This is a genomic window from Acinetobacter courvalinii (genome assembly GCF_014635545.1).
GTDB lineage: Bacteria > Pseudomonadota > Gammaproteobacteria > Pseudomonadales > Moraxellaceae > Acinetobacter > Acinetobacter courvalinii.
This window is the reverse complement of sequence record NZ_BMDA01000004.1, coordinates 1-57,671: the sequence shown is the minus strand read 5'-3', so window position 1 is coordinate 57,671 and position 57,671 is coordinate 1. Positions and strand designations below refer to the sequence as shown.

Sequence of the window (57,671 nt, the reverse complement as noted above, 5' to 3'; positions counted from 1 at the left end):
GCCTCAATATCGGTATCGGACAGCAACATCAAGCGACTTTGAAATTTTGTTCAGCTTGGTCAAAATGGACGACAACTATTCCACGCGATACCGCTACAAGATCCACAAAAGTCAGGTCGATTCAGTTAAAATAACAAACTGCTTATCCATGCATTACTGTCGAGCATGGCATCGCAATACGAATGACCTCAGCTTAGGTTTAAAAATTTACAGATCGGCGAAGCAAACAAGGTTATTGTTATTTGATCAAAATGTGACACATTTCTCTAAACGATAAATCAGAGATTTTCCAGTATTTTATACAAATTAAATACATAAAATAATTAAAAGCCACTTGATTACTACATTTTGAAACATTCGTTAACTAAAACACTGTCTAATTTAAAGTAAAATTCATGAACTAACTCCTCTAACGTCAGTGACAAGGTCACCCCTTGACTGATGTGCCTTTAATTGCGTCTGTATCATCATTTAAATTCTTTCTCTCTATATGGTCTGTCATATAGAGCGTCATTTAATTTTTAAGGTAAATTGAATGAAAAAATTTTGGAAATATTTATTAGTACTGCTCGTGGTACTAATTATTATTGCAATTGCCTTTCTTTTTAGACCAGTTGCGTCTAAGGCAATTAAAACAGCAAATGACGAACCGACTGTCGATGTTGTACTCATCGGCGGCGGGATCATGAGTGCCACCTTGGGGACTTACCTCAACGAATTACAACCCGACTGGAACATCCGCATGTATGAGCGTCTTGATGCAGTAGCACAAGAAAGTTCAAACGGTTTCAACAATGCGGGTACAGGTCACTCTGGCTTTATGGAAATGAACTATACCGAAGAAAAAGACGGTAAAATGGACATTTCTAAAGCCATCAACGTGGCAAGCCAGTTCGAAATTGCAAAACAGTTCTGGGCTTATCAAGTGAAGCAAGGTGTACTCGAAACGCCAAATACCTTCATTAACCCGGTGCCGCATATTGCATTTGTCTGGGGCGATAACGTGAACTTTATGGAAAAGCGTTATGCTGCCATGGTTCAAAGCCCGTTATTCGCTGGCATGAAAATGAGTGAAGATAAAGCTGAAATTCAACAATGGGCACCATTGGTGATGGACGGTCGCGATCCTCAACAGAAAGTTGCTGCAACCCGTATGGACGTTGGTTCTGACGTGAACTACGGTGCAATCACCAAGCAGTTGATTGGCAACCTTGAAAAGAGTCCAAACTTCAAACTCAGCACATCAACTGAAGTGACGGGCATCAGCAAAAACGATGACAACACTTGGTCTGTGGCTTTTAAAGATGTGAAATCTGGCAAAGTTGATCATGTGAAAACACGTTTTGTGTTTATTGGTGCGGGCGGTGCGGCAATCAAACTCTTGCAAATGACCGGCTTACCAGAAGCGCAACAATATGCTGGCTTCCCTGTAGGTGGTGAGTTCCTTGTCACTGACAACCCAGCAGTAACTGCAAAACATACTGCTAAAGTGTATGGCCGTGCTGATCTTGGTGCGCCGCCAATGTCTGTGCCACATATTGATACCCGTTATATCGACGGTAAAAAATATGTACTGTTTGGCCCATTTGCAACCTATTCAAACAAGTTCCTGAAAAATGGTTCACAGCTTGATTTGCTTGCATCAACCAATAAGAACAATGTGTTGCCAATGGCAGCGATTGGTCTACAAAATGCTGATCTGGTTCAGTACCTTGTAAGCCAAGTATTGATGTCGGATGCTGACCGTTTCAACGAGTTGAAAAAATACTACCCTGAAGCAGATCCAAAAGACTGGCATCTACAACAAGGTGGTCAACGTGTTCAGATCATCAAGAAAGAGCCGGGTAAACCAGCTAAATTGCAATTCGGTACAGAAATCTTTGCATCTAAAGATAAGTCTGTAACTGCATTACTTGGTGCTTCACCAGGTGCATCGACCTCACCTTACATCATGCTTAACTTGCTTGAAAAAGCATTCCCTGAGCAAACTAAAGGTGTATGGAATGACAAGTTGCACGAGATTGTCCGTTCTTATGGTCAAGACCTTGCCAATGATCCAGCCTTGCTTGATCAAATCCGTCATTATTCAAGCTCAACACTTGGCTTGAACTATACGACACCAGCCAATATGGTTCCTGCAAAAAAAGCGGTAAAAGCTGAAGCTGTTGCTCAGTAATTCCGTGTAGGAACATGTTAAAAGGGAGGAGTTTCGGCTCTTCCCTTTTTTTATTTTTTCGCTGTTTTTTATTTTCTCTCTGTCTTTTTAAATCTATGTCTTCTGCTACAAGCCCATCTGCTTTTGCCGCATTTGCCTGTTGTGACTTCAAGTTATTGACCATCAATCAATGCTGCCTAACTTTTGCGGTGCTGATTCAGGAAGTGCTGATTGCCTTTCATCTGTATCAGATCACCAAGAATCCGCTACTGTTGGGGCTGGTCGGCATCATGGATTTTTTGCCTTTTCTGGCGCTTTCTTTGTGGGGCGGTTATATTGCCGACCGTTTTAACCGGCAGCGTATTTTACAGATCAGCTTTAGCATGGCCATTCCCCTTACCATCGCTTTATGGCTGTGTTTTGACCTGTTTCAATCTGAAAAAATCACCACTACGGTGTTAGTAATTTCCAGCTTTAGCATTTTATTTTTATTTGGCTGTATACGCGGCATTTATAGCCCGTGCTTTAACTCGTTACGACCTTTTGTGGTACCCGAACATCTTTATACCAATGCCGCAACCTGGACCAGCATGTGCTGGCAGGCCAGTGGTATCCTTGCCCCTGTGCTCGGTGGCTTTTTGCTAGCGCATTTTAATCTGGATATTAGCTTTGGCGTTATTGTCGGATTATTTGCTGCTGGCAGTATCGCACTATGGAACTTACAAACACGAGAGTTTCCACAACTCCAGACTGAATCCATTTTCCAAAGCCTGCGACAGGCACTGCAATTTATTTTTAAAACCAAAATTATTTTCTGGGCCATGTTTCTCGATCTGGGCTCGGTCTTTTTTGGCGGCATCATTGCCCTACTGCCGATTTTCGCACAGGATGTATTGCAGATCGGCGCCGATGATTTTGGTCTATTGCGCGCTGCGCCTTCGTTTGGTGGCCTGATCATGATGATCGTTCTGGTGCGTTATCCCCCAAAACACAGACCCTGGCAGATCATGCTGCTGGCGGTTGCAGGATTCGGATGTTGCACATTGTTATTCGCTGTTACCAGACACCTCTATTTTTCTGTCGCAGTTCTCATTATCATGGGGGCTTGTGACAGTATCAACATTGTCATCCGTCAAACCATACTGCAACTTATCCCTCCCAAGGACATGCTTGGACGTATTGCGGCCATTAATGGCATCTTTGTCACGTCTAGTAATGAGCTAGGCGCCTTGCAGTCCAGTGTGATGACACGCTTTTTCAGCGTAGTCCCAGCAATGCTGATTGGCGGTACACTTTCTTTGCTCTGCGTGGCGATAACCCGAAGCAGAAGCAAAGAGTTATTTAAGTTTCGTTTTTAAATTCTTTTATATCGCTGTTTAGAAAAAATCAATGTAAGTCATATGAAACACACGTTGCCCGCGTCCTCTGGCGCATCCAGGTTTATTCTTGTTTCCATTTTTGTATGGCTGGTGCTGTTGTGCCTGCAATCGGTCTATATCGTGATTATTGGCGGCAGTGCCTATCTGTTCTGGACCGCTTTGGGCCTACTGATTTTAAATGTACTCAGCCTTTATGCAACCGTGTTAAAAAACCGGATTGCCACTGCACTGACTGCGGTGTTGTTGATTTATCTGGTGCTGAATTCATTGTTCTGTACTTATCTGATTGTCGCTTTCTATTGTATTTTTTACTTATATTCTGACGAATATAAGAATAAACGCCTGATCAAACTGGCAGGTTTATTCCTGATCATGATCATCTTTGCGCTGTATCAAAGTCAGTCGCTGCATGAATTAAAACAAAAATATGCCCCTTATGAAACCGGTGAAACCTGGCAACAACACGGCGCTTTATAAAAACGTGCTAATAAAAAAACCTCACATGCTGTGAGGTTTTTTATTGGATCAGACTAGTCTTGCGAGTCCGGATACAAAGGACGGTTGCCGGGACTAATGCGGTTGATATGCAGGAAAGTCATGTGACGTTCATACTTGTCCAGAATGTCATTAATCACCTGTTCTTTGGTATAACCGACCAGATCATTGTCCTGCGACCCTTCATACAGGAAGGTCTCTAAACGGTAGTAATGTTGCTTACCACGTTTGCCACGTTCACTGAAGGTCGGTGCGATATAGCGCACAGGCCAGATCTGATACACGAAGTTATGCTCTTCTTCGATGTAAATGGTCAGATCAAGATGATACAAGGTATCGCTATCTTCCACCTCACCTTGCGTGACTTCAACACTCATACCACGCTTGACCAGTTCATCTGCCACAGTCTGCACCGCAGGTTTACACACACTGTCGAGCATACGTTGAGTTTCGCTACTGCCAGGATGATGCATCACACGCGATAAACGTTGCTTCCAGTTCAGGATATCTACGTTACCGACTACAGGCGCTGCATTCAGACTGCGACTGGCTTTACGATAATCTTCCAGACGCAAGGACTTATACAGCCCCGCCATGACCAGTAACATGACAAAACTAAACGGCAAGCCCATGATGACCGTGGCACTTTGCAAGGCGGTAATGCCGTTTGCCATCAGCATGGCAACCGTCAATAAGCCAATCGCCGTGGCCCAGAAAATCCGTAACCAGCGCGGCGCATCATTATCGACATTGGAGAATTTGGTGGTGAAGTTACCCAGTACCAACGCGCCAGAATCCGCCGAAGTCACATAGAACAGCAAACCTGTAATGGTGGCAATGCCCGCAATAAAGGCAAAGCCCGGATATTGCGCCAGCAAGTCATAGAAACCATGCGCAGGATCGGTCAATACCGTTTGTGCCAGTGCGGTATTTCCATCAAAGATCACGCTATGTAAGGCACTATTACCAAAAATAGATAACCAGGTAATGGTGAACAATAATGGAATGATCAAGGTGCCGCAGACAAATTCACGGATGGTACGACCACGCGAAATTCGCGCCAGAAACAGGCCCACAAATGGCGACCACGCCACCCACCATGCCCAGAAGAACAAGGTCCAGCTATTCATCCAGTCTTTTGGACGGTCAAAGGCAAAGCTTTCTAGCGCCAGACTCGGGAAGCGGCTAATGTAATCGCCAAAGTTTTGTACCAGTGCATTGAGCAGGAATTCGGTATTGCCAAGGAACAGCACAAACAGCATCAGGCCAATGGCAGCATAGATATTGATTTCAGATAGAATCTTGATGCCTTTATTGACCCCTGCTGTCACTGAAATAATGGTGACGATTACCGCAAGGCCAATCAGGGCAATCTGAATCCAAAGATTCTCAGGCAGGCCAAATAGTACATGCAGACCATAATTGATCTGTACCACCGCAATACCACAGGTGGTCGCGATACCAAAAATGGTGCCGATTACGGCGGCAGTATCCACGGTATGACCAATCGGGCCATCAATTTTATTCCCGAAAATCGGGTACAAGGCTGAACGGATGGTCAGTGGCAGGTTATAGCGATAACTAAAGTAACCTAACGCCATCCCGACCAGTGCATACATGCCCCAACCGGTTAAACCGTAATGGAACAGTGTCCACACCATTCCTTGACGGGCCGCTTCAAAGGTCTGACCTTCGCCCACAGGCGGATTCATATAATGGGAGAGCGGCTCTGCAACCGAGAAGAACATCAAGTCGGTCCCGATCCCGGCCGCAAACAGCATGGCCGACCAGCTCAGTAAACTGAACTCAGGTTTGGAATGTTTTGGGCCGAGCTTGATATCGCCATAACGCGAACAGGCAATAAACACCACAAATACCAGATAAAGCGTCGCTGCTAACAGGTAGTACCAGCTAAATTTATCACTGACCCAGGCCAGTACCACATTCAATAAGTGGTTGGAGAAGTCGTTAAAAAAAATCGTAACCAGTGCAAATGTTAAAATAAGTAGAGCTGAAACATAAAAGACCACACGATTCAAATGATCTTTATTCGCTAATGTAGAATCATCAACCGCTCTTGGATTATCTGTTGCCATACAATCCTCAGGGAGTTAGAGAACAAAAAGAAAATATTCAACCTCGTCTTTCCATTGCATTTTCAATGAAAAGACAGATCTGAATAAAAAATGAAAAATAAAAGTCATTACCCAAATTACAATGTTTCTGATTTTTCAGTTGCAAAATGTGATGGTGGAGTTACTGGTGCTATTGTTTGCGGTGGTTGAGGGCGAAAAGCGTCCTGCTTCAGGGCTTTGGCCAACCCAAACATATACAGCAAAATAATAACGGAAAATGGCAAACCACAGAGTACCACCGCGCTTTGCATGGAGTGGAAACTCCCTGCTAAAAGCAGCCCGATACTGACAATGGTAATCACCACCGACCAGAAAACTCTTAACCAAATTGGCGAATCACTTTCATTGCTACCCCCTTTCGAGGACAGATTTGCGATCATGAGTGTACCAGAACCCACCGGGGTCAAAAACAATACGAAACAAATCACCACAACAATGCCAGCAATATAGGGGTTGAATGGTAAATATTCGAGAAGCTTGAATAGCGATAAAGCGGCATCGGTCAGTACCATATCACCGAGCGCCTGTTGCTTCTGGTTTAAAATCAGGTCAATTGCGGTATTTCCAAAAATCGAGATCCAGGCCAGCGTAAAGCCCAGCGGCACCAGACACACGCCCAGCACCACTTCACGAATGGTACGGCCCTTAGAAATACGGGCAATAAACATACCGACAAATGGCGCCCAGGCAATCCACCATGCCCAGTAAAACACCGTCCATGCACCCTGCCACTCACTTGCCTTGCCATTGTAGAGATACATATCAAAACTTTTGGCAATAAAATGATCGAGGTAATCCCCGGTGTTCTGCACCAGACCATTGAGTAAATGATTGGTTGGGCCGGTGAGGAAGACGAATAACAATAAGGCATACAGCAGACGCAGATTGATACGTGACAGCCAGGCCAGACCTTTTTCAATACCGACCACCGTGGTAATGGTCGCCACAAACATCATCAATAACACCACAGCAATCAATGTTGTATTGTTATTGGGAATGTCTGGGAGCAGATAGTGCAGCCCTGATACCAGCACCAAGGCACCAATGCCGAGGTTGGTGACCAGGGAAATGACTGTCGCCAATATGCCGAAACCATCGACAAAATCACCGACCAGTCCATAAATACGCTCACCAAATATCGGATACAGTGCAGAACGTAATGCCAGCGGCAAATCCAGACGGAAAGCAAAATAACCCAGCGTTACACCGAGCAAGGCATATAGCACCCAGCCATGTATGCCCCAATGCAGGAAGCTATACATCATGGCATCGCGTGCCGCCTGTACTGTACCGCCGGTCCCTTCTGGGGGGCGCAAAAAGTGATCCACCGGTTCAGCCACACCGTAATAGAGCAAGGCAATCCCGATTCCGGCTGAAAACAGCATCGACACCCAGGCCAGATAACCGAACTCGGGTTTGTCGTCATCGCGCCCTAATGGAATCTGTCCGACCCGCGAAAATGCCAGCCAGGCCACAAAACCGAGACACAGAATAATGACCAGCATGTAATACCAGCCGAATAGCTGGTTGGCCTGTCCTTGGACATAGGTCAGCCAGAACTGGCTTTGCTCAGGAAACAGCACAAACAACAGGCCAAAAATGCCAATACTGATTGCGGAGCTCCAAAAAACAAACAAATTTAAACGTATCGGTTCGGATGCGGATCCTTCATTACTTTTTGACACCATGTTCTTGCTCCTTGCAATTGGTGTACTTTCTTAAAAAATAACAAGATAAGTTCTGTTGAGCCCTTATCTGCTTATCCATAAGAAGCCTTCATTTATTACTTTAGTTCTATTCTTGCCTAGCAAAAATTCATTGATTTTTACAGATTATACTTTTTATTGATTGAACGTTCAATCAATAAAAAGTATGATAAAAAAATGTTATGATGCTCTACATTGAGAAATGTTGAATAAAAAGCACCTTGGCAGGGCTTTAAATGGATAAGCATGACAAAGCGTAGAGTAAAACCGGAACATGTGCGACGTGAAGAAATCATTAACGCCGCATTTTATGTGATTTCTGAAGTGGGGTTATCCAATACCACCATTGCACAGATTGCAAAAAAGGCCGAGCTATCAACCGGTATTGTGAGTCACTATTTTGGTGACAAACAGGGATTAATTAATACCTGTATGCAGGAAATGCTTAACGTTTTGCGTCAGAAAACTGACCAATATAAAACAGAAGCAGATCCACATCCAGAAAGCCAGATCAAGGCGATTATTGATTCCAACTTTGATATCAGTCAGGTCAACAAACAAGCCATGCGGGTCTGGTTAGACTTCTGGTCTGCCAGTATGCACCTTCCCGAACTTGGACGTTTACAACGAATTAACGATCAACGCCTGTATTCCAACCTGAAACATTATTTCCTCATGTTGGTCGATGATAAACAGCAGGCAAGCATTGCCGCCCGCGGACTGGCGGCTTTGATTGACGGATTATGGTTACGTGGCAGTTTAAGCAGTCATGATGAGTTTGACAGCCAGCTGGCCCGTTCCATTGCTTACGATTATGTAAAAACGCAATTGCAATTTGCGAACAAGCCTTTGCAGGAGAAACAGAATGAGTGATGCACAAGTTCATCAATTGTATATCCACGGACGTTATGTCGCAGCGACCAGTGGTAAAACATTTACCAGTATTAACCCTGCCAACGGTGAAGTGATCGCAACACTTCAACAAGCCTCACAACAAGACATTGAAGCGGCTGTTCAAAGCGCACAACAAGGCCAGAAAATCTGGGCTGCCATGACCGCAATGGAGCGTTCTCGTATCCTGCGTCGTGCAGTTGATATCTTACGTGAACGTAACGATGAGCTTGCCCAGCTCGAAACCCTCGATACCGGTAAAGCCTACAGCGAAACATCAACTGTCGATATCGTGACCGGTGCCGATGTACTTGAATACTATGCTGGCCTTGCAACCGCCATTCAGGGCGAACAGGTTCCCCTGCGTGAATCAAGCTTCTTCTATACCCGTCGCGAACCCCTCGGTGTAGTGGCTGGGATCGGTGCCTGGAACTATCCAATTCAAATCGCAATGTGGAAATCTGCCCCTGCCCTGGCTGCGGGAAATGCCATGATTTTCAAACCAAGCGAAACCACACCACTGACTGCATTCAAACTTGCTGAAATCTATACTGAAGCGGGCGTGCCAGACGGCGTGTTTAACGTGGTGCAAGGTGCGGGGCGTGACATCGGCCAATGGCTGACTGAACATCCGGTGATTGAAAAAATCTCGTTTACGGGCGGCGTCGAAACCGGCAAGAAAGTGATGGCAAGTGCTGCGGGTTCAACTTTGAAAGAAGTGACCATGGAGCTTGGTGGTAAATCTCCGCTGGTTATTTGTAATGATGCCAACCTTGATCGCGCTGCGGATATTGCAGTGATGGCCAACTTCTTTAGTTCGGGTCAGGTCTGTACCAACGGTACGCGCGTATTTGTACCAAAAGCCATGCTGGCTGATTTTGAAGCAGCGATTGTGGAGCGTGTAAAACGTATTCGTATCGGTGATCCAATGGCTGAGCAAACCAATTTTGGTCCACTCACCAGCTTCCCGCATATGGAAAAAGTATTGTCATTCATCGAGTCTGGCAAGCAGCAAGGTGCGAAAGTGCTGATCGGTGGTGGCCGTGCTACTGAAGGTGATCTGGCCAAAGGCGCCTATGTATTACCAACCGTTTTCAGTGATTGCCGAGATGATATGGCAATTGTGCAGGAAGAAATCTTTGGTCCGGTGATGAGCATTCTTAGCTATGACACTGAGGAAGAAGTGATTCGTCGTGCCAATGCCACAGATTTCGGTCTGGCAGCAGGTGTGGTGACTCAAGACATTACTAAGGCACATCGCATTATTCACCAGCTTGAAGCCGGCATCTGCTGGATCAATACCTGGGGTGAATCCCCTGCGGAAATGCCGGTCGGTGGCTATAAGCAATCAGGCGTGGGCCGTGAAAATGGCTTAACCACATTGGGTCATTACACCCGTATCAAATCGATTCAAGTTGAGTTAGGTGAATATCAAAGCATTTTCTAATGCGTTCACCCTTCCCCCTCAAGATTAATCCTATGTGCCCTGCCATCAGCTGATGGCACTGGCGCTCTCCAGAATACAAAAGGGATAAAGATGAATACTCAAGCATATGACTACATTATCATTGGCGCAGGATCTGCCGGAAATGTACTTGCAACACGTCTGACTGAAGACAAAGATGTGTCTGTTTTACTGTTGGAAGCCGGTGGCCCAGACTACCGTTTAGATTTCCGTACTCAAATGCCAGCCGCGTTGGCCTTCCCATTACAAGGCCGTCGCTATAACTGGGCTTATGAAACCGATCCTGAACCACACATGAACAATCGCCGTATGGAATGTGGTCGTGGTAAAGGTTTAGGCGGTTCTTCCCTGATTAACGGGATGTGCTATATCCGTGGTAATGCCATGGATCTGGACCAGTGGGCAACCATGAAAGGTCTGGAAGACTGGACCTATGCAGACTGCTTACCGTATTACAGAAAAGCTGAAACCCGCGATATTGGTGCCAATGATTATCACGGCGGTGATGGTCCCGTTTCAGTGGCAACGCCTAAAAATGGCAACAACGTACTGTTCCATGCCATGGTTGAAGCAGGCGTTCAAGCGGGTTATCCACGTACCGATGACTTAAATGGCTATCAACAGGAAGGCTTCGGTCCAATGGACCGTACCGTAACACCAAATGGTCGTCGTTCAAGTACCGCGCGTGGTTATCTGGATCTGGCTAAAGGTCGTCCAAACTTAACCATCATTACGCATGCCACCACCAACCGTATCCTGTTTAATCAAAAGCAGGCTGTGGGTGTGGAATATATTATTGGTGCAGACCAAGCCAATATGAAACAGGCTCAGGCCAAGCGTGAAGTCTTGCTGTGTGCCGGTGCGATTGCTTCACCACAAATCCTGCAACGTTCAGGCGTGGGTGAAAGCACTTTCCTGAAATCGATGGATATTGATGTCGTACATGATCTACCGGGTGTCGGTGAAAACCTGCAAGACCATCTGGAAATGTATTTGCAATACCAATGTAAGCAACCGGTTTCACTTTACCCTGCCCTGCAATGGTACAACCAGCCTATGATTGGTGCCGAATGGTTATTCAACGGTACCGGCGTTGGTGCAAGCAACCAGTTCGAGGCAGGCGGCTTTATCCGTAGCTCGGAAGAATTTGACTGGCCAAATATCCAGTACCACTTCTTGCCTGTGGCGATTAACTACAACGGTAGTAATGCGGTGAAAGAACACGGCTTCCAGGCGCATGTTGGTTCAATGCGTTCACCTTCGCGTGGTCGGGTCAAATTGAAATCAAAAGATCCGTTTGAACATCCAAGTATCCTGTTCAACTATATGTCAACCGAACAGGACTGGCGTGAGTTCCGTGATGCGATCCGTATCACCCGTGAAATTATGGCGCAACCAGCGCTTGATCCATATCGCGGTGAAGAAATCAGCCCGGGTAAACATATCCAGACCGATGCCGAGCTGGATGAGTTCGTGCGTACCCATGCCGAGACCGCGTTCCATCCATCATGTAGCTGTAAAATGGGTGAAGATGAGATGGCGGTGGTCGATGGTCAAGGTCGCGTTCACGGCGTACAAGGCTTACGTGTGGTCGATGCGTCCATCATGCCATTGATCATTACCGGTAACCTGAATGCCACCACCATCATGATCGCAGAAAAAATTGCCGATCAGATTCGTGGCAAAAAGCTGCCGCGTTCAGAGGCGGGTTATTACAAAGCGGGTACAACCCCGGCACGCCAAGCGCCGTTACGTCCAATACAATAAAAAGGAAATTCCTCTAGGGGATACCCGGGGCTTCGGCTTCGGGTTTCACTTCATTCAGGGAGAAATGATGAAAAAAACGTTGTTTGTAATTGCACCCTTGGCTTTTTATTTTCAAAGCACCCACGCCACTGAACCCACCTCACCTTACTCTGCCAATCTCACCGCTGCCAGCCAATACGTCTCACGTGGTTTCCAGCAAACCTGGGGTAAAGCTGCCTTGCAAGGGGGACTGGACTACAACCATGACAGCGGTTTTTATGCAGGCACCTGGGCATCGACGGTAAGTGATCGTTTTATTCGAGATGCATCAGTTGAATGGGACGTGTACACGGGTTATAGCCGTACGATCGGGGATTTTACCGTCGGCACTAAAGTCGCCTATTACTATTATCCAGGCGCAAAAACCACGGCTGACACAGGCAACACCCGCTTTGATTATGGAGAAATCATTCCTGAAATTAGTTACGGGCCGCTCAGCGTTAAATATGCGATTACCTATACACAGGATTATTTTGGCAATAATTCAGATACGCTGGGCATAGGAAATAATAAGCACTCACGTGGCTCAGGTTATCTGGATGTAAACTGGTATCAACCGATTACTCAAGGCTGGTCAGTGAATGCCCATTACGGCAATCAGCGCATCAAAAACTTCTCGGCAGCCAACTTTCAGGATGCCAGTTTTGCAGTGAACAAAGAATTGCCCTATAACCTTTCCGGCAGCCTGACCTATAGCAAAGCCTGGGATAAAGACGGTTTTTATCAGCAATATAGCAATGGCAATCCCAATGCCAAAGTCTCCAATCCGATTGATTCCACCGTGACATTCTCACTGACCAAAACCTTTTAATCAGGTCAGTATCAATCAAAGCTCAATCAAAAAGCCGCTACATTGACAGCGGCTTTTCTCATTTTCCCTATTAAGACTTGATCAGTTCAATACCTGAACCCGCCCGTTTTGGATCAATCAGAATTTTGGCATGTTGCTCTGGATCACGTAAGGCTTCAAAGGCATGGCTCACCCCTTCCAGCCCTACGACACCGGTGATCAACGGTGAACAATCGACCTTACCTTCCGCAATCATATGCAGGGTGTCACGGAATTCCAGCGGGGTATAGCCCAGCACATACTGGATTTCCAGTTCCTTATTAATCGCCAATGCAGGTTCAATCTTGTCGCTTTGCATGCAGACACCCACGCCGATAATCCGTGAGAACAGCGGTGCACCCTCCAGAATCTGCTGCATGATCCCAGCCACACCCACGCATTCAAATATCACCGGACGTTTCGGTAATACGCCGAGTTTATCGCCAACGCGCATGGCATTGACCCAAGGTAGTGAGTAAGTCTGAACCTTGTCAAAAATCCCCATACCCATATTAATCGCTTCGGAGACATTGCCTAATAAGCCAAGCTCTTTCCAGTTACTAAATGGCGATTGCTGTTGAGGATCAATCAAGATATCCGCACCGCATTGCTCAGCCAGACGACGGCGGTTCGGCGAGAAGTCACTGGCAACCACGGTTTTAACACCTGCCGCCTTGAGCATAAGAATTACCCCCAGACCCACAGGACCACAACCGATCACAATGGCAGGCTCATTTTTCTTGATTCGACTGCGACGTACCGCATGTAAGGCAACGGCCATCGGCTCAGTCAAGGCAGCACGATCCGCGTCCAGACCATTTGGTACGGCAAACATCAAACTGGATTGCACCAGTACCTGCTCGGCATATCCCCCTGAAGCACTCGGTGACAGCCCAGTCGGCATATAACCTTGCGGATCGACATTTAATAAAGGCATGGCACAAACCAGCGTATCTGCTTTCAATTTACGTCGTGTTTTTGGGCCATAGTCTAAAACTTTGCCACAGAACTCATGACCAAACACTAGTTTATCCGAGGACTTTGCTACTCCATTAAAACCGACGCGCGCAGCCAGATCATGCATGTGATCACAGTGATGCTGCATGTGTAAATCTGAACCACAAATCCCGCAACGGATCACTTCAAGTAAGACTTGTCCCTTTGCAGGAACCAATTGAAGACTGTCTTCCAGTTTTAACTCAGCGTTATGACAAATCAGAGATTTCATCGGATGCTTTCCTTTTTTGTTTTATTCCCATTGTTCGCTTTTAGCACTTTAATCTATTGCAATGACAAGCAAACAATACATGACTCAATCCTGACAAGGGTAATTGTCAAAAACTATGGCCTAAACATCAATATATCGCAGTAATAAAGTCAGCAGCTGGCCCATTTTAGAATAGTCCCAATGATTAAAAAAAGTTTAAAAATTATTCTCTTTTAACTTCAAGTAGATAAATCTAGTTTTCTAAATAACTTCCCTATTTTTATTAAAACGATCAAATTTAAGCCTTGCATTTAATAGTGTCATTATGCCAATATATATTTACTGGCTTTAAGCCACTATAAAAGAGAAGCTAAAAATGGCGATTCAACTTACGACAGCTCAAGCCAATGTTCCCATCGAGTTTTTGCAGTTTTCAGGTGGTGAACGTCATATTCAACTACAAGCTGAGTTGTTAAACCAATTACAGGCCAATACCCGGATCAGAGCCTCACTACAGAACAGTACCGATGTGATGGATTATCTATTACTGGAAAATGTGTTGCTGCAACAAGGTACTGGCCTTTCGGTGGAAATTCCTTATTTTCCTTATGCACGTCAAGACCGTATCTGTGCACAAGGTCAGGCCTTCTCACTAGATTTAATGACCAGATTATTGAATAGCAATAGTGAAAAATTTGCAGGACAGCGTCAGAAAATTGTGGTGTGGGATTGTCATAGCCCAGTGACCCTTGAGTTGTTACGCAAAAATACCCGCTTCCAAGCGGTGATCAATATCGAACCGATTGAGATTATCCAGCAAAGCCCTGCCTTGATGCAGATTTTAAGCGCTGACAATACGGTATTGATCTGCCCTGATGCAGGCGCAACACAACGCACTCAAGCCATTGCCAACGGTATCAATCCGCAACGCCAACACGCCATTGAAGTGATTCACTGTGAAAAAAAACGCGATCCAAGCACTGGAAAAATTAGCACAACTGCGGTGGATAGCCCTGATTTGACAGGAAAAACAGCCGTGATCACCGATGATATTTGTGACGGCGGTGCCACTTTTATCGGGATTGCCAAGCAACTCCGCAGCCTAAATTGTCAAAACATTATTTTGTATGTCACGCATGGCATTTTTAGCAAAGGTCTCGCGGTATTTGATGGCTTGGTCGATCAGGTCTTTACCAGCAATAGCCTGCCACAAGCAGAAGCAAGCAAACTCAACATCATCAATTTTCAAAATTAAGATTTAAAGCAAGAGGCCGATAACAATGAGTATTAAAATTAACCCGCTCAATGCAATTGATTTCTATAAAGCAGATCACCGTCGTCAGTATCCAGTGGGAACTGAATACGTCTATGCCAACTTTACCCCACGTTCATCACGTTTAGCCAAAATGCTGCCTGATTTTGATGACAAGATTGTATTTTTTGGTCTGCAAGGCTTTATCAAACACTTTCTGATTGAAACCTGGAACGAAGGCTTCTTCAATCAACCCAAAGCCAAAGTCGTCGCAGCCTATCAACGCCGTATGGACAATGCCTTAGGTGAAGGCGCAGTGCCGGTCAAGCACATCGAGGCCTTGCACGATCTCGGCTATTTACCTTTAAAAATTAAAGCCTTGCCAGAAGGCAGCCGGGTCAATATCAAGGTGCCGGTATTAACCATTATCAATACGGACCCGAATTTCTTCTGGTTAACCAATTATATTGAAACCGTGCTCAGTGCCGAGCTATGGAAAAGCTGTACCACGGCCAGCATTGCCTATGAATACAAACGCTTGTTGACCCAATATGCAGAAAAGACGGGTGCACCTTTAGACTTTGTTCCGGTTCAAGGCCATGATTTTAGTAGCCGTGGCATGAGTGGGATCTATGATGCAGCCCAGTCAGGTGTGGGTCACTTGACCAGTTTTATCGGGACAGACTCGGTCGCTTCGATTGACTATGCCGAAGAGTACTACAATGCCACAGGTATCGTAGGCGTTTCAGTACCGGCTACAGAACACAGTGTGATGTGTATGGGCAGTGAAGAAAGTGAAATTGAGACCTTTAGACGTCTGATCTGTGAGCTTTATCCTGCCGGTGTAGTCAGTATCGTTTCAGATACTTGGGATTTCTGGCGTGTGATTACTGAATTTAGTGTGGAACTAAAGACAGAGATTTTGCAGCGTAAACCGAATACCCTCGGACTCGCCAAAGTGGTGTTCCGTCCTGACTCAGGTGATCCAGTGAAAATTATCTGCGGTGATCCTGAGGCAGAGCGAGATAGTCCGGCTTATAAAGGTGCAGTGCAATGTCTATGGGAAATTTTTGGCGGTACCAAAACAGCGCAAGGCTATAAAGTCCTTAACGAACGTGTTGGCTTAATCTATGGTGACTCAATTACCCTGGAGCGTGCCCAAAATATCCTAAAAGGTTTGCAAGCCAAAGGCTTTGCTTCAAATAATCTGGTATTTGGCATCGGTAGCTACACCTATAACTATTTGACTCGCGATAGCTTTGGTTTTGCCGTCAAAGCCACTTGGGGTCAGGTTAACGGTGTCGGTCGTGAACTGTTCAAAGACCCAGTGACCGACTCTGGTGTTAAAAAATCAGCCAAGGGCTTATTACGGGTTGAACAGACTGAGAATGGTTTTGAGCTCTTTGATCAGCAAAACTTTGAACAGGAGAACATGGGTGCACTGCAAACGGTATTTGAAAATGGCCAATTGTTAAGAGAATGCTCGCTTGATCAGATTCGGGAAAGATTGGTCTAAGCAGAACTCTCTATGATTAAAACACATCCAGTGATTAGATACTCGGAAAAGTTATCCGCAACCTGAACAAGCCAAAGCGACTAAAGCTTTGGCGCAGTGCAAGATAAATGAAATGAATAGTTAAGCGCTTAAGCAAAGCTTTCGCCTTGCGGTACGGCAAAGATTATCAATCTTTGCTATCTCGTACCTCAGGTTTTGCCTACTACTTTTGCCAAAACAAACGTAGGTCGAGCCTGAACAAACTAAAGCGATTAAAGCTTTAGTGAAGTGCAAGACGTAGTGGCTTATCCTAAAATATGATGAGAACCCAATAAGACTCCGCTATGATATTACTTTATTCCGATTTCTTAATATTTCTATGAGTAAGGAAACTATCCATACCTCCGAACAAGAATACCTTGCCCACTATCAAAAAACCGACTATGACACCCCGCTGTTTACAGTCGATATGGCAATTTTTTCTGTGGCAAAAGGTCAATTACAGGTATTAATGATCCAGCGCTCCAACTTCCCTGAAAAAGGTAAATGGGCCCTTCCCGGCGGTTTTGTTGATTTAAAAACTGATCCGGATTTAATGGCAACAGCACATCGTAAACTACTGGAAAAAACAGGAATTCAATCGCCCTATCTGGAACAGGTTGAAACCATTGGCAATCAACATCGTGATCCACGCGGCTGGTCCATCACTGCTTTATATTTCGCTCTGATTGATTTTGAAAAATTTGCAATTCAAGCCAACAGCACTGCAGAACACAGTCAATGGCTTTCAATCGATCAGGCATTACAGCTGGATTTGGCCTTTGATCACAAACAGTTACTGCAGCTGGCATTTGAGCGTCTTTGCAATAAAACCCGATATACCACGCTGCCGGTCAGCTTGATGCCAGAAGTATTTACCTTGACCGAATTACAGAATATTTATGAAATTATTTTAGGGCATACTTTAGAAAAAAAATCCTTTAGACGGCGCATGCAAGAGGCTGGTGCAGTTGAAGAGACCGGCCAGCAAAAAATTGTCGGCAAGCGCCCTGCTCAACTTTTCCGTTATGCACTCGAGCATTATCATTTTACGTTTCCACGGATGCTGGAAACACCAAGAAATCCAAGTATAGAAGAGATATAGATTACTGAAATTTTAAATATAGCTTTATCTTGCTGGTAATTTTGAACAATGTTAACTTCATCTTAAAATAAGAGTTCTCCATATAAATGAAAAACTATATAGCTGTAATACCATTAGGCATCTTCTCTTTTTGCTTTACTGCTAACGCAGAAATACCCAATTGGTCATTTCCAGACCCCAAAGAATATGCTCTCCATCTCGTTGAGTTATGTAAACCAGAATCAACCTCAGCAATTTTTATTGCAATGCTTCGAGATAAGGGTTTGACAAAAGAACAAGTGACTGCTCACCTCCCGCAAGGCACCTTAAATCATTTACGGCTAACGCAAGTAGTTCAAGAGAACTTAAACGACCTATTTGAATACCCGAATGTAGCGGCGCTATCTTATTATGCTTTTCGTGCTCAAAGCTGTGCTAATGAGAAAGGAGAAGGCAAAGCCGCTATTCATTTTTCCAGTATTGCAAATGATGTCATTACTTGCCAAAACACGTATTCAATCGAAAATCGCCCCGCTCTTGCGGCTTGTATCAGAACACTCATGAAATAAAAAAAGAAAAGAGCTAAGGCTGAACCTTAGCTCTAAACGTTTACTTCCAGGTCTGGCGAATCATATCCACCGCTTTTTCAGCAATCATCACGGTCGGTGCATTGGTATTGCCATTGACCACGGTTGGCATGATCGAGGCATCGATTACACGTAGCCCTTCAACGCCATACACTTTAAGTTCAGGATCTACCACCGCCATCTCATCCACACCCATTTTACAACTACCAACTGGATGATAAACCGTATCGACACGCTGGCGTAAAACCTCGCGGATTTCGTCATCGGTTTTTACATTGGCAGTAAACATATCTTCTTTGATTTTGTCTTGTAAAGCAGGCGCCTGCATCAACTTTTGCGTGACTTTATAACCATCGACCAAATCCTGAAGATCCTGTTCATCCTCAAGGAATTTAAAGTCGATCAGCAATGGATCATCTACATGCTTACCGCTGAGTTTGACCGAACCGCGCGCCCGTGGATTTAACAAACAGACGTGACATGAAATCCCGTGTCCCATATGCATGGTTCGGGCATGGTTATCCACTACGGCGATCACAAAGTGTAATTGCAGGTTCGGTTTGTCTAATTCAGGACGGCTCTTTAAGAAACCACCACATTCTGCATAGTTGGTGGTGAGCAGACCGCGACGTTCTTTACGATAACGTCCCACCTGCTTGAATAGATCCAGACTGCCCCCCATCGAAACTCCAAAGGTACCATCCATCAGCTTGGTTTTATAGGCAAAGATAAAATCCGGATGGTCATGTAGGTTTTCACCCACTCCTGCAAGCTCTTTCACCACTGGAATGCCATGCTTTTCCAGCTCCTGACGTGGGCCAATACCTGAAAGCATCAGGATATGTGGTGACTGGAAAGCTCCCGCTGATAATAAGACTTCTTTATCGGCCTTAATCGTGGTGGTCTGGCCTTTATGCTTATACTCAACGCCTACTGCACGGCCATTTTCAATTACAATGCGTGAAACTTTGGCTTGGGTGACTACATGCAGATTCGGACGTTTTCCAATATACGGGAATAAGTAGCCACGTGCTGCACTCCAGCGCTCGCCTTTCTTCTGGGTGACTTGATAGACACCCAAACCCTCTTGTTCAGCACCATTAAAGTCATCATTCAGTGGATAACCGACCTGTTTTGCTGCTTCGATGAAGGTTTGCTGATAAGGATTATCTGAATGTAAGTCACTGACATTTAAGGGACCATGCTGGCCATGATAGTCATTATGGATACGTTCATTATGTTCTGATTTTCTAAAATACGGCAGCACGTCTTCATACGACCAGCCAGTATTGCCTAATGCAGCCCAGTGATCATAGTCACTACGATGTCCACGGATATAAACCATGGCATTGACCGCCGAACATCCACCTAAACATTTACCGCGCGGCTGATAGCCTCGACGACCATTGAGGCCTTTTTGCGGAATGGTTTCAAATGCCCAGTTATTAATTTTCGTGGGAATGCTGATGACTGCAGCGGCAGGTGTATTCACCAGCCAGCTATTACCCTCTCCACCGGCTTCTAATAAACATACCGAAATATTCGGGTTCTCGGTTAATCGTCCAGCCAGCACCGAACCTGCCGAACCACCACCTATAATTACAAAATCAAAAGCTGTTTGTGTCATCTCAATACTCTGTTTTTTCTTTTTAAAAAGCGGCAATAGTATGCCGAACATGGCATTTCAATACTGTTGTATTTATCTAACCATTTTACTTCATCAAAATTAACTTAACTGGAACGCAATCAAACTACAAGCGCCAAATCTTTCAGTCGATATGCAGTAAATCGCAAGTATTCAATAGCCAATCAAATTCTTATCCTGCCTATTCACTTTTAATCCAAATTCCCTGAATAATTTCACTCATCAATGCTTCAAACTTTTTTATTTAACAAATTAGGTCAATATCACTCCTTCACTTTACTTTGAACTGCCAAATCCACTAAATGAAAAATTGAATAGTTTTATGAACACTAACTTTTTTAAATAGCCCAATATAATTTACTGGATAAAAAATGAAGGCTCTCATTACCAAAGGTTGTCATACAGACCACGGTGGCATAGTACAAGAATCAGAAAATTCATTTTTAGTTGAAGGTATACCTGTACATCTTGAAGGTATGAAACATTTTTGTCCTAAATGCCAAGCAATGGTTTCTACACAATCATCAGGGCGAGGCTTCTTACAGGCTGCTGGTAGATCAATCATCATGGCTGGTGATAAAGCTACCTGAGGAGCCACATATAAGCCAAACCAAAACCTTGTTTTAAGGGAAGTAGGTTCTAGCTCTGGATCATCTGTAAGTGAAACTGCCGTGAGCAATTTCATCAATTCAGGAACAACCAAAATTTTTGATGAACAAGTTGCAGCACAGTTCAGTTTCGCAGAAGGTATGCCCTACTTTATAGAAACAAATGACGGGAGAACGTATCAAGGTACCATCGGAGCTGATGGACGATTACCACGTATTGAAGATGTAGAACAAGGCTCATATTCACTATATCTGGGCGAGCAAGCACTTGAACGGAGTTCGACCTAATGCCAGTAAATCAGACAGCAACAGTCAAAACGAATCCTAAACGTGGCTCAGTCGCTTCTTGTAGTATGGTTGGAATTGCCCCAGTGACCTTTAAAGAATTATGGGCAAATTATGTAGAAGGTGCACCTTATAAGGTTAGAGGCAGCATTCCTAAAGGTTTTGAAAATCAGTGCGCCATTCGCATGAGTGCGACTCTACATAAGGTCGGCGTTAAGATGAGCACTTTCTCACAGAATTATATTAAACCCGAAGGTAATGCACCTACCCTCGGACGTATCCTACTGGATGGTAAGGCAACCGCCACACGCGCTAATGAAATGTCCAAATGGTTAGAGACTCGTCCAGTTTGTGGAATTGGGCCGGCACAGAACATCACAGGATCAAATTGGAAAGATAAAGTTAAAGGCAAAACACGAATCATCTTTTTTGGCGACTATTGGCCAAGAGATGGTGAAAGTTCAGATGCTGCAAGTGGTGGTCATATTGACCTGTGGAATGGTAGTTCAATGACACCTAATATTGCATCAACACTTAGATTTACACTTGGGATTAATAGCCTTAATCTATATTTCTACAGATTATCAGATTTAAATCAGGCTAAAAAAATTATGTTTTTCGAGGTGAGATGATGAGATTTATATCTGCCATTTTAGGGATGATACTCGCATTTATGCTGTCGGTCTTTGCTCAAATGTTAATGTACAAAATGACAGGCCGTTATTACGCTACTGAAACTGCGTCAGGCACATACAGTTACGTGCATTTTGGCATAATTTTCCTTACACCTTTTTGGGGACTGTTCTTCGGTTGGAAATATTGGAGTACCAGACATATTTCATATCTTTGGTTCTTCTCTATTTATTTATTTCTAATGTATTTATTTCATTGGTACTCTGCAACTTATGCAGGTTATCCCTTTTTTTGATTATATTGAAATTAAGCAACTTTCTAAACTAGAGTGAATAATAAAAAGAACCTTAATGGCTTATTTAAAAAAATTTTGCTTTATAGATAAAACAATCAAGAAAATAATATATCTACTTTTAAGTATCATTCTTATAATAATTATTTTTCGGTCTATCATTAATCTATAAACTCATGATTCCTAATGCATTTTTCAAACCAAAGGGGATAGGTACAATCCAACTTTTGGGAAAGTTATATTTTCGTTTGGATTAGTAGGTTTAATTATAGCTACGGCTCAACTTAAGCTATTAAAAAACTCCAGACGTAAAAAAACCGCTAAATTAGCGGTATTTTATCTCATCTTTAAGATGATGGTCGGAGCAGTAGGATTCGAACCTACGACCCCCTGGTCCCAAACCAGGTGCACTACCAGGCTGTGCTATGCTCCGAAATTGGGGTGAATGACGGGATTCGAACCCGCGACAACTGGAATCACAATCCAGGGCTCTACCAACTGAGCTACATCCACCATCAAAATTTAGTTCTATGTACCAAGCGACCAAATGGCGCGCCTGACAGGATTCGAACCTGTGACCATCCGCTTAGAAGGCGGATGCTCTATCCAACTGAGCTACAGGCGCATAACGATGATAATAATATCAAGCGATACTTCGCCGATCTTAAATTAATGTTTTACAACATTATTTTAAATGGTCGGAGCAGTAGGATTCGAACCTACGACCCCCTGGTCCCAAACCAGGTGCACTACCAGGCTGTGCTATGCTCCGATTTCTCAGCTTTTAGTGTATCGCACATCGTGCGGTACGGTGTGCATTCTAGGCGCGACGCCCTAGAACGTCAACACCTATTTTTCAAAAATATTAAAAATCCTTACCAAATGTATATTTAACAAGCATCTTGATGCTTTTTAACGCTTTAATGAGGCACTAAAGTTCAACATTCGATCTAAAGGCAATTTAGCTCGTTCTGCCAAAGCTGGATCAACGTGTATTTCTTGATCGGCATGCTGCAAGACATGCAAAATTCCATCTAGTTCGTTCATTGCCATCCACGGACAATGCGCACATGAACGGCAAGTTGCCCCCTCACCTGCAGTTGGTGCTTCAAATAATTCTTTATCAGGCACTGCTTGCTGCATTTTATAGAAAATACCCCGATCGGTTGCCACGATCATTTGCTGATGCGGTAAAGTCTGGGCAGCTTTGATCAGTTGCGAGGTACTTCCCACGGCATCGGCAATATCGACCACCGATTCAGGTGACTCTGGGTGCACCAATACCGCTGCATCTGGATAAAGCGCTTTCATTTGCGCAATGCCGCGGGCACGGAATTCTTCATGCACGATACATGCACCATCCCACAACAACATATCAGCGCCAGTTTTCTTCTGAATATAGCGGCCTAAATGCTGATCTGGTGCCCAAATAATTTTTTCACCCAAACTGTCCAGATGCTCAATGATCTCAACCGCACAACTTGAAGTCACCACCCAGTCCGCACGTGCTTTCACTGCTGCTGAAGTATTGGCATACACCACCACGGTATGATCAGGATGCTGATCACAGAATGCCGCGAACTCATCCACAGGACAACCCAGATCCAGTGAACAGGTTGCTTCCAGTGTCGGCATCAATACCGTTTTTTCAGGGGATAAGATTTTGGAAGTTTCTCCCATAAACTTTACCCCCGCTACCACCAGCGTCGTTGCAGGATGATCACGACCAAAACGCGCCATTTCCAATGAGTCAGAAACACAGCCACCCGTCAGTTCTGCAAGCTCTTGCACTTCCGGATCACAGTAATAGTGCGCCACAAGCACAGCATTACGTTTTTTAAGCTCTGCTGCGATTTGAGCGAACTTTTCTTGTTTCACTTCTGGGCTGAGGCTATTGTCCTTTGGCTCGCCCAAACGATCTAAATGCGCCTGCACAATATTTTTGGCTTCGTTCGCAATTAAATTCGCATCATTCATAAAACGTCTTCTCTATCCTGCGTGCTTGCATCATTGCAAAGCTATAACGTGGGTGTCGGGGTGATCATTTGTTGAGAATCACACTGTCCACAAACCAGCTTATAAAAAAAGCCCCACTGTGGAGGCTTCATTATAACGCAAATTTATGAGCGATAATCGGCATTAATTTTCACATAGTCGTAAGAAAAGTCACAGGTATAAACCGTGTCTTTTGCCGTACCACGACCAAGATCAATCCGGATGGTAATTTCTTTTTCAGCCATCACCGCAGCACCTGCTGCTTCGGTATAGTCCGGGTTTGCACCACCGTCCAGGCAAATTTGCACGTCACCCAACCAGACTTGAACCTTGCTACTGTCGAGATTTGGTACGCCCGCCTTACCAATCGCCATCACAATACGGCCCCAGTTTGGATCTGACGCAAATAATGCAGTTTTAATGAGTGGCGACTCGGCAACGCTATAGGCCACATCACAACATTCTTGTGTATTTGCGCCGCCCTCAACCTGAACGGTAATGAACTTGGTTGCCCCTTCACCATCACGTACGATTAATTGCGCCAGACGATCCATAATACGGGCAAGCACATCGAGTACTTGTTGATAACGTGCATCGTCTTGGTTCTGGATTTCTGCACCACCTGCCAAACCGGTTGCCACAAAGATACAGGAATCATTGGTCGAGGTATCACCATCAATGGTAATGCGGTTAAAGGAATGCTCAACCGTGGTTTGCAATAAGCGCTGTACCAGTTCTTGGCTAATCGGCGCATCGGTTGCAACGAAGCTGAGCATAGTCGCCATATTCGGACGGATCATACCTGCACCTTTGCTGATTCCCGTCATGGTATAGGTCAAGCCATCTAGTTCGAACTGTTCGGATGCACCTTTCGGCGTAGTATCAGTGGTCATAATGCCAGATGCCGCTTCAGCCCAACGATCTGCGTTTAACTCATTTAATGCAGGCTGAATGCCTTGCAGTAAACGCTCAATCGGGAGCTGCTCACCAATCACACCGGTTGAAAACGGTAAAATCTGGTTCGTCTGTACACCGGTTAACTCAGCCAGTTTGGCACAAGTCGCTTCTGCATTTTGATAGCCGATTGTACCTGTTGCAGCATTAGCATTACCTGTGTTGATAATCAGGTAACGTGGGGTATTTTCTGTTAAATGCTTTTTACTCAATTGAACAGGCGCAGCCGCAAAAGCACTCTGGGTAAATACCCCGGCGACCTTTGATCCTTCAGCAAATTCAAAAATGACTAAATCTCGTCGATTTGGATAACGAACATACGCCTCAGTTGAGCCAATTTTTACACCCTGCACCACATGCATAAGTGGCATAGTTACGTCACCAACAGCCATTTTTAAACTTCCATTCAATTTGTTATGAAAAAGAAAATGAATACATACCCTATATATGAGACTCGGAAAGGTCATCTACAACCTGCGTGGTATTTGTAATATCCCGTTTCTGCGATAGATAAAACAAATGCAACAAGTGAACAGGTTTTGTAGATGACAATGCCTTTGGTTACTTTGGGCGAAACCAAAGTAACTCGAACCGAAGGTTATTCCTAATATTGGATTACGCTAAGCAAGACACCGCCTCGCGAATAACCGAGTTACGATTCAAGTCATAAAATATGTGGATTCATATCTGTTAAGTAGCTTATTCCAAAAAGAAATGAAAATCGAGTATTAACACTACGGATTATGGAATTTGGCTTTGCTCTAAACTGAGTAAAATCTGCTTCTTATCCAGACCACCCGCAAAACCCACCAACGCCCCACTCGAACCAATCACCCGATGACACGGCGCAATAATCGAAATCGGATTCTTACCATTGGCAGCGCCCACCGCACGCACCGCTTTCTCATTCCCTAGCTGTACTGCAATCTCTTTATAACTGCGCGTTTCCCCATAAGGAATACTCAATAATGCTTGCCAGACCTGTTGCTGAAAAGCCGTTCCCTGAAAATCCAGAGGTAAATCAAATTGCTGACGTTGCCCTGCAAAATACTCTTGTAATTGTTGTTTCACTTTATGCAACATTGGATGCTGGCGATCTTCAACCAGCTCGGCTAAACGAACCCGTTTATGGTCTTCGTTATCCCACATCACCGCAACCAGTGCCTGATCATGTGCAACCAGTTTTAATGCGCCTACAGGCGAATCCATATACATATAAACCAGTTGCATCATGTTCTCCTTAAGTGGTTAATTTGATGACAGTTTCATCAGCATCAAACCCGATACGATCAAGACTGCTGCAATCATTCGCATCGCGGTCATCGGTTCGTTTAACACCATGATCCCGACAATAAAAGATCCAATCGCACCAATCCCGGTCCAGATGGTATATGCCGTTCCCAGCGGAAGGGTGCGCATTGACATCGACAGCAACACCACACTTAAAACCATGAAAACGATGGTCACGATACTTGGCGTTAATTTGGTAAATCCTTCAGACAACTTCATTGAGTATGCCCAGATGACTTCAAAAATACCTGCCAAAATTAAAATTGCCCACGCCATTTTATTACGCTCAACTTTATCAAGGGTTGGGTCGTCCCAACGTGATTCTTTCGAGGGAGGTCGTCCTCCTAAGCTCAGCAGTGTACTGTAAAATAAACCATGATGTAATTTGTTATGTTTCAACTCGGTTGAAAATTTCAGTAATGAACAGTGACTGCCCCTATTTCTTTCGTAAGGTTTTTAACCATTGTGCGAAACGTGCAAGAAGCTTGGACAAGAACTGTTGTAGCTGGTTTAACGCATTGTTTTCTGATGGGTTCAATTGGCCAGTAGCTGTCTTGTTCTTGGCAGTTGCAAGCTCTAAAGGCTCATAATGTGGCATGGTTTGCTGTAGCTCAGCCCCTAGATTGAGGCGCTGTAAAGCCACAGTGACAGTCTCAATCGGGTCTTGATGATAAAGCGCCAAATGTCGGGCATCTACATCAATACAGTGTTCAAGTAACAGTGCTGAAAAAGGAATGAGAGCCTGTCTTACCCGCTGTTCATGTGCAGCGCTACACATTGCCGGAATATGATAAAAACTGACATACATGCTACCCTCAGAGAGAATGCGTTCAGATTGAGAAGTAGAGACGTGCTGAGGCTTTTCACCCGCTGGAGTAGCGTGAGTATTTTTATCTGTTATTGGATTGTGTTGTTGTTCTAAAGCCATTTATGCACCATGAATGACTCAAAAAAGATACTGTTAGTATAAACTAACAGTATCCCGAAAAAATGACATTTTAAACAAAATATCAAAACTTTAGCGTAAGTCCTGCACCATAGATCCAACCTGTTTTAGAATCCGTAGCTTCTTGCCAGTCAGTCGCCTTGCGCCCTTTGTTATAGCCATAAGCCACATCAATAAAAGGCATTACACGGTTCTTCACAATTTCATAGCGGGTTTTAATCCCGAGTTCCGCATCGGCAAGCCCGGTTTTGGCTGCATATTTGGATTGATCTCGTAGCACCCATTCCATTTCCAGATAAGGCTGCATAATCAACTTTTGTGTGAGCAAGAAATCACGTTCAGTTTCTAGCACAAAGCGCCATTGCTGATCCTGTCCCGCATACAGATGGGCATCGGTTTCAAAGAAATATTGCGCCATGCCGTGCACACCCACAACACCTTCAAACTGTTCCTTATCGACTTGATGCTCAGCGTTATAACGATAATTTACGCCAGCTTGAACATCCCAAAAATCTGAAATATTACGGCTATACAGGGCCGCAATACGTTGCTCCGATTTTTCAGACTCGGCCTTGGCATAATCGGCGTTGATAAACAGTTTATTTTCATCGCTACCCACCCAGGTTTTTAACTTAGATTTAACTGTACCCTTGTCATCCTCATCCAGCAACCATGCAGTATCCAACTGAGTCGATTGATAGATTTGCCCGCCATGTTCACGGGTATGGTCGTGCTGTCCATGTTCTGTTTCAGATGGTTGCTGAACTGTTGTCTGCCGTTGGTGCGGTGAATGATCCATTGGGGATGCGGCAGCCACCGGCATATGCTGCTGTGCAGGCATCTCCATTTGCATCATGGCGTCATGTCCTTCATGCGCATAGGCTATTCCACTCAACGAAGAAACCATGCCACCGATTGCCAACAATTGTGTATATCGTTTCATTTTGCAAACTTGCTTAGTGATGTGCATGGCTCGCTCCTTGAGATGATTGAACAGGGGCTTGAACTGGCATTTTTGAATCGTCTACATTGGCAACAATCAGCTTGCTCATCATGCCTGCACTCATGTGATATAACAGGTGACAATGGATTGCCCACTCCCCTAATTCATCCGCAGTCAACAAGGCCGTAACCGTCTTGCCAGGCGGTACAATCACGGTATGCTTATTCGGCATATCTTGCAGTGCCTGCCCATTTTCTAGCTGCATAAACATGCCATGTAAATGCATCGGATGCGCCATCATACTGTCATTGACAAATTTCAGGCGGATACGCTCACCATAACGCACCGTTAAAGGCTTAAAGTCAGGATCACTAAACTTCTTGCCATCAATGGTCCAGATATAACGCTCCATGGTTCCACCCAGACGAATTACCACTTCACGTTCTGCTGGACGGCTATATTTTTCTGGCTGGGGTTGCAAGGATTGTAGATCGGCATAGGTTAAGGCTTTCTGACCTGCAGGTGTTGCCGCATTGGCCCAGCCCTGTACCGTATCCGTGCCTTCTTGTGTAGAAGAGTCTGCCATTTGATGCTGACCATGCTCCATCTCTTTCATGTTCATCTGTGCATGGGCACTATGATCCATTTGTGACATGTCCATATTTTCATGTGAAGCATGATCCATTTGTGACATGTCCATATTTTCATGTGAAGCATGATCCATGCCTGCATGTTGTTTAGAGACATCAGCCTGTTTGTCCCGAGCAATCTGATGCTGGCTATGATCCATCTTGCTCGTATTCATTTCAGCATGTGCACTATGATCCATGGCAGGTTGTGAGGATGTTGCAGCGTTCACCTGTTGCTGTGGCATCTGGTGCTGACTATGGTCCATTTCGCCCATTTTCATTTGACCATGCGAGCCATGATCCATGCCCATGTCTTCCATGGTCAATAAAGCACGCGGACGTGCTTTTGGAATCTGGACACTGGTCGGACGGGTCAGCATTTCATTCTGCAATGAGCCGATGGCAAAACCAGAACGATCGATCGACTCTGCTTCAATTTGATAATGTGCCTGTTTTGGCTCGACCAGTACATCATAAGTTTCTGCGGTGCCAATACGGAACTCATCTACAGGAACAGGCTTTACTGGCTGTCCATCAGCACTGACCACGGTCATTTTCAGGTTGGGAATACGTACATCAAAAAACGACATCGCCGATGCATTGATAAACCGTAAACGAACCTTTTCTCCCGCCTTAAAAGCACCGGTCCAGTTTTGTTGCGGGGTCTGACCATTGACCAGAAAGGTATAACCCGTAACATCGGACAAGTCCGTTTTTAGCATGCGCATCTGGTTCCACATCGAACGATCTTGCCAGGTTGCTTTCAACCCTTGTTGCTTGAACTGTTTCCAGACGTCACCGACTGTTTCACGCTGGTTCTGATAATACTCGGCTGATTTCTTCAGATTTGCCATGATCTTGTCGCTTTCGGTGTCATGGAAATCAGACAACATCACCACATAATCACGCTCAGCTTGTTCATGTGCTGCAACAGGCTGCTTTCCTTTGGGATAAATCACCAAAGGACCATATAAACCATCCTGTTCCTGACCCTTGCTGTGCGCGTGATACCAGTAAGTGCCATTTTGACGAACCTTAAAACGGTACTCAAAACTGCCATTCGGTTTGATGCCTTTGAAACCGTTAAAGCCTGGTACACCATCCATGAGTCCGGGTAAAAGTAGGCCATGCCAATGTAAAGAGGTATCTTGATCTTTGAGCTGGTTATGAACATGAATGACAGCTTCATCCCCCTCCTCAAACTCAAGTAATGGAGCAATAAACTTACCATTCACGGTAATACGTTGCACCGGTTTACCCGTCACATTGACAGTACCCTGATTAATATTGAGATGATATTCCTTGATTGCAGCCACACTATAAGGTGCAAACAATAAGCTTAGGCTAGCGACAACACCAGCATATATTTTTGAGGACATGATGATTTCCTAATCTGTTAACTTTAAAAATGCTCAGCTCCCTTTTCACAAAGAGCAAGAGCCTGCAAAGACAGATCAGGTTCTAGGTGGGCGTAAAATCTCTTGCCAATAGCCTGCCAGATGCCGCGCCTGATAATCCGTATGGATATGCGTACTCAGCTCTAAAAGTGGCGAAGCAGAAAGGCTTGGGGTATTTTGGTCTAAAGCGAAATTGATGCTTTGACAAGGCGAGGTACTATTACAATCCTGACAATGCAGATGGTCCTGCATCTGTCCGTCATGACATTGACCTGGACTCATGCGATCTGCATGTGAGCTTTGTGCAGAATGATGTTGCATCATTTGCTGATCATGACAGGATAAGCTTGAAACCGTAGATGAATGATGAGAATGAAGCTCTTGAACTGCTGCAACGGCCGCACTGCTGCCCCCAATGAAAAAGATCATCAGGAATACAAACCACAGATGTCTGTATTGCTTGCGAAATTGCACCAAGGGTTCCTTGTTTCCATCAATTCAGGTAATTGAATATGCCTAGCATAATTTCTTTTGACTTTATGCACAATGATCTCCCTGTTTAAATTCTTACCCCACCATTCAAAATCATTATGCTTTTGCTGTTTTATTGGTCACTCCTACCACTTTCACTCAATGCGCAAAAATAGTGCAAAATAAATAAGTTAGCGCATAAAAAAAGGACAAAAACTTGTCCTTTTTCCATTATTTTGCTGCCAATGTAAGCAACTGAAATCATTTTGTTTATTTTAACAACATCTTATCCACTTGGTTATCAACACGGTTATCCACCCAGTTATAAACAAAGTTATCCACAAGCCTAGGTGAAAAATAGGATGAAAACACTAAACTTCTGTTGCACCGACTTGAGCCAGCTCTGCACGCATTTGGTCAATCACGGCTTTATAGTCTGGTTGACCAAAAATTGCTGAACCCGCAACGAACATATCCGCACCCGCCTCGGCAATCTCACGGATATTGGCAGGACCCACACCGCCATCGACTTCCAGACGGATATCACGACCACTGGCATCAATAATCTGACGTGCCTGACGTAATTTATCCAAAGTCATCGGGATGAATTTCTGTCCGCCAAAGCCTGGGTTTACGCTCATTAATAAAATCTGGTCGACTTTATCCAGCACATAATCAAGGTAATGTAAGGGTGTCGCCGGGTTAAAGACTAAGCCGGCTTTTGCACCACCCGCCTTGATCAGTTGCAAAGAACGGTCAATGTGATCGGTTGCTTCCGGATGGAAAGTAATGATTTCCGCACCTGCTTCAATAAAATCACCAATCATGCGATCCACAGGCGAAACCATCAGATGCACATCAATAGGTGCTTTAATCCCGTAGTTTTTCAGTGCTTTACACACACCTGCACCAAACGTCAGGTTGGGTACATAGTGGTTATCCATCACATCAAAATGTACAACGTCTGCACCTGCAGCTAGAACTTTTTCCACCTCTTCACCTAAACGCGCAAAATCAGCAGATAAAATCGAAGGAGCAATCAAATAAGGCTTGGACATGGATGACCTGGCAAACTCTGAGAAAAATGATAAGGCGATTATAGCAAATTCAGCCCACTTAGGGCTGTTACAAAGTCATTATTCAAGCATTGCAAACTTGCAACAACGCGTTGCATCTCAACTATTTTTATCTGCTTTATGCTTTGTTATGTTAGTCAATGAAATAAGAGGAAGAAAAGCAACATGAATAGCAGCACCAATATCACGACGACTGAAGGAAAACGCATCAGTAAACGTTTGCTTAATCACTGGAAGCATAAGTTTGAAGTTGCAGAAACGGAAACAGAGACAAAAATCTTTATGCCTACTGCAACCGTTACCCTCACACCGCATGAACAGCATTTGGCGGTACTGATCGAAAACCAGCAAGAGGATGTCGCACATCTTGAACAGGTGGTGATCAATCACTTAAACCGTATGGCACAGCAGGAATTTGTGGCTGAATGGCAGCACAATTAACAAGAAGCTCAACATGAGCTTCTTTTTTTATCCCGCTACTTTTTCAAGCTGAATGGCGTGGAACTGGAGATGATCGTCAATAAAACTTTGAATAAAGTAATAGCCGTGATCATAGCCTTTGTGTAGACGTAAAGTGAGCGGTTGCTTCGCCTCAAGACAGGCCTGTTTGAATTTCTCGGGGTTCAACTGAGCAAAGAACTGATCATCCAGTCCCTGATCAATCAGGATTTCTTCAAATAACCCACCTTTTTGCTGTACCAGCGCGGTGGCATCATGGGCCGCCCATTGCTGCTGATTCGATCCCAAATATTGGCCAAATGCCTTTTCGCCCCACGGGCAAATGCTGGGTGCGCAGATGGGCGCAAAAGCTGACACCGATTTGAATTGATCCGGATATTTAAAGGCTAAGGTCAATGCACCATGTCCGCCCATGGAGTGACCAAAAATTCCGACCTGATTTTCAGCCACCGGGAATTCTTGTAAAACATGAGCATAAAGCTCATCAACCAGATAGGACTCCATTTGATAATGCTCAGCCCAAGGTTGTTGGGTCGCATTAATATAAAAGCCAGCCCCTTGCCCAATATCCCAATGATCGCCTTGTGCAACATCATCCCCACGCGGAGAAGTATCAGGTGTAATTAAAATCAGGCTGAGTCGGGCCGCCATGCGTTGTGCATGCGCTTTAATTGCAAAGGTATCTTCGGTACAGGTTAAGCCTGCAAGATAAAATAGGGCTGAACATGCTTTGCCTTCCAATGCAGCAGGCGGCAAATAGACACCGACTTTGGTGCTACCTTTCAGATGTTGAGAATCAAGTTGATAAATACGTTGCTCACCCTCAAAACAACGGTTTTTTTGCAGTAGCTGCATGTTCATCATCCTGTGTTTTTGTAATGTCTGTAGATGCAATATTTTGTGTCGGGAACAGATACGGTTCAAGCTGTGGCAGCATCAGTTCCATATTACGACCGATCGACCATTGCGGTTCAGAGGGTTCAACACCTTGTGCCACTTCCCACTTGGTCACGGTCTGTTTGGCCTGCTCAAAGGCTTTCTTCATTGAAGATTGTTCGCGCATCGCCAGATCAAAAAACGCCCGACCAAAATAAGTATAGTCTGCTTCATTATTACAGCCAAAAGAAGTTTTATCTGCCGCAGAAGCAGTAATGATTAAAGTATCCGGTGATTGTAAAGCCGGAATAAAACTGCCCGAATAACAGGCTGAGATCACAATCACACGCCAGCGAATCCCAGATTTATCCAGCGTTTCTCTTAACCATTTTGGATCGACCTGATCCAGATTCAGCGGTGCATTTTCAATTTCAAAATGATTCCGCTCACCATGCGATGTCATATACAGAAACAAGACATCGCTATCACGATTCATTTGCTGACCAATACGGCGTAACGCCAGTTCCATGCTGGTTTTCGATGCGATTGGCACTTCTAAACGCGTAGCTGGGTTATTGATGAGCATGATGGAACGCCCAAAGGTGCCAAAACGGGTATCGAACTGTTCTCTGATGCGTTCAATTTCAGACTTGAATACATCCACATAGCTATCACCCGCCACCCCCATAAAATACCAGTGGCTTTGGGCAATATCGCCATACTGAATCTGATCCAGTGCCTTATCCAGCAAATGGCTTTGCGCATAAAAGGCATCTTCGGCAAAACTTGGCGGGGTTTGCTCCACTTTCCAGATCGGCTGATCCTTCACTGAAAGCTGCCATACCACCATGGTTGCAATGGTTGCCACAAAGACCAGTGCACGTTCCCACCACGGCCAGTTGAGGGCCCGTGAAAACACCCAGATCACTGCCAGACTTTGCCAGACAAATAGCCCAACAAACAGCGGTGGCAAGAAACCGTTATAGATACTGTCAGGAATAAAATTCAGATAACCGTTGGAACCCAGATACTGGATAATGCATTGTAACAGCAGAATATTGGTATCAAGTACCAGCCACAATAAGGCAGGCACCAGCATTAAACGTGGCTGATTCATCCGTTGCGAAAGAAAAATACCGACAATCAGGGCAATAAAAGGCCATAGTGCATAGCCGATCAAGCCTTGGGAATTAAACTCTCCCATTTGTCCGGCCACCAGCCAGCTATACAGTGAGTTGGTACAGCCGCCGAGAATTCCCCAGAGAATCAGCTGGGTAATGGATGGATGTACAACCTGTAAGGAACGGCGAGACCCGAGGAACAACCACATTCCAGCAATTTGGTTACTTTTAAAATCATGCCAGAGATTAATGGACGGTTTGAGGTCTATCATAAAATTCTTCGGGAGTTTCTCTTTTCAAGCCTAAACTGAAAATATGCCATCCTAATATTTGAATGTGCAGTACTTTTCCTAAAAGACGCAATGCGTGACTGTAGTGTAAGCTCGACAAGAATTTTTTAGCAATCATGCTTTTGCACTATATCACAAAACTTTACCGAGCATTGACGCAAGCCAAACAATCATTTGAATCTGATTTAGAATTAACCTTTTGGAAAATATGCATCAAAACGGCAAGCGTCACCTAGCCATTGGTGATCAGGACTTTGATCTGCCAGATAAACCGCATGTCGGGGGCGTTTTACAATCACCCGTTTAGCAATCTGGCTGGCCAGATGCAAGAGTTGATCCCCCAGATCCATTTCCCCATCTTCAGGCAACAACAGATGTAACAACTGCATTTGCTTCTTGACCTGAGCCTGTTTTTTTACTGCTTGCTGGTTCTGATCCCGTTGCGGAAACATCGGATCCAGATACACCACATCGACCTGCTCACCGTGCTGGACCAGTTGTTGCAAATAGCTGTTGGAATCGGCATAGATCAGTTGAATACGCGACATAAACGACTTTAAAAACGGATCTTGCTCAGCCTGTGCTTTGGTATATTCCAGTAATACAAACAGGATTGGATGGCGCTCCACCAACCGGACTTCAGCACCCAAATAGGCCATCAGTAAACTGTCATGCCCCAAACCTGCAGTTGCATCGATCAAGCTTGGCTTTTCCCCCAGTTGGCAAGCTCTGGCAATCATCTCTGACTTTAAGCTCGCTCTTTTTAAACGGGGAATCTCGGCACGCCAGTCCGGTTGCATTTTCATGCCGTTGGCAGCTAGGCTAAGCCCATCACTATCAATGACCAAAGCCATCTCTGGATTCAAACGTAAAAAACGGGCATTGATCTTTTCAACCGCTTGACCGTTCAACTGAACCTTTAATTCAGCCAAGCGGCTTTTCAGTTGCTGGAATGCCTGTTCATATTCCGCTTGATAGTAGCACTGCATCTGCATTACCAGTGCACCCAACCTGTCCACCACGTCGCCAGAATAAACAATCCAAATACGATACGGTAATAGGCAAAAGCGGTGAAGTCATGCTTGGACACATAACGAATCAAGGCACGGATCACCACCAAGGCTGAAATGAAAGCAACAATAATACCGACGGCTAACACCAGCATGTCATTGCTATGCAATTCATGACGCATCTTGTACATATCCAGCAAGCCAGCGCCCATCAATACAGGGATGCCCAAGAAGAATGAGAATTCGGCTGCGGCTTTACGAGATACCCCCAAGAATAATGAACCAATAATGGTTGACCCTGAACGTGAAGTTCCTGGAATCAAGGCCAGACACTGGATCAGACCAATTAAAGTCGCTTGCTTAAAACTCAGATCATCCACTTCTTTGGTAACGATCTGATGCGGGCGACGTTCCGCCCATAAAATGATAAAACCACCGACAATCAAGGCAATCGCAACAGTAATGGCATTAAATAAATAGGCTTTAACCACATCACCAAAAGTCAGGCCAATAATCACGATGGGAATAGAGGCGATGATCAGGTTCAGACTCAGACGGCGCCCCTGTTCCTGTCCTGTGAGCGCACCAATTAGCGCGCCCCACAATTTACCCCAATATTCATAAATCACCGCAGCAATTGCACCAATCTGCACGGCGACAGCAAACATATCGCGCTTTTCAATGGTCCAGAAATCAAGCAGTTGACCTGATAAAATGAGATGTCCTGTGCTTGAAATAGGCAGGAACTCAGTAATCCCCTCAACCAAGCCCATAATTGCTGCTTTAAATAGCAATAAAAGATCCATAATTAACCTTAATTCGCCTTACCTTGTTCTGGAATTTTTTTCCACGCATCATCACGCAAATACACGGGCAATGCCTGCTCAGCATCAACCCATTTTTGCTGTGCCGCATATACACGGGCAATGGTCGCAATGTCTTGTGCCGTTGCCTTAATCTGTACCCATGCTGTGTTTTCAGTGGAAGCCTCAGCGGAGTCTATTCCTGTTGGCTTAATTAATTCTGAACCCGAGCCAATCGGCGTAAATTTGCAATATGCAGCTGCTTGCTCGTAATTCATTAATTTTTCTTCATCCAGCGCCTGCATTATGCCCTGCTCATCCAGACTGAAATTCGCGATATACACTTCCTGCATACGCGCATCCAGAACCGCTGTGACTTGCGCTAAACCTGTAACACGATAAGCGGCCTGTGCCAGAGCCTGCAAGCTGGAAACTGGAATCACCGGTAAATCCTGTGACCAAGCCAATGCCTGTGCAACAGCGGCATTAATTCGCACCCCACTAAATGAACCTGGGCCCCGGCTAAACGCAATTGCCGACAAATCCGCAAGTTGGCTTTGTGTCTGTAATAGAGCTTGTTCGATTAAGGGCAAAATGGTTTGCGTTTGTGCTTTCGGTCGGTCATCCAACTGAAAGTAGAGTTCTTGAGTATCATCAATCAATGAAACAGAACACTGCTCATTTGCAGATTCCAATGCCAGCAACTTCATGCAAAAACCTTAGCCCGAAACAGATAAAAAACGTCGAGTATCATACTCCACTCAAACGCGATAGGCGAGTTATTGGCTTTTTTATCTCAATAAAAAGCCAAGCATAAACTTGGCTACATGAGGACTTCATTTTTAAACATCTGTTAAAAACTAAAAGCTTCCAGATTTAAAAAGTTTTTGTAATGTTCAGCATAATGCAAGGCACTTAAACGCAAGCGTGCGGCGCCCTGTTCATCCAGTGTTTTCACCACCTTTCCAGGTGAGCCCATTACCACAGAGTTATCTGGAATAATTTTCCCTTCTGGAATCAAGGCATTGGCACCAATAATACAGTTCTTGCCAATCACTGCATTATTCAAGATCACCGCATTCATGCCAATCAGTGAATTATCACCAATCGTACATCCATGCAGCATCACTTTATGCCCGACCGTCACATACTCGCCAATAGTTAACTCGATGCCGGCGTCGGTATGTAAAACTGCATTTTCCTGAATATTCGAGAAATCACCAATCCGTATCACGCAATTATCGGCACGCACCACGGCGCCAAACCAGATACTCACTTGCCGACCAAGTTCTGCTTGGCCAATGACAGTAGCCGTTGGTGCAACCCAGCCATCCCAAGGTTCATGTAAAGCTTTCGGACTCAATCCCTGATAGGTATACATCATGATAAAAAACTCTTAAAAAAATTAGAACTTTGCAATCCCAAAGTGCGGTGGATTCACGAGAAAAGGCCAGCTTTTTTGATAGCCTAGTCCATATTGAAATAATGACACCAGCATCCGCGCAGTCAGCCCCCAGACCACTTCACTGTCTACCTGCATGCTCGGGAAATATAATGATTGTCGGGCTAAACGCACTTCATAAGGTAAAGGGGGGGCATCGATCAACTCTTGCAATGGAACAAAGAAAATCCGGTCAATCTCAGTCGGCTGAGCAATCAGTTCGACCTGTGCTGGAATCAGCCCGACAATCGGCTTAACAGATAAACCACTACGCGCCCGCTGAATCGGCAAGTCACCCAAGAGCTTTACATCGAAGGGATTCAGTGCAGTTTCTTCTTGTGCTTCACGGAGCGCCACCACAATATTACTGGTATCGCTTGGATCACGTTTTCCCCCTGGAAAGGAAACCTCCCCTGCATGTTGCGACAATTGCATCGAACGACGGGTGAGCAAGACTTTAGGCTGACTTTCCTGGGTAATCGCAATCAATACAGCAGCATCCGCCTGCTGGATTCGTTTGGAAAAACGTAACCGTTGTTGTAAAAGCGCGATTAACGATGGTTCTTCCATCTCAATTATCTCTTGTTCTCATTTTCCTTAATCAGCATCATAGCCGAATTTTTAGCTGCAATCATAGATCATGATGCGAAGTCATCAAAATTCGGTTATGCTGAGTTATCTCTACGGCTGATGATAATTATGAGCTTTTGCGTTGCGTGTGGACATCAAACTGAAGCAAAAATTCCACTGGGTGATCATAAATCACGATTGGTCTGCACACATTGCGGCAACATTCATTATGAAAACCCCAAAGTGATTTGTGGTGCATTAGCCCTGTGGGATGATAAAGTTTTACTGTGTCGCCGCGCCATTGAACCCCGCTATGGTCTCTGGACCTTACCTGCAGGCTACATGGAATTATTTGAAACCATGGAACAAGGGGCAGCACGCGAAACCCGAGAAGAAGCTGAAGCCGAAGTTGAAATCGAACAATTGTATTGTATGTACAATATTCCGCGTATTGGACAGATTTATGTCCTGTTTAAAGCTCTGTTAAAACAAGGACAGTTCGGTGCCGGTGAAGAAAGTATCGAATGCCGCTTATTCGAAGAACATGAAATTCCATGGAAAGAACTGGCTTTCCCAAGTGTAGAACAAACACTCAGACATTATTTTGCTGATCGTAAAAGTGGAAAATTCCCTCCACATTTAGAAACACTCGGCACACGCCTGGACCATACCGGCTAAATAAAAAAGACCGCATTGCCGCGGTCTTTTTTATTGTGACTATCCTTTAAGATTTTATCTTAATCGCATTACAGGCTGGAATTTTTTGGTCTGCAACCTTAATACTTGCGGTACCCGTATAACGCTTAGCGATGGCACGTTCCGCATCTGTTGGTGCAATCAATTTACTCTTATCCGTGTCTTTATGGTCATATATAGTGATATAAGAGGTCAGATAAACTCCGTGCATATTCAACCATGAAACGGTCTTATCAGAGAAGTTGGTCAAGTTAATTCCATTCGCTTCACCATTTAACAAGTTAAACACGTTGATTTTTGCGCCACTAATATTTTGTTTGTTATTCAGAGAGGTAAAGTTTAAACCAAGTAAAATTCCCTCAAGTACGCCAAATTTCGGATTTGAGAAAATCATACGTACGGTTACTGACTTATCATTTGTTGAAGAGTTTGCGCCACCTGTTGTACCAATTCGATATTGTGTTACACCAAACTCATCTAAATATGTACCATCCGCCTGTGGTTCAGCTTGGGCACAATTACCCGACATATCTGTTGCGGTTGCATCTTTTTTGATATCGGTTCGGATATCTCCATGTTCATCAATCAAAATCCCTAAATCAACAGGGGCAATGCTGGCATCTTGAAATTTAAACGTTAGGGTTGCATAGAGAGGGAAGGCATAACGTTGTCCAGATTTGACATTTGCTTCTGTAGTAAACACATCTTTTGATAAATAACTTGCCGAGTTAAATTTAAAGACATCAGTTACGCCTTTATAGGTGATACCATCAATATTCTGCTGCCATAAACCTAAATCTTTTGCGTTGTTAAAAGGATCGGTAGATTTAGCTTTAGTGAGTTGGCGATAAACCGCTTCAGTACTAGCAATATTTGTTCCATTAATCAACTTACCTTGTGTGACTAATAAATCTTCAGCAGAGTTGTTATTTAACATGAAACGCAAAGGTTGCCCTGGATTAATTTCCTGATTAATCAAATTAAACCAGTTTTTTTGTGGCTGAACTTGCATTTTCTCTGGTTTAGCACTTCCAATTAATGCAAGTGGTGGAGCAACCACACTATTGGTAATAATCGGGTTACCTCGCCATTGTTGACCATAACCGAGAATATAACCCTGACGATCTGTCAATAACTCAAAACGTCCCATAGAATGACGTAAGGTTGCACCTTTTCCATCTGTAGCATTCAAACAGTCCTTATAAAGGTCTCTGTTGCATCCAAACAAGCCATCTGGGAATACGCCACTTCCTTCATTTGGCGTTTCGATAACAGCTCCATTACTTCCTGCCTTAAAGAGTGGTAACTCCGCATACCATACGCCGACCTGGCTTAGATTTAGTAGCTGAGTAACGATAGCCAAGGCTTGTTCATCAGTAATTCCACTTACGTCTAGCCAAGGTTTCAGAATTTCTGCATATGCTCCGCTACTGAGTTCATTTACGCCAACATCCTGAGATATTTCCACAAGCGTATTTTTCTTTTCTTTTGTGAATTCAATCTGCTGAATGTCACCAATCACATTACGATTGTCCACAACACCTTGGCTCTGGAGAATTTTAACTAAAGCCATTGCCACGCGTATGGTTTCGTCATCTGCACTTACACTTGCTGGTGTTTTTCCAGTGAGGCCCATTGCTAAATCAACAATACGGATACGGGAATAAGCAGCTGTTTTGAGTTTAGTAATCTTATCTAATTGCACTGAGCCCAGATTAATTTTGCGTGCACTGGTCTCACCTTGAAGATAGAAAGTAACTGTATCCCCCAACTTACAGGCACCCGTAGCAAGATTACCTTCCATTTTTGTTGCAAAATGATTAAATTTATCTGAACTACAATCAAAATTGAGACCAGCAATCGGATAATCCAGCACAAACTGTAAACAGGTATCTTCTTTCACATTACAACTGGTATTTGAAGTAACACCTTCTACCCCTTTGGTTGGGTCTTCATTAATCTTGGCACTTTCACCACCACAACCATGTAACATCACTGCAAGCGTAGATACTGCAAAAGGTAATAATATTTTCTTATTCATACATTTTAATCCTGTTAATGCTTATTTTAAAGCAGAGATCCTTATCTGACCTTGATTTGATAGTTCGCTTTCAGGCACATCAATTGCAGAAGCGAGTGGTGTCATCATCATATACTCAGCTTTTGGAGGAATTTTTACCACCCCCTGAATTGCTGAGTGTTGCAGCAGTGTTGTATTCACCAGATTATTTTTAAACCCACTTACGGCCTCCTGCGCACAGCCCTTTTCATCTAAAAAGACCACTAAAGGCCAATAATAAACAGGTTTCTCATTACTAGAAGCGTAAGAAGCAATTTGCATATATTCCACAGAATGATCCAGCTTAACCACCTCGTATTCAAATTTTTCTTTTAAAGGCTTCCTCGGCCAAACACCGACTTCCTTTTTAGGGGTTAAGGTCTTGATTGATTTTTTATAATCTTTTAAGAAACAGCGATCATTTTCAAACGTTGCTGCCAAATCCTCTGCAGATAAACGAATATAAGTACTGGATAAAACAATTGGTGCTTCAGGCTTAGGATTGCGATTCAACAATCTATTGAGCATCGACTGGTTTACACCTTTTTTACGCTCGATTGTTTCCATACGACCCGTCCCATCTGGCATTGTATAAAAACGTTTCTTGCCATCAAGGTTAAATTCTTGATCTTCTAAATACTCATTATTTACGTATTCCACACCATCAATTTTCGAAACAGGTGCTGTCGTAGAAGTTTCAACATTTACGGTTTCAACTGGCTGCGAGCTTTGTACTACTGCTTTTTTATTCAGCTTTTCTGCTGTCAAACGTGGTTTAGTCGAAATAGTAGGATCAATATCAACAGATTGTGACTTCTGTGCTGATATCACCTTCGGTAGGACGGTTTCTGCTGCAGATGGCTGCGGTTGTTGTTTAATCTCTTCTACTTTTTTTACTTGTTTAGGTGATGCAGGTGCAATGACAGGAGCGTGAGAAACATTCGCCTCGGTAGCTTGTTTATGTAGTGCAGGTGCTTTAGGCACTGCCATTGCAGCAGTTGGCTTGGAAGAAGCGATTACTTGATCTTGCTGCTTTTTCTCAACCACGACAGTTTCTACTTTTTCTACTTTCTCAACCTGTGCCACCTTCTCCTGTTTTTGCTGAACTGATAGGTTTTTTACAGGCTGAGATTGTTTTTTCTGAGGAATAATCATTGGCCGACCATCTGGGCCAATGATCGTATAAAAGCCCTCTTCTGCATATACAGCTCCTCCACTTGTCAAAGCAACGAACAAGGTCACGAGCAGAGGCTGTTTAATCATTTTATACATTACCATTTTGTTCTATAGTTAATGCCAAGCAAGGTGACTTTAGTATTGGTTTTTACATTTAGGCCTGCATAAGGGTTTAACAGGATATTACCTACCCCGGTCTGATTCGATAAGCTACTGGTATTGGCTGGAATATCATCCCGGCTGCGTAAGAAACCTAATGATAAATCTAGATCAGTATCCTGATCAAAACGATAACCAATACCTAGACCAAATAACTGCGCATTGTTAATCGGTACCATGGTATTTCGTTTGTCATCAGGAATAGAACTAGTACGCGGTTCATATCCCATTCGTAATTTCAAACGATCTGTCGCAGAATATTCAAAACCGATCCCCCAACGCCAAGAAGACTGGAAGCGTAATGGTAGGGCCAGAGAGCGGTCTGTCACATCATTGGATAACAGCTTAGCCACTTTAAGTAAGGAGATTTGTCGGTCAAATTCAAATCTAAATTTGTCCCAAGCCGAGAAGTCTGTCCAACCAACGTCAAAGTTCATTTGCAAGTCTGGGAAAATTTTATATTTGATCCCTGCTTTAAAATGCTGAGGATATTTGAAATCCATCGCAACCAGTCCAGACTCTACATCGGGTACATAGCCAGGTAAGCCCAGAATCGCAGCAAGAATCTGCCCTGTTGCAGACGAGTTTAAACCTGCAACCAGCTGTTGCGGAGCCACTGCATTATTAATTAAATATTTGCCTTTTAAGCGCATTTTGGCTTCACTTTGATAGACCATACCAAAGCTAAAGTCATCAGTGGGTTCCCAAAGTAGACCAAGGTTATAACTTGGGCTTAAAGACTGCTCTAAGGAAACATCCATGGCTCCCATTTTATTAAACGGGTTCATCCCTTCTTTGGCATTACAGATACCAAATAATAGTAAATCGGTAATGATATCGCCATTATCTTTAAATGGCCGACAAACAACCTCATCGACCATACGTAATACGCCAATCATTTCATTCGGAAAACGTAAATCCGTTTTCAGGGCAATTGCCTGATAAGACATACCAAATGACGCGCCAAGTGATAAATGATCATTGACTTGATAACCAAAAGATGGTGATAAATAGGTAATACGTTCTAAGGCAACTTGTTGCCCCATATAGTTACTCGGGTTGCCATCTTCCGCACCAAAACCCGCAACTAAAGGTGCATACACAGCGGTTGCATAAGTTACTTTTGAACCAGGGGGTTTATATGAAATCCCTGCAGTCGGTGCAACTAAAGGCGAGTTTGGTCCTAAATCAACAATTTTCTTTAAAACAGGAACGTAAATACTGGCATATTCCACATCCCCATGCACTGTACCTTTAAAGTCTGTACAAATATTGGAATCAATTTCAGGCCCATCATTACAAACTAGCGGATCATCCGAATAACCAAAAACGTTGTAACCGACAGGTGCAGAATAATCACGTTTGATGGCAAAATTTGCCAAAATACCTTGCACATCGGTTTGTAAGCCATCAAGTTTTGCAAGTGCTGCCGGGTTAAAATGCACTGCACTAATACCCGGTGGGTCTGCCGTTACAGCGTTCCCCAAAGCAAGCGACCTCAAGTCTACAGATAAGTCTTGTCCTAACTGTGCATTAGCAACAGTAGATAAACCAGCGAAAAATATGGCTATCGTTAAAGGACATAATTTAAGGTGTTTCACCATTACATCTCCTTAACGATTTTTTTTGCCAAAACCTATAATATCCAATGGGAAAGATAGACCAAGTGACACATCTGGTGCATCTTCAGTTAAGCCAATACCCACCGTACCATTAACAATTGTTTCAGGAGAAACACGAACTCCTAAAGCAAAAGATAGCATGGCACTACTTTGATCCCCTGACTCGTAACTTTCATCTTCTTTAAAGTAGAATTTGGCTCCTGTATTAAAGCTTTGTTGATATGACATGGTCAGTGACACATCATAGTTAAATGAGTAAGCAAAACCAAAAGCAAAGCCCCCACTCACACCAGGATCAAAACTCTCTAACGTTCTTCGGCCTCGAGCCTGATCCAACCCTGACTCTTTAAAACCATAGTTGACAGATACAGAGCTAAATAACACAACAGGATCAATATATTTACGAGTACTTGCGCCGACCCCAACTGAGTAATAGCCCTTACCAGTTGAAAGTTCATCTATCCCAATTTCATAAGGACTGTCGCCCGTTTTGGTCGATAAACTTCCGAATAGTACTAAAGGTAAGCGTCCTTGTTTTAAAGGAAATGGTTCCCAGCGTGCCCCAAAGTTAATATCCCCTAAACCTGCAGCTGTTTTATCTTTTAATAATTCTTTTTTTGCAACGAGAGGCAATGATGCAGACAACGTAAGATTGTCCAATAAGCCGTACTGTACTGTAAATGTGTTGGTTAAGGTATGATTGGCATCTTCTTCAAATCTTAGATTATTTAAGTTGCCATTATCCATAGAGGCATCGACACGGGTATCACGATAATAAGTGTAGTCAATGTCGTAGTAGGATGAAAAAACACCTTTTTTGATGAGCGAGTACTGACGTTCATTTGAGGTGAATACTTCTTGCAAATTGGTTTCTTGAGTCGCATCCGTTTCTTTTTTCTGTAATGCACTGGCAGCCTGATCGGCCTGACTGCTTTCCGCCACTGGCGCAACTGGACTCGCTGCTGTCTCTTCTGTAGGTGTGACGGTCTCAGTGTTTACAGTTGCTGCCTCATCTGTTTGAGGTACCGCTGCTTCAGCTACAGGTTGCTCTTCTGCTGCGTAAAGTGTTGATGTGATTGCGCCTAAACTCAACGCCAGCACAGTCATCTTCATCCATGTATGATTCATTTTACTTTGTATCCTATTACATTAATTTTACTGATTTTTCTTCACTATTTCCGCTTGTAATATAAGCGCATATACGTCGTAATCGGTTGATTGTAAGTATCTGATGTAGAGTTCGTATCCAGTACCCGACGCATAGTTGATCCTTTATCTGCAAGTTTCTCAAACTGTTGCGTTGGATACTGAATGTCAGCAAGGGCATATCGATTTACAGTTGCATCTTCTACATGACGCATGTCCGAATCTTGAAGTGCCAATAAATTCTTTTGGTACTGTTGAGGTATATCAACAATAAATAAAGTATTGTTATCCCAGATTTCTTTAAACCGAATCTCATCAAAGCTGATATTCCCTAAAGCTGGATCAGCCACATAGACTCTTCCATCTTTATATGCTTTATAGACTACAAAATGTTTAAAACCAGCATAGGTAATAGGAACAATTGCAGGTTGTTTTAATGCAGTTAGATCAGAGAATTCACCGCGATATCCCCCACTTGTTAACCCCAATGCTGAAACGAAACGTTTCATATCTAACAAGGAGAAACTACGACGCTCAATAATACGTTGATACTCACCATATTGAAGCAAACCAGTCATCGTCTGTTGTTCAGTCAAGCGCAAACCACCATAACCATTTAATAGCGTAGTTAAGGCAGCAGATCCGCAACTATAGTCGTAAGCTTGACGTACAATTCCCCTGAATTGATCTTCGACAGCAGGCTTAATCACCACGGCTTCGCGATGATTACGAGTAAATGAAGGATTACGGGAATCGAGAGTTTCTGTGTAATGCACAGTCCCCTCTGGCTTTTTCTCAATTTCAAAGGCTTGCGTTGTAAAGTAATACATCAATGCTGAGCCTAAAGCGATCTCTAACATAAGTCTCTTTTTCTAACTATGGCACAACTTGCCTTATTCGTTTTATTTTAGTGTTTAAAAACACTACATCCCTGTCTGTTGAAGATACCTTTTTTTATAGAAAAAAACAGCTTTTTTTTAGTTTTTTTTGACGAAATGTAATGAAAAATAGAATTAAGTAAAGTTTTAATAAATGATTGTGATTAACGCAACGTTTCTCGTTTTTTGCTTTAAGTATCGATAATTAAAATAAAAAAAAGCGCACATTGTGCGCTTTTTTGAAGGAAACTTAGTGACCAGAAATCGTGATCATAGAACCTTTTACGTTCGCTGTACCGTTGTTGTAATAAGTTTGTAACCCTTGTACTTCGACATCACCAATTGATGCAGCATCTTTACTACCTAAATGTACACCTTTGATATATGCATCAGTTGCTGGAGTTGTGTCGCCAGAACCTGTAATGATACGTAAATAACCGTTATTTGTACCTTCTTTACCCACCACACTTACTTTGGCATTTACAGTTAAGTCCGCACCTGAAGCGTCAGCAACTTTAATACTGTCAAGATAGATTTGACCAGCAGCACGGTTACCCGTAGTACCGTCACCTGTGCCTTGCTTAGTTGAACTATCTACAATACCAAGATCCTTAAGCTCTAAACCACCTTGCATCGTGGTATTCAACACGATCATTGCACCTTGTGGAGCAGCACCTAGTTGGATATTCGCGCTGGTTAAACCAGTTTTAAGCGTTAAACCAGAGAGAATAGCATTGTAATTTGCATCATCATTACCACGACGTACTGCAGTTGTGCTTGCAGCATTTGAACCAGATACACCGATTTCACCAATATAGATATCTAGACCAGACACTGCCGCAGCAACGTTCAAGAATGCACCGTTGGTACCTGTCCCCTTATCTGTATCAATCACTAAATCAGCTAGGTTATGAGATGCCAAAGCACGTGTAGTATCAAGTGCTGTGCCAGCAGCATTCATTGGTGCATTGATTACAATACCATTTGCAGCAGTCTGACCAGTACCATTTGCTTTAATGACGATCGCGCCAGCTTCACCCGTACCACCAGCAGTGGTTGCTAAACCATCATTATCATGAATTAAAACTTTTTCGATTTCGACTCTAGAAATTCCTAGACCGATATTAAGACCATCTTGACCTGTTGCAGCGCTTAGTGCAGCATCATCCATTGACTGCATAGCCATTGCATTTGCGCTAATCGCCATTGAAGAAACTAAAACAAGTTTAGTAAACATTTTCATTGAGCACTCTCCCAAGAGCATTTATTTTTTGACTTTCACTACTCTAAACTGTCCACGGTCGTTTTTTTATTAATGACAACTAGAACTTCCAATCCTTGAGTAGTTCGCTTAGCAATTACTAAATTACCTGTTTGTTATTTTATGTTCAACTCCTGTTAACTGCTTTTTAAGTACAAACCGACAAACGGCATATAATTCACCCACTTTCTTATTTTGACAAATTGACTTTAAGCCACTGTAAATTATATTTATTTTTTATTTTTATTTTTATCTACAATAATGCAGATAAATCGATTGATCAATGGCCATTTATCCACTCAGAAGGTTATGGTTACAAGTGTATACAAAAATGCGTTTTTCAGTATTTGAGTGACTATCCTATCAATCCATCTCCTAAAGCAAAAATCAGTTCGTATTCTTACCATTAAATTGCTGGTTTTTTACGTCATCAGATTATAAATGTCAGTCCAGTGTTTTTGGATGTAGTACAATTCATTCCATCAAATGTATCTGTAAGTATTTCCGTTTTTATGTCTTATTTTCAGCAAAAGCTTAACACGCAACTCACCTCTGCATTTGACCTTCTTGCACAACTGTATGAATTAACAGGTTTAGTCTACTTATATGACCACAATACGCCCATTATTGCTTTTTTACCGCAAGAATTTTTAATTTTCCAACAATCCCAATTAAAGCAATTTCAACAAATTCAATTTAATCAATATCAAAGAGCATCCAAAGCGTCATTACCTACGGCATTCTCAAAGTTTAAGCCTACCTCTGAGACATCTGATAGCGTCGCGTTTAATGGTGGCTATATTGGCTTCTTTAGCTATGACTATAGTGCAGATCAATTTGTCGAAGTAAATTCACGTCATCAACCCGGATTTTTCCTAGGTCAATATTCAACTTTTTTAAAGTATGAGAATGATGGCTGGTATTTTCACAGCGATGAACAGCAAGCAGCATTCATCTTTCAGCAGATCTCGGATCTCATCAATCAAGCTGTTCAAACACCTAGCCCACTTTATCTACTTGAGAAATGCCAAGCCCGTTGGTCAAAACAGCAGTATTTAAAGGCCTTTCAGCAAGTACAGGAATACATCAAAGCAGGCGATTGCTATCAAATTAATTTGACTCAAGAGTTTACCGCCCATGCAAAGGGTTCGCTGTTAAGCCGTGCCAATGATTTATGGAAACTGACCCATGCACCCTACGCGGGCTACCTCAAACTCGATGACTTCGAACTGTTGAGTTGTTCACCTGAATTATTTATTGAGTTTCAGGCTGATCGGAAAATTAAAACACGTCCGATCAAAGGCACCATGCCGCGCTTTGATGATCCACAACAAGACCAAATTTCCAAAGACAAACTCAGCCATTCTAAAAAAGATCAGGCTGAAAATGTCATGATTGTCGACCTTTTGCGTAATGATCTGAGTGTGTACGCAGAAACAGGTTCGGTTGAAACTACTAAGCTCTTTGAAATTGAAAGCTTTAATCAGGTTCACCATATGGTGAGCGAGATTACAGCGAGCTTAAAAGCAGATATCAATCCGATGCAAATGTTATTGTCGGCGCTACCTGGCGGTTCAATCACTGGTGCACCGAAGATTCGGGCCATGCAAATTATTGAAGAGCTTGAAGGTGCACCACGTGGTGCTTATTGTGGCAGCTTGGGTTACTTTAATTTCGATGGTACAGGCAGCTGGAATATCTTGATCCGTAGTATTCAGAAATATCAGGATCAATTATCTATGTGGGCGGGTGGCGGCATCACCATTGCGTCTGATGCAGAAGCCGAATATCAGGAATGCTTTGATAAAATTTCTGCCATGCTGGATTTACTCAATACATGGCAGATTTCTAAACAATAAGCTTTACTACAGATTTATAAAATTTGTGTTTTCAGGGTCTCCACTAAACGCTGATTTTGCTCATCGGTCCCAATCGTGATACGCAGGAATTGATTAATACGTGGTTTATTGAAATAACGCACAATAACCCCCTGCTCTCGCAATTGTTGGGCCAACTGCGCAGCTTCATGTTGTGGATGTGTGGCAAAGATAAAATTGGCTTTCGATGGCAATACCTCAAAGCCTAAAGCAGTCAGATCATCGACCAGTTTTTCCCGGCTGGCAATCACCTTGGCACATTGCGCTTCAAAATAAGCCTGATCTTCAAAGGAAGCCACCGCTGCGGCAATGGCAAAACGATCGATTGGATAAGAGTTAAAGCTGTTTTTCACGGCTTCAAGTGCCGCAATCAAATGCGCTTGTGCAATGGCAAAACCAACCCGTAAGCCCGCCAATGAACGTGATTTCGAAGTGGTCTGACAAACCACTAAATTTTCATAACGATTGACCAATTGCACCGCGGACTCAGCACCAAAATCAACATAAGCTTCATCAATCACCACCACGCGATCTGGATTTGCCTTGAGTACCTGCTCAATCTCATCTAAACCAAGCGCGATACTGGTTGGGGCATTTGGATTGGTGATGATAATACCGCCATTTTCCTGTTCATAATCCGATACATCTATTTCGAATTTTTCATTCAAAGGAATCTGCTTGGTTTGTGTTGCAAAAAACTGACTATAAACAGGATAAAAACTATAGGTGATATCCGGATAAAGAATTGGTTCTTTCTGGATAAAAAAAGCTTTAAAAATATGTGCTAAAACTTCATCCGAACCATTACCTACAAACACTTGAGCCACATCAATCTGCTGCTGCTTGGCAATCGCCTGTTTTAAAGCGGTTGCATCAGGATCTGGATATAAACGCAAAGCATCAGCCTGTTCAGTTAACACAGCCTGGACCGCTTCGACTACTTTTGGGGATGGTGGATAGGGGTTTTCATTGGTATTCAGTTTGAGTAAATTCTGAATTTTAGGCTGCTCACCCGGTACATAAGGCTCTAATTCACGAACCTCGGGACTCCAAAACCGCATTTGTTCTGCTGTAAACGTCATTGTTCTACTCTCATGTATCCTAAAAAAGGGGCTAACCAGCCCCTATCAATCTTTGAATCGGTTATTGGTAACGATAACGGGCTGAGCGCGCATGAGCATCAAGATTTTCTTGCACTGCCAACACATCAGCTGCTTTTGCCAAGCTCTTTACGCCCTCTTCGGAGCACATGATCAAGCTAGAGCGTTTCTGAAAATCATAAACACCAAGCGGTGAAGAAAAGCGTGCAGTACCCGATGTCGGTAAGACATGGTTTGGACCAGCACAATAATCACCAATGGCTTCTGGGGTATAACGTCCCATAAAGATCGCACCAGCATGACGAATCTCCTGACTCATCAATTCAGCCTCATCAAGACAGAGTTCTAAATGCTCAGGTGCGACCTGATTAATCAGTTCAATTGCTTCTGCGCGATCTTTTACCAATACCAACGCACCACGATTTTGAATTGAGGTTTTGGCAATTTCTGCTTTTGGTAATTCAGTTAAGTGTTTTTCAATCGCAGCTTCAACTGCATTTAACAGCACTTCATCTGGGGTAATGAAAATCGCTTGCGCAACGGTGTCATGCTCAGCTTGAGACAATACATCCATGGCTAGCCATTCAGCATTATTTTCCCCTTCGGCATAAACCAAAATTTCCGAAGGTCCTGCAATCATATCGATACCAACCTGACCAAAAACAGCACGTTTTGCGGCTGCTACAAATCGATTACCAGGTCCTGTAATTTTATCGACCGCTGGAATGGTTTGTGTTCCATAAGCCAATGCTGCAACGGCCTGTGCACCACCAATAGTAAACACGCGGCTTACCCCTGCCAAATAAGCAGCTGCCAATACCAATGGATTCAATTCACCATTTGGTGCAGGAACCACCATGATAATTTCAGGAACACCCGCGACATGTGCAGGTAAAGCATTCATTAACACCGATGAAGGATATGACGCTAAGCCACCCGGTACATAGATTCCAACACGGTCCAGTGCTGTGACTTTCTGGCCTAAGGTATTACCCAGCTCATCAACATAGGTCCAACCTTCCTGCTTTTGTGCCTGATGAAACGAACGGATACGTTTTGCTGCCAGTTCCAGTGCTTCACGGATTTCAACACTTAAGCCTTCAAATGCCGTTTTGAGCTGTGCCTGAGTCAGTTCTAAATCAGAGAATTGATGCGCGGGATGTCGATCGAACTGTTGCGTTAGTTTAAGCACATGATCATCACCATACTGACGAACATCAGCAATAATCTGATCTACAGTTTGTATAAGTTGAGGATCATTCACGGTTTCAAATGCTAAAAGTTCAGCAAATGTCTGTTTAAAATTTTGATCCTGAGTCGATAAACGTCGCATCAATTTACCCACAAGGCGAAAAAGAGAACGCTAAGTTTACTCTTTTTCAGTACGCTTGTGGGCAAGATAACATCAGCATTTCCGTAGCTTTTATAGGAAAAAACATTTAATGATAAGAGATCTATAAGTTTTAAGTACTTACATCCGGATTATCCCAATCCGCATCGGCCTGTATCAGCCAGTTTAAAGCGCCATGACGCTCCAGAACTATGGAAGCATTTAAATTTGCAGGTGCATGCTGCTGTTTTAATCGCGCATCAACACATGCCCAGTCATAACGATAGATCAGATCTGCTTCATCCAGAATCTCTTCAATATTTCTTAATTTCACCTGCTGCATAAATTCCTGCAATGAATCACAGCCTGATACCGCCTGAATGGCAAAATCACAATCTGCGATTTCATCTGGATATTTCAACTCTTCGACAATCCCCAATGCCCATAGCAACACCCAATAGGCTTCATACTTCCAGATCATATTGACAATCTCTTGCTGTGAAGCATTTCGATTCAATATGTTTTTTTCTTTAACAGTTAATTCATCAGTGACTTCAAATTTATTTAATAGATCGACAATAAAATCTTCTGTTTCTTGATCAAATTGATCTTGATCCAGATCACATGCCACCTGAATCATCAGTAAACATGCAATCGCACGCTTGGCAATGCGCTCAGCAAAGCGCTGGATCACGTCATCACTTGATTCAATATGAGGCAACCAGTCGATATAAGGTATGGCTTTAGCTTTTAATTTTAGAATAGATTCTTGTTTACGCTGCAGTGGATTTTTCATTGTTCCTGACATTTTCAACACATCATTAGCTTTTTTAACATAGCTTCAGCTCAGAAACAAAGGTGTTATATCTCTCTCACAATCTTCAAATGTAAAAAAACCGCTCATGAGAACGGTTTCTTAATTTGATGTACAACAATCAGTTTTGACGTGCTTTAATCGCTTCTTCAAGTTGCGTCAAAATCGGATTTAAAACAGCTTGTTTACGTTTAAAGCTGGCTTTGTTCACAATCAGACGAGAAGAAACCTTGCAAATTTCTTCTAACGGCTCCAAGCCATTGGCACGTAAAGTATTACCCGTATCCACCACATCGACAATGTAATCACCTAAACCAACCAAAGGCGCAAGCTCCATTGATCCGTATAGCTTAATCACATCCACCTGCTCACCGAGGCTTGCATAATATTGGCGGGTTAAGTTGACGTATTTGGTCGCAATCTTTAAACGGCCTTTTGGACGTTCCATACCGACTTTACCAGCTGTCATTAACTTACAATTGGCAATTTTCAGATCAAGCAACTCATACACATGTTGGGCACCATGTTCCATCAACACATCTTTACCCGCGACACCAAAGTCTGCTGCACCATTCTCAACATAAGTCGGAACATCAGAAGCACGTAAAATCAAAATACGGACTTTCTTGTGCGTGGTTGGAAAAATCAGTTTGCGTGATTTATCTGGATCTTCAAGTAAATTAATACCCGCCTTTTCAAGCAAGGGTAAAGTTTCCTTTAAGATACGACCTTTACTGAGTGCTAAAGTTAAACCATGATCAAAATTGCCCATTACGTCAAAATTTGGATCATCGTTTCTTAAGTCATTCATCCTTTTACTCGCTTAATCTGAGCACCTAAACTTTGCAATTTTTCTTCCACATGTTCGTAGCCACGATCAATGTGATAGATACGGTCAACCAGTGTTTCGCCTTCAGCAACCAAAGCCGCTAAAACCAGTGAAAATGAAGCACGTAAATCCGTCGCCATGACAGGGGCAGCTTGCAGTGTTTCCACACCTGTAACCACCGCATCATGTCCTTCCACCTGAATATTGGCACCCATACGTGAAAGTTCCGGGACATGCATGAAACGGTTTTCAAAAATCGTTTCAGAGATCGTTGCAAAACCACGACCAATCGCATTCACTGCCATCAATTGAGCCTGCATGTCTGTTGGAAACTCTGGATGCGGTAAAGTTCTGAAACTTACCGCTTTTGGACGCTTGCCCTGCATATCCAGTTCGATCCAGTCATCACCACGCGTGACTTCTGCACCCATTTCTTCAAACTTATCCAATACTGCTTCGAGCAATGCAGGATCGGTATGCGTAGTTTTCACTCGGCCACCGGTAATGGCAGCAGCAGCTAAATATGAGCCGGTTTCAATACGATCAGCAACCACGGCATATTCACAGCCATGTAAACTTTCAACGCCTGTTACTACAAGTGTATCGGTATCCAGACCTTCAATCTTGGCGCCCATCTTGATCAACATTTGCGCAAGATCGGTAATTTCAGGTTCACGAGCAGCGTTACGAATTGTGGTCACGCCATCAGCCAAGGCCGCAGCCATCAAGATGTTTTCGGTACCACCAACGGTGACCATATCAAAAACAACTTCACCGCCTTTTAAGCGACCATCAACTGAAGCATGGACATAACCATTTTCCACTTCAATATGCGCACCCAAAGCTTCTAAAGCTTTGAGATGTTGGTCAACTGGACGCGAACCGATGGCACAACCACCCGGTAAAGACACCTTGGCGTTGCCATAGCGTGCCAACAACGGGCCAAGCACCAAAATCGATGCACGCATGGTTCGTACAAGTTCATAAGGTGCAAACTGGTTGTCTAATGTTGAAGCATCAGCACAAACCGTCTCACCTTCATAGCTCATGGTCACGCCAAGGCCAGCAATCAACTTAACCAATGTATTTACATCTTTTAAGTTCGGCACATTGGTTAACGTAATCGGAGAATCAGCAAGAATCATTGCTGCAAGTAAAGGCAATGCCGCATTTTTAGCACCCGAAATGCGTACTTCACCCTCGAGCTTAACACCGCCCGTAATTAAAAACTTATCCATTAATATTTAAGCTCCGAAAAGGCTTGCTTTGCGCCATTCGTCTTTTGTCATTGCACGAATCGTGACTGCGTGAACTGCACCACTCGCGATATAGGAATTTAGAGGTGCATAAACCGATTGTTGACGAGCAACGGTACGTTTACCTTCAAACTGATCATCAACAATACGCAGGTCAAATTTGCCAGCTTGTCCGCTCACCGCTACTTCTGCTTCAGGGAAAGCTTCTTTTAAAATTTGCGTGAGCTGCTCACTATTCATTCCAAGACCTCTTATACAACCATTGGTGTAAAACGCGCTATTTTACTATAACTTTTTCACATAATTCAGTAAGCAGTTTCTTTTTTTATCAATAAAAAAAGAGGCTTCACAAAAAGCCTCTTATATAAAAATAAAAATTAACTCAAAAGTGCCAGTTCATGCTGATACGAACACTGGATTTTCCGATGTTTTGCAAGCTGACGTTTTAATTTATCGGTCAATTTCCGAATCGAGGTATACATATCATCGGCTGTCGCCTGAGCAAACAGTTCCACCCCTGGCAAACGTATAATTGCCTCAGCAATATGGTTTGCACTTCCTTTGTGTGAACGTTTGTCAATTTGATGATCTTTAGCCAGCTTGATCTGCATACTATTCACTTGATCCAGATGCTTGGTCATTTGACTAAACTTTTCTTTTATATTTTCTTCAATTGCTGGTGTAATGGTTAAATGGTGTCCACGAATTGTTATTTGCATAATTCTATCCCTCACCTTTTTCTCAGGATACAAGCAATCGCTCAAGCAAATTTAATGCACATCAGTGGTTCAACATCCATTAAATCATTTCAGCGATTCCTCTAGTGATCATTAAAAAAATTCATTATTCCGTAATAATGAACCAATAGAATAGTCACACCTTAAAATTTAGATCAAGACTTTTCTTTCAGAAGATGAAGGAATATGTAACGATTCACGATATTTCGCAACGGTCCGCCGAGCCACCTCAATCCCTTCTTTTTTCAGCATCTCGGCAATTGCATTATCCGACAAAGGTTTACGTGGATTTTCATTGGAAACCAGCTTTTTGATCATGGCACGAATCGCAGTTGATGACGCTTCCCCGCCTGTTGTTGTCCCCACATGACTTGAAAAGAAATATTTCAATTCAAATAAACCACGCGGAGTCAGCATATATTTATTGGTCGTAACCCGGGAAACGGTAGATTCATGTAGCTCAACTTCTTCTGCTACATCACGGAGCACTAAAGGCTTCATTGCCTCTGGACCTTGCTCCAAAAAGGCGCGTTGATGCTCAACAATACAGGTTGCAACCTTTAATAAGGTTTTATGACGTTCATCAATACTCTTGATAAAGTTTTTCGCTTCCAGCATTTGATTTCTTAAATAAACATTATCATCACTCTGATCTGCACGACGAATCATACCTGAGTAAAATGAATTGATCCGTAATTTAGGCAGAACATCGGGATTGAGCTGTACCTGCCAATGCAAATCCTTTTTAGAAACGACGACATCGGGAACCTGATATTCAGACTCCTGTTGGTTGAACTCTAATCCAGGATAAGGCTTGAGGGTCTTGAGTAAATCGACGGCACTTGTTAATTGTTCTTTGGTCAACCCTGTTTGCTTTAATAATTTATTCAAATCATTAGAGATCAATAATTCATAATATTTCAGTAAATTCTTGGCTTCTGCCACATAAGGAACTTTCTCATGAACAGTTTCAAGCTGAATTTTCAAACATTCCGCCAAGTTTCTTGAACCAACCCCGATAGGATCCAAACGTTGAATATGTTTTAAAACAACAATAACTTCGTCTTCCTCAACATCTTCATCACTTTCCATCTCCTGCAACAATCGAGAAACGGCAAGCAGAATATCTTCCAGTTCCGCATCCAGGAAACCTTTGTCATCCAGAGAATCAACAATGCAATATGCAATAAGCTTATCGACTATCGAAAAATGCAACAGATTAACCTGATCTAAAATATGCTCTTTCAAACTCATTTGTGCTTGGCGATTGTCTTCTCTTTCTTCGTATTCTGGTGAAGCCAAAGCAGTGGATTGATGGGTATAAATATCATCCCATTCAGTATCTACAGGTAAGTCATTTGGAAGATGGTCAGCATTCAGCTCAGTGGTTAAATCCCCTGTTTCTGCCCCTTCTAGCGCCGAAAGACTTTCTGTTGTACCCATCTCTTCTATTTTTTCAAGCAATGGATTACTGTCTAACTGGATTTGAATTTCTTGTTCGAGTTCTAAACTGGAAAGTTGTAAAAGACGTATGGCCTGTTGTAATTGAGGTGTTAACGATAAACTGTTCGCAACTTTCAATCCAACAGATAATTTCATAGTCTTTCCTTTTATTTAGATAAGCAAAAAACATGCCTATAAAAATATTTATAACATAAAAGCAATGTTTACGCATACAAGGAAAATTACATTCTTTTTGACTGAACGAGTCAATATATACAGAGTTCGAGAAAAATTATCGTCTACCTGAATCAGTTCTCATAAATCCTCCCAAATAGCAATTAAGTCTTTGGCTGTAATAGACCAGACATTTTTCCCTACCCATTCAATATTATGAGTGAACATTTTTTCATTATGCCCATAACTACTCCATGGATCAAAAAATAAAAACTCATCATATCGCCAGATGAAAGGATTTACTGAAATATCCCTTTGTTGAGCAATATTGAGCTCTAACAAACCTTGATAAATTAATCTAAGCTGGAAAGGCTTTTCTTTATAGTCTCGATGCTCTTTTTTTATTAACGTAAGGATAAGACGAGCTGTTGCTTTTCCAAAGTCAATGACCTCAATATCCTTTAACTCACAATAATATGGAGCTGTTGAACCACTTTCACCCTGCCACTGTTCAGAGTCGATCAGGTCTAAAATGCTCGTTGGTAATTTACCTCGATTTTCCCTTAAATATTCTTCGTAAGCTTCAAAAATATATTCGGAATTACCCACGTGATCTAACTGTTCACTTAATTTATAAACCATATTTGCTCTTTAGATACTATTTCTTGTATATGAGCTAAATATACTATTTTCTCTACGCCATAAAAAACACCCCCAACCGTCAGGTTAGGGGTGTTTCATATTTAAAAGCTGGCGATGACTTACTCTCACATGGCAAGTGCCACACTACCATCAGCGCTAAGAGGTTTCACTTCTGAGTTCGGGAAGGGATCAGGTGGTTCACTCTTGCTATTG

Annotated in this window: 53 protein-coding genes, 4 tRNA genes and 1 rRNA gene; 18 read left to right on the top strand and 40 right to left on the bottom strand. The window is 43.3% G+C overall.

The window, feature by feature from the left end:
• The first annotated feature begins 535 nt into the window (after positions 1-535).
• From mqo to IEV39_RS14215, 3 genes are all read left to right on the top strand, one after another.
• Complete coding sequence (gene mqo / locus IEV39_RS14225; RefSeq protein WP_005283591.1) at positions 536-2,176, top strand: malate dehydrogenase (quinone); 1,641 nt, start codon at positions 536-538, stop codon at positions 2,174-2,176.
• A 95-nt stretch (positions 2,177-2,271) separates the two neighbouring features.
• Complete coding sequence (locus IEV39_RS14220; RefSeq protein WP_005283589.1) at positions 2,272-3,513, top strand: MFS transporter; 1,242 nt, start codon at positions 2,272-2,274, stop codon at positions 3,511-3,513.
• A gap of 42 nt (positions 3,514-3,555) precedes the next feature.
• A complete protein-coding gene (locus tag IEV39_RS14215) occupies positions 3,556-4,011 on the top strand; it encodes a hypothetical protein (protein ID WP_005283587.1) in 456 nt (151 codons plus the stop codon).
• Between the two features lie 53 nt (positions 4,012-4,064).
• On the opposite strand, the gene IEV39_RS14210 is transcribed toward IEV39_RS14215, so the two are convergent.
• Together IEV39_RS14210 and IEV39_RS14205 are read right to left on the bottom strand one after the other, a co-directional pair.
• A complete protein-coding gene (locus IEV39_RS14210) occupies positions 4,065-6,125 on the bottom strand; it encodes a choline transporter (RefSeq protein WP_005228888.1) in 2,061 nt (686 codons plus the stop codon).
• 116 nt (positions 6,126-6,241) lie between these two features.
• The gene (locus IEV39_RS14205; protein WP_005228887.1) at positions 6,242-7,852 is read right to left on the bottom strand and encodes a BCCT family transporter; all 1,611 of its coding nucleotides are present in this window, start codon (positions 7,850-7,852) and stop codon (positions 6,242-6,244) included.
• A 264-nt stretch (positions 7,853-8,116) separates the two neighbouring features.
• On the opposite strand from IEV39_RS14205, the gene betI reads away from it, so the two are divergent.
• The 4 genes from betI to IEV39_RS14185 all read left to right on the top strand — a co-directional run bounded on the left by betI (position 8,117) and on the right by IEV39_RS14185 (position 12,843).
• Positions 8,117-8,743 (top strand): transcriptional regulator BetI, encoded by a 627-nt coding sequence (gene betI / locus IEV39_RS14200; protein WP_005228886.1) that lies wholly within the window; start codon positions 8,117-8,119, stop codon positions 8,741-8,743.
• Positions 8,736-10,208 (top strand): betaine-aldehyde dehydrogenase, encoded by a 1,473-nt coding sequence (betB, locus tag IEV39_RS14195; protein ID WP_005283583.1) that lies wholly within the window; start codon positions 8,736-8,738, stop codon positions 10,206-10,208. The genes betI and betB overlap by 8 nt, the downstream gene beginning before the upstream one ends.
• A 90-nt stretch (positions 10,209-10,298) precedes the next feature.
• A complete protein-coding gene (betA, locus tag IEV39_RS14190; protein WP_005283581.1) occupies positions 10,299-11,993 on the top strand; it encodes a choline dehydrogenase in 1,695 nt (564 codons plus the stop codon).
• 67 nt (positions 11,994-12,060) lie between these two features.
• Positions 12,061-12,843, top strand: a complete 783-nt coding sequence (locus IEV39_RS14185) for a TorF family putative porin (RefSeq protein ID WP_005283579.1) — start codon at positions 12,061-12,063, stop codon at positions 12,841-12,843.
• Between the two features lie 70 nt (positions 12,844-12,913).
• Here the strand turns inward: IEV39_RS14185 and IEV39_RS14180 are convergent, their stop codons facing one another.
• The gene (locus tag IEV39_RS14180) at positions 12,914-14,089 is read right to left on the bottom strand and encodes a zinc-binding dehydrogenase (protein ID WP_005283576.1); all 1,176 of its coding nucleotides are present in this window, start codon (positions 14,087-14,089) and stop codon (positions 12,914-12,916) included.
• Positions 14,090-14,444: 355 nt separating this feature from the next.
• On the opposite strand from IEV39_RS14180, the gene IEV39_RS14175 reads away from it, so the two are divergent.
• The 4 genes from IEV39_RS14175 to IEV39_RS14160 all read left to right on the top strand — a co-directional run bounded on the left by IEV39_RS14175 (position 14,445) and on the right by IEV39_RS14160 (position 18,507).
• Positions 14,445-15,323 (top strand): phosphoribosyltransferase family protein, encoded by an 879-nt coding sequence (locus IEV39_RS14175; RefSeq protein ID WP_005283573.1) that lies wholly within the window; start codon positions 14,445-14,447, stop codon positions 15,321-15,323.
• Positions 15,324-15,348: 25 nt separating this feature from the next.
• Positions 15,349-16,836 (top strand): nicotinate phosphoribosyltransferase, encoded by a 1,488-nt coding sequence (locus IEV39_RS14170; RefSeq protein ID WP_005283570.1) that lies wholly within the window; start codon positions 15,349-15,351, stop codon positions 16,834-16,836.
• A 358-nt stretch (positions 16,837-17,194) separates the two neighbouring features.
• Positions 17,195-17,959 carry an ADPR responsive transcriptional repressor NtrR gene (gene ntrR, locus IEV39_RS14165; RefSeq protein WP_005283567.1) on the top strand — a complete coding sequence of 255 codons (765 nt, stop codon included), beginning with the start codon at positions 17,195-17,197 and terminating at the stop codon, positions 17,957-17,959.
• Between the two features lie 86 nt (positions 17,960-18,045).
• The gene (locus tag IEV39_RS14160) at positions 18,046-18,507 is read left to right on the top strand and encodes a hypothetical protein (protein WP_005283563.1); all 462 of its coding nucleotides are present in this window, start codon (positions 18,046-18,048) and stop codon (positions 18,505-18,507) included.
• 40 nt (positions 18,508-18,547) lie between these two features.
• On the opposite strand, the gene IEV39_RS14155 is transcribed toward IEV39_RS14160, so the two are convergent.
• Positions 18,548-20,152, bottom strand: coding sequence for a GMC family oxidoreductase (locus IEV39_RS14155; protein ID WP_005228877.1), 1,605 nt, complete (start codon positions 20,150-20,152; stop codon positions 18,548-18,550).
• Between the two features lie 389 nt (positions 20,153-20,541).
• Between IEV39_RS14155 and IEV39_RS18550 the strand changes: the two genes are divergently transcribed.
• From IEV39_RS18550 to IEV39_RS14145, 3 genes are all read left to right on the top strand, one after another.
• Entirely contained in the window at positions 20,542-20,760 is a 219-nt protein-coding gene (locus tag IEV39_RS18550) for a PAAR domain-containing protein (protein ID WP_005283560.1), read from the top strand.
• 81 nt (positions 20,761-20,841) lie between these two features.
• The gene (locus IEV39_RS18545; protein WP_050560206.1) at positions 20,842-21,066 is read left to right on the top strand and encodes a hypothetical protein; all 225 of its coding nucleotides are present in this window, start codon (positions 20,842-20,844) and stop codon (positions 21,064-21,066) included.
• Entirely contained in the window at positions 21,066-21,695 is a 630-nt protein-coding gene (locus IEV39_RS14145; protein ID WP_005283557.1) for a type VI secretion system amidase effector protein Tae4, read from the top strand. Before IEV39_RS18545 ends, IEV39_RS14145 begins: the two co-directional genes overlap by 1 nt.
• Positions 21,696-22,344: 649 nt before the next feature.
• Here the strand turns inward: IEV39_RS14145 and IEV39_RS14140 are convergent.
• The 13 genes from IEV39_RS14140 to rpe form a co-directional block, all read right to left on the bottom strand.
• Positions 22,345-22,421: transfer RNA gene (locus IEV39_RS14140), tRNA-Pro, on the bottom strand.
• 4 nt (positions 22,422-22,425) lie between these two features.
• Positions 22,426-22,501: transfer RNA gene (locus IEV39_RS14135), tRNA-His, on the bottom strand.
• 35 nt (positions 22,502-22,536) lie between these two features.
• Positions 22,537-22,613: transfer RNA gene (locus IEV39_RS14130), tRNA-Arg, on the bottom strand.
• A gap of 70 nt (positions 22,614-22,683) precedes the next feature.
• A tRNA-Pro gene (locus IEV39_RS14125) sits at positions 22,684-22,760 on the bottom strand.
• Positions 22,761-22,900: 140 nt separating this feature from the next.
• The gene (gene nadA, locus IEV39_RS14120; RefSeq protein WP_005228872.1) at positions 22,901-23,965 is read right to left on the bottom strand and encodes a quinolinate synthase NadA; all 1,065 of its coding nucleotides are present in this window, start codon (positions 23,963-23,965) and stop codon (positions 22,901-22,903) included.
• Positions 23,966-24,108: 143 nt separating this feature from the next.
• Positions 24,109-25,329: a bifunctional glutamate N-acetyltransferase/amino-acid acetyltransferase ArgJ gene (gene argJ, locus IEV39_RS14115; RefSeq protein WP_005283551.1), complete on the bottom strand. Its 1,221-nt coding sequence runs from the start codon at positions 25,327-25,329 to the stop codon at positions 24,109-24,111.
• Between the two features lie 349 nt (positions 25,330-25,678).
• The gene (locus tag IEV39_RS14110) at positions 25,679-26,167 is read right to left on the bottom strand and encodes a methylated-DNA--[protein]-cysteine S-methyltransferase (RefSeq protein ID WP_005283548.1); all 489 of its coding nucleotides are present in this window, start codon (positions 26,165-26,167) and stop codon (positions 25,679-25,681) included.
• Between the two features lie 18 nt (positions 26,168-26,185).
• Positions 26,186-26,503: a DMT family transporter gene (locus IEV39_RS14105; protein WP_005228866.1), complete on the bottom strand. Its 318-nt coding sequence runs from the start codon at positions 26,501-26,503 to the stop codon at positions 26,186-26,188.
• 160 nt (positions 26,504-26,663) lie between these two features.
• Positions 26,664-27,155, bottom strand: coding sequence for a hypothetical protein (locus IEV39_RS14100; protein ID WP_005283544.1), 492 nt, complete (start codon positions 27,153-27,155; stop codon positions 26,664-26,666).
• Between the two features lie 82 nt (positions 27,156-27,237).
• On the bottom strand, positions 27,238-28,143 hold the full coding sequence (locus IEV39_RS14095; RefSeq protein WP_005283541.1) for a copper resistance protein B: 906 nt from the start codon (positions 28,141-28,143) through the stop codon (positions 27,238-27,240).
• The gene (locus IEV39_RS14090) at positions 28,130-30,124 is read right to left on the bottom strand and encodes a multicopper oxidase domain-containing protein (RefSeq protein WP_005283539.1); all 1,995 of its coding nucleotides are present in this window, start codon (positions 30,122-30,124) and stop codon (positions 28,130-28,132) included. Before IEV39_RS14090 ends, IEV39_RS14095 begins: the two co-directional genes overlap by 14 nt.
• Before the next feature lie 75 nt (positions 30,125-30,199).
• A complete protein-coding gene (locus tag IEV39_RS14085; protein ID WP_005283537.1) occupies positions 30,200-30,616 on the bottom strand; it encodes a hypothetical protein in 417 nt (138 codons plus the stop codon).
• 368 nt (positions 30,617-30,984) lie between these two features.
• Positions 30,985-31,671 carry a ribulose-phosphate 3-epimerase gene (gene rpe / locus IEV39_RS14080; protein WP_004774957.1) on the bottom strand — a complete coding sequence of 229 codons (687 nt, stop codon included), beginning with the start codon at positions 31,669-31,671 and terminating at the stop codon, positions 30,985-30,987.
• Between rpe and IEV39_RS14075 the strand changes: the two genes are divergently transcribed.
• Positions 31,670-31,858: a hypothetical protein gene (locus tag IEV39_RS14075; RefSeq protein WP_032868125.1), complete on the top strand. Its 189-nt coding sequence runs from the start codon at positions 31,670-31,672 to the stop codon at positions 31,856-31,858. The genes rpe and IEV39_RS14075 overlap by 2 nt on opposite strands.
• Complete coding sequence (locus IEV39_RS14070; protein WP_005283533.1) at positions 31,855-32,130, top strand: DUF2218 domain-containing protein; 276 nt, start codon at positions 31,855-31,857, stop codon at positions 32,128-32,130. The genes IEV39_RS14075 and IEV39_RS14070 overlap by 4 nt, the downstream gene beginning before the upstream one ends.
• Before the next feature lie 27 nt (positions 32,131-32,157).
• On the opposite strand, the gene fghA is transcribed toward IEV39_RS14070, so the two are convergent.
• The 7 genes from fghA to IEV39_RS14035 form a co-directional block, all read right to left on the bottom strand.
• Positions 32,158-33,003: an S-formylglutathione hydrolase gene (fghA, locus tag IEV39_RS14065; protein ID WP_005283530.1), complete on the bottom strand. Its 846-nt coding sequence runs from the start codon at positions 33,001-33,003 to the stop codon at positions 32,158-32,160.
• Positions 32,972-34,417, bottom strand: a complete 1,446-nt coding sequence (locus tag IEV39_RS14060; protein ID WP_005283527.1) for a C13 family peptidase — start codon at positions 34,415-34,417, stop codon at positions 32,972-32,974. Before IEV39_RS14060 ends, fghA begins: the two co-directional genes overlap by 32 nt.
• 209 nt (positions 34,418-34,626) lie before the next feature.
• Positions 34,627-35,430: a class I SAM-dependent methyltransferase gene (locus tag IEV39_RS14055; RefSeq protein WP_005283525.1), complete on the bottom strand. Its 804-nt coding sequence runs from the start codon at positions 35,428-35,430 to the stop codon at positions 34,627-34,629.
• Positions 35,430-36,251 (bottom strand): undecaprenyl-diphosphate phosphatase, encoded by an 822-nt coding sequence (locus IEV39_RS14050; protein ID WP_005228848.1) that lies wholly within the window; start codon positions 36,249-36,251, stop codon positions 35,430-35,432. Before IEV39_RS14050 ends, IEV39_RS14055 begins: the two co-directional genes overlap by 1 nt.
• A gap of 8 nt (positions 36,252-36,259) precedes the next feature.
• Positions 36,260-36,958, bottom strand: coding sequence for a tRNA (adenosine(37)-N6)-threonylcarbamoyltransferase complex dimerization subunit type 1 TsaB (gene tsaB / locus IEV39_RS14045; RefSeq protein ID WP_005283522.1), 699 nt, complete (start codon positions 36,956-36,958; stop codon positions 36,260-36,262).
• 143 nt (positions 36,959-37,101) lie between these two features.
• Positions 37,102-37,629 carry a gamma carbonic anhydrase family protein gene (locus IEV39_RS14040; protein WP_167510591.1) on the bottom strand — a complete coding sequence of 176 codons (528 nt, stop codon included), beginning with the start codon at positions 37,627-37,629 and terminating at the stop codon, positions 37,102-37,104.
• A 24-nt stretch (positions 37,630-37,653) separates the two neighbouring features.
• Positions 37,654-38,259, bottom strand: coding sequence for a CoA pyrophosphatase (locus IEV39_RS14035; protein WP_005228843.1), 606 nt, complete (start codon positions 38,257-38,259; stop codon positions 37,654-37,656).
• A gap of 129 nt (positions 38,260-38,388) precedes the next feature.
• On the opposite strand from IEV39_RS14035, the gene IEV39_RS14030 reads away from it, so the two are divergent.
• Positions 38,389-38,937, top strand: a complete 549-nt coding sequence (locus IEV39_RS14030) for an NUDIX hydrolase (protein ID WP_005283516.1) — start codon at positions 38,389-38,391, stop codon at positions 38,935-38,937.
• A 46-nt stretch (positions 38,938-38,983) separates the two neighbouring features.
• Here IEV39_RS14030 and filF read toward each other — a convergent pair whose 3' ends face one another.
• The 6 genes from filF to filA all read right to left on the bottom strand — a co-directional run bounded on the left by filF (position 38,984) and on the right by filA (position 47,238).
• Positions 38,984-40,996: a putative pilus system protein FilF gene (filF, locus tag IEV39_RS14025; protein WP_005283513.1), complete on the bottom strand. Its 2,013-nt coding sequence runs from the start codon at positions 40,994-40,996 to the stop codon at positions 38,984-38,986.
• Between the two features lie 21 nt (positions 40,997-41,017).
• A complete protein-coding gene (filE, locus tag IEV39_RS14020) occupies positions 41,018-42,286 on the bottom strand; it encodes a putative pilus assembly protein FilE (RefSeq protein ID WP_005283510.1) in 1,269 nt (422 codons plus the stop codon).
• On the bottom strand, positions 42,286-43,950 hold the full coding sequence (gene filD / locus IEV39_RS14015) for a putative pilus system OmpP1/FadL family transporter FilD (RefSeq protein WP_171067880.1): 1,665 nt from the start codon (positions 43,948-43,950) through the stop codon (positions 42,286-42,288). Before filD ends, filE begins: the two co-directional genes overlap by 1 nt.
• A gap of 12 nt (positions 43,951-43,962) precedes the next feature.
• Positions 43,963-45,099: a putative pilus system protein FilC gene (filC, locus tag IEV39_RS14010; RefSeq protein WP_005283504.1), complete on the bottom strand. Its 1,137-nt coding sequence runs from the start codon at positions 45,097-45,099 to the stop codon at positions 43,963-43,965.
• A 44-nt stretch (positions 45,100-45,143) separates the two neighbouring features.
• A complete protein-coding gene (gene filB / locus IEV39_RS14005) occupies positions 45,144-45,977 on the bottom strand; it encodes a putative pilus system C39 family peptidase FilB (protein ID WP_005256106.1) in 834 nt (277 codons plus the stop codon).
• A gap of 268 nt (positions 45,978-46,245) precedes the next feature.
• Positions 46,246-47,238: a putative pilus system protein FilA gene (filA, locus tag IEV39_RS14000; protein WP_005283501.1), complete on the bottom strand. Its 993-nt coding sequence runs from the start codon at positions 47,236-47,238 to the stop codon at positions 46,246-46,248.
• Positions 47,239-47,768: 530 nt separating this feature from the next.
• On the opposite strand from filA, the gene IEV39_RS13995 reads away from it, so the two are divergent.
• Complete coding sequence (locus IEV39_RS13995) at positions 47,769-49,115, top strand: anthranilate synthase component I family protein (RefSeq protein ID WP_005283498.1); 1,347 nt, start codon at positions 47,769-47,771, stop codon at positions 49,113-49,115.
• A 14-nt stretch (positions 49,116-49,129) separates the two neighbouring features.
• Here the strand turns inward: IEV39_RS13995 and hisC are convergent, their stop codons facing one another.
• The 10 genes from hisC to rrf all read right to left on the bottom strand — a co-directional run.
• Positions 49,130-50,215 (bottom strand): histidinol-phosphate transaminase, encoded by a 1,086-nt coding sequence (hisC, locus tag IEV39_RS13990; protein ID WP_005283495.1) that lies wholly within the window; start codon positions 50,213-50,215, stop codon positions 49,130-49,132.
• Between the two features lie 61 nt (positions 50,216-50,276).
• A complete protein-coding gene (gene hisD / locus IEV39_RS13985; protein ID WP_005283492.1) occupies positions 50,277-51,566 on the bottom strand; it encodes a histidinol dehydrogenase in 1,290 nt (429 codons plus the stop codon).
• Between the two features lie 130 nt (positions 51,567-51,696).
• Complete coding sequence (locus IEV39_RS13980) at positions 51,697-52,359, bottom strand: DUF4272 domain-containing protein (RefSeq protein ID WP_005283489.1); 663 nt, start codon at positions 52,357-52,359, stop codon at positions 51,697-51,699.
• A 139-nt stretch (positions 52,360-52,498) separates the two neighbouring features.
• Positions 52,499-53,188, bottom strand: coding sequence for an ATP phosphoribosyltransferase (gene hisG / locus IEV39_RS13975; RefSeq protein ID WP_005283487.1), 690 nt, complete (start codon positions 53,186-53,188; stop codon positions 52,499-52,501).
• Positions 53,185-54,444, bottom strand: coding sequence for a UDP-N-acetylglucosamine 1-carboxyvinyltransferase (murA, locus tag IEV39_RS13970; protein ID WP_004774988.1), 1,260 nt, complete (start codon positions 54,442-54,444; stop codon positions 53,185-53,187). Before murA ends, hisG begins: the two co-directional genes overlap by 4 nt.
• Positions 54,445-54,450: 6 nt before the next feature.
• Positions 54,451-54,702, bottom strand: a complete 252-nt coding sequence (gene ibaG / locus IEV39_RS13965) for a BolA family iron metabolism protein IbaG (protein WP_005228821.1) — start codon at positions 54,700-54,702, stop codon at positions 54,451-54,453.
• Between the two features lie 137 nt (positions 54,703-54,839).
• A complete protein-coding gene (gene hpf / locus IEV39_RS13960; protein ID WP_004655596.1) occupies positions 54,840-55,181 on the bottom strand; it encodes a ribosome hibernation-promoting factor, HPF/YfiA family in 342 nt (113 codons plus the stop codon).
• 168 nt (positions 55,182-55,349) lie between these two features.
• On the bottom strand, positions 55,350-56,798 hold the full coding sequence (locus tag IEV39_RS13955; RefSeq protein ID WP_005283483.1) for an RNA polymerase factor sigma-54: 1,449 nt from the start codon (positions 56,796-56,798) through the stop codon (positions 55,350-55,352).
• A gap of 159 nt (positions 56,799-56,957) precedes the next feature.
• A complete protein-coding gene (locus tag IEV39_RS13950) occupies positions 56,958-57,458 on the bottom strand; it encodes a hypothetical protein (protein ID WP_005283480.1) in 501 nt (166 codons plus the stop codon).
• 106 nt (positions 57,459-57,564) lie between these two features.
• Positions 57,565-57,671, bottom strand: a 5S ribosomal RNA gene (rrf, locus tag IEV39_RS13945); the annotation flags it as partial.

What these genes read in the sequence shown, in the direction of transcription:
- mqo (WP_005283591.1), top strand. Translation starts at nt 536, where the DNA reads ATGAAAAAATTTTGGAAATATTTATTAGTACTGCTCGTGGTACTAATT.
- IEV39_RS14220 (WP_005283589.1), top strand. Translation starts at nt 2,272, where the DNA reads ATGTCTTCTGCTACAAGCCCATCTGCTTTTGCCGCATTTGCCTGTTGT.
- IEV39_RS14215 (WP_005283587.1), top strand. Translation starts at nt 3,556, where the DNA reads ATGAAACACACGTTGCCCGCGTCCTCTGGCGCATCCAGGTTTATTCTT.
- IEV39_RS14210 (WP_005228888.1), bottom strand. Translation starts at nt 6,125, where the DNA reads ATGGCAACAGATAATCCAAGAGCGGTTGATGATTCTACATTAGCGAAT.
- IEV39_RS14205 (WP_005228887.1), bottom strand. Translation starts at nt 7,852, where the DNA reads ATGGTGTCAAAAAGTAATGAAGGATCCGCATCCGAACCGATACGTTTA.
- betI (WP_005228886.1), top strand. Translation starts at nt 8,117, where the DNA reads ATGACAAAGCGTAGAGTAAAACCGGAACATGTGCGACGTGAAGAAATC.
- betB (WP_005283583.1), top strand. Translation starts at nt 8,736, where the DNA reads ATGAGTGATGCACAAGTTCATCAATTGTATATCCACGGACGTTATGTC.
- betA (WP_005283581.1), top strand. Translation starts at nt 10,299, where the DNA reads ATGAATACTCAAGCATATGACTACATTATCATTGGCGCAGGATCTGCC.
- IEV39_RS14185 (WP_005283579.1), top strand. Translation starts at nt 12,061, where the DNA reads ATGAAAAAAACGTTGTTTGTAATTGCACCCTTGGCTTTTTATTTTCAA.
- IEV39_RS14180 (WP_005283576.1), bottom strand. Translation starts at nt 14,089, where the DNA reads ATGAAATCTCTGATTTGTCATAACGCTGAGTTAAAACTGGAAGACAGT.
- IEV39_RS14175 (WP_005283573.1), top strand. Translation starts at nt 14,445, where the DNA reads ATGGCGATTCAACTTACGACAGCTCAAGCCAATGTTCCCATCGAGTTT.
- IEV39_RS14170 (WP_005283570.1), top strand. Translation starts at nt 15,349, where the DNA reads ATGAGTATTAAAATTAACCCGCTCAATGCAATTGATTTCTATAAAGCA.
- ntrR (WP_005283567.1), top strand. Translation starts at nt 17,195, where the DNA reads ATGAGTAAGGAAACTATCCATACCTCCGAACAAGAATACCTTGCCCAC.
- IEV39_RS14160 (WP_005283563.1), top strand. Translation starts at nt 18,046, where the DNA reads ATGAAAAACTATATAGCTGTAATACCATTAGGCATCTTCTCTTTTTGC.
- IEV39_RS14155 (WP_005228877.1), bottom strand. Translation starts at nt 20,152, where the DNA reads ATGACACAAACAGCTTTTGATTTTGTAATTATAGGTGGTGGTTCGGCA.
- IEV39_RS18550 (WP_005283560.1), top strand. Translation starts at nt 20,542, where the DNA reads ATGAAGGCTCTCATTACCAAAGGTTGTCATACAGACCACGGTGGCATA.
- IEV39_RS14145 (WP_005283557.1), top strand. Translation starts at nt 21,066, where the DNA reads ATGCCAGTAAATCAGACAGCAACAGTCAAAACGAATCCTAAACGTGGC.
- nadA (WP_005228872.1), bottom strand. Translation starts at nt 23,965, where the DNA reads ATGAATGATGCGAATTTAATTGCGAACGAAGCCAAAAATATTGTGCAG.
- argJ (WP_005283551.1), bottom strand. Translation starts at nt 25,329, where the DNA reads ATGGCTGTTGGTGACGTAACTATGCCACTTATGCATGTGGTGCAGGGT.
- IEV39_RS14110 (WP_005283548.1), bottom strand. Translation starts at nt 26,167, where the DNA reads ATGCAACTGGTTTATATGTATATGGATTCGCCTGTAGGCGCATTAAAA.
- IEV39_RS14105 (WP_005228866.1), bottom strand. Translation starts at nt 26,503, where the DNA reads ATGGCGTGGGCAATTTTAATTTTGGCAGGTATTTTTGAAGTCATCTGG.
- IEV39_RS14100 (WP_005283544.1), bottom strand. Translation starts at nt 27,155, where the DNA reads ATGGCTTTAGAACAACAACACAATCCAATAACAGATAAAAATACTCAC.
- IEV39_RS14095 (WP_005283541.1), bottom strand. Translation starts at nt 28,143, where the DNA reads ATGCACATCACTAAGCAAGTTTGCAAAATGAAACGATATACACAATTG.
- IEV39_RS14090 (WP_005283539.1), bottom strand. Translation starts at nt 30,124, where the DNA reads ATGTCCTCAAAAATATATGCTGGTGTTGTCGCTAGCCTAAGCTTATTG.
- IEV39_RS14075 (WP_032868125.1), top strand. Translation starts at nt 31,670, where the DNA reads ATGGATGACCTGGCAAACTCTGAGAAAAATGATAAGGCGATTATAGCA.
- rpe (WP_004774957.1), bottom strand. Translation starts at nt 31,671, where the DNA reads ATGTCCAAGCCTTATTTGATTGCTCCTTCGATTTTATCTGCTGATTTT.
- IEV39_RS14070 (WP_005283533.1), top strand. Translation starts at nt 31,855, where the DNA reads ATGAATAGCAGCACCAATATCACGACGACTGAAGGAAAACGCATCAGT.
- fghA (WP_005283530.1), bottom strand. Translation starts at nt 33,003, where the DNA reads ATGCAGCTACTGCAAAAAAACCGTTGTTTTGAGGGTGAGCAACGTATT.
- IEV39_RS14060 (WP_005283527.1), bottom strand. Translation starts at nt 34,417, where the DNA reads ATGATAGACCTCAAACCGTCCATTAATCTCTGGCATGATTTTAAAAGT.
- IEV39_RS14055 (WP_005283525.1), bottom strand. Translation starts at nt 35,430, where the DNA reads ATGCAGATGCAGTGCTACTATCAAGCGGAATATGAACAGGCATTCCAG.
- IEV39_RS14050 (WP_005228848.1), bottom strand. Translation starts at nt 36,251, where the DNA reads ATGGATCTTTTATTGCTATTTAAAGCAGCAATTATGGGCTTGGTTGAG.
- tsaB (WP_005283522.1), bottom strand. Translation starts at nt 36,958, where the DNA reads ATGAAGTTGCTGGCATTGGAATCTGCAAATGAGCAGTGTTCTGTTTCA.
- IEV39_RS14040 (WP_167510591.1), bottom strand. Translation starts at nt 37,629, where the DNA reads ATGTATACCTATCAGGGATTGAGTCCGAAAGCTTTACATGAACCTTGG.
- IEV39_RS14035 (WP_005228843.1), bottom strand. Translation starts at nt 38,259, where the DNA reads ATGGAAGAACCATCGTTAATCGCGCTTTTACAACAACGGTTACGTTTT.
- IEV39_RS14030 (WP_005283516.1), top strand. Translation starts at nt 38,389, where the DNA reads ATGAGCTTTTGCGTTGCGTGTGGACATCAAACTGAAGCAAAAATTCCA.
- filF (WP_005283513.1), bottom strand. Translation starts at nt 40,996, where the DNA reads ATGAATAAGAAAATATTATTACCTTTTGCAGTATCTACGCTTGCAGTG.
- filE (WP_005283510.1), bottom strand. Translation starts at nt 42,286, where the DNA reads ATGTATAAAATGATTAAACAGCCTCTGCTCGTGACCTTGTTCGTTGCT.
- filC (WP_005283504.1), bottom strand. Translation starts at nt 45,099, where the DNA reads ATGAATCATACATGGATGAAGATGACTGTGCTGGCGTTGAGTTTAGGC.
- filB (WP_005256106.1), bottom strand. Translation starts at nt 45,977, where the DNA reads ATGTTAGAGATCGCTTTAGGCTCAGCATTGATGTATTACTTTACAACG.
- filA (WP_005283501.1), bottom strand. Translation starts at nt 47,238, where the DNA reads ATGAAAATGTTTACTAAACTTGTTTTAGTTTCTTCAATGGCGATTAGC.
- IEV39_RS13995 (WP_005283498.1), top strand. Translation starts at nt 47,769, where the DNA reads ATGTCTTATTTTCAGCAAAAGCTTAACACGCAACTCACCTCTGCATTT.
- hisC (WP_005283495.1), bottom strand. Translation starts at nt 50,215, where the DNA reads ATGACGTTTACAGCAGAACAAATGCGGTTTTGGAGTCCCGAGGTTCGT.
- hisD (WP_005283492.1), bottom strand. Translation starts at nt 51,566, where the DNA reads ATGCGACGTTTATCGACTCAGGATCAAAATTTTAAACAGACATTTGCT.
- IEV39_RS13980 (WP_005283489.1), bottom strand. Translation starts at nt 52,359, where the DNA reads ATGAAAAATCCACTGCAGCGTAAACAAGAATCTATTCTAAAATTAAAA.
- hisG (WP_005283487.1), bottom strand. Translation starts at nt 53,188, where the DNA reads ATGAATGACTTAAGAAACGATGATCCAAATTTTGACGTAATGGGCAAT.
- murA (WP_004774988.1), bottom strand. Translation starts at nt 54,444, where the DNA reads ATGGATAAGTTTTTAATTACGGGCGGTGTTAAGCTCGAGGGTGAAGTA.
- ibaG (WP_005228821.1), bottom strand. Translation starts at nt 54,702, where the DNA reads ATGAATAGTGAGCAGCTCACGCAAATTTTAAAAGAAGCTTTCCCTGAA.
- hpf (WP_004655596.1), bottom strand. Translation starts at nt 55,181, where the DNA reads ATGCAAATAACAATTCGTGGACACCATTTAACCATTACACCAGCAATT.
- IEV39_RS13955 (WP_005283483.1), bottom strand. Translation starts at nt 56,798, where the DNA reads ATGAAATTATCTGTTGGATTGAAAGTTGCGAACAGTTTATCGTTAACA.
- IEV39_RS13950 (WP_005283480.1), bottom strand. Translation starts at nt 57,458, where the DNA reads ATGGTTTATAAATTAAGTGAACAGTTAGATCACGTGGGTAATTCCGAA.